Raw genomic sequence first — 57,671 nt, 5'->3', positions numbered from 1 at the left:
TGCCGGAATTGCGCTGCGCTGCGGTGATCGAACTGCCGCCCGGCACTTCGACCGACAGCGAGTTGCCGATTGAAGCGGCCGTCATGCTGACGTCCGTCACGTCGCCCGACACTGCGGTCAGGTCGGCGGTCAGGTTGCCGAGATTGTTCTGGTCAACCGTCATGTTGATCAACGAGGCGGGCGATGAGATGGATGCCGTATTGCCGATCGCAGCCGCGGTGATAGCCGCGGTATCAATGGCGGTGATGGCGGCATCGGCGTCGGCAACAGCATTGCCTTCATTGCCCTGGGTCAGGTCGGCGCCGACATTTGCGGCCGCTTCGAGCGAGTAGGAGTTTCCGATCGCAGCGGAGGTCCCGGTGACGTCGTCGACGGTGGTCGCGATCAGGTCCAGATAGGAGTCCTGGTTGCCGGAATTGGACTGGCCCGTAGCGTAGTCGACGGCGCTTGAGGCGGCTTCATTGCTGCCACCGAGATCGACATTGGCGTCAACCAGGCTTTCGCCACCCAGGTCAATCGTGGCGTCGAGGATATCCGCGCCGCCGAGATCAACGCCGGCATCCACCAGGTTGTCACCGCCGATATCAACAGTGGCGTCGGCGAGATCGCCCAGGCCCAGATCGACATCGACGAGGGAATCGGTCGCTTGAGCAAAAGCTGCGGGACCGGACAGTGCCACGAGGGCAGTGGCGAGAAGAACAGACCGTTTCATGATTAATCTCCGGAAGTGGGGGTCTGGAAGGAAACAGGGGTGCCGGTCGCGGCTGTCCCTGCGGTTGAACAGGTTTGCGCGGCGGGGCCGGCAAGGCCTGAGACGAGGTCGAAAACGGCGCTTTCGACGATCGTTCGGATGGCGGTGTGGACCGGCTCCTGGACGCGTTCGCCCATGCCGATGTCCAACGTCGTGTCGCCGATGAATTCAAACACGCCGGCGCGGATCTCGTGTCCGCGGATCACCTTGCTCTGGCTGACGATATCGATGACACGAAGGTCAGTCGCATCGACCAGGCGAAGGTCCAGGCCAACGGTCATCGCATAGTGGCGACGGCCGCCAATCAGCGGTCCGATGCGGGCTTCCGCGACGCCGGAATGCAGATTGAAGTTCAGTTCGGTAACACCGCCGAGAATGATGTAGTCGCTCCCGGCGATGGAGCCCGCCATGACCCGGCGGTAGTTTTGTGTCGGCTGGCCATCGGGCCCGATCAGACGGCTGTTCGCGAATTCCAGCTCTTGCTGGGCAACCCGCGTGTCGAGGCGTTCGGCGAGCGGGAAGCCCGCCCGGTCCAGCGCGGACATCACCATCAAGGCCGTACCCTGGGTCGCCACCGTTCCGTCGAGCGAGGAAAACCGCCCGGTCAGGTCGTTGACATCACCGACGGCAATCCGCGGGCGACCCGCCGTGGCGGCCCGGGCCAGGCAGTCCAGGTCCGGCGAATAGGCGGTCGAATTGTCGATGACCCGGGCGCCGGTATAGCCGGCCATGTGGTCATGGAAGTCACCGGACAGGCTGGCGCAACCGGTCATGGCGCACAGGGTTAGCGCCGACACACCGGCTTTGAGGGAGGGCAACCAGCTCATCCTAATTCCCCGATCCGTTCGGCAGCTCGCCGACGATGGCGGTCTGGTTGCCGAGATTGATCTGGGTGGTGTCGAGCTGGACCGTATTGTTGTTGCCGGTGATCGTGACGCTGACGAGATTGCCGATGGCGGTCGCCTGGCTCGTCGTGGCGGTCACGCCCCAGCTGGGCATGAGCCGGCTCTGAGTGCCACCGCCGGACGTGCCCGTCGACAGCTGGCTGGTGCCGGAGATCACAACCCGGTTGCCTTGCGCATCCTGCTGGAACCCCATTGCCTGGTTGACAGCAAATCCGGAGTCCAGGCTGACGGGGCTCGCCATTTGGGCGGCGGCAAGGGCGAAACTGGCGATGGGCATGGCTGCCTCCTCGGGGTCATCTGTTTGTTGATCCGAAGTTGGCAGCCGGCGCCGGGCGGCGATATTGACCAGGTGGCCCATTCTCAGCGGCAGGTGGACAGGCTGACCTGACCATTCGGACAGGGGACCTGTTCGCCTGGTCAGGCCGGGCCGACCGATTGAACCGGGTCCGCCCTACCTGTCCGAATGGTCAGGTTGTCTTCGCGCCCGCTCGCGCGACAATGGCGTCGGGATTGAAAAGAAGGGTAGACACATGAAGGGCGTCGTTTTTCGCCAGTTCATCGACCACGCAGAAGCCGCTTTCGGCGAGGCTCTGGTTGATAAGGTGCTCGATCAAGCGGACTTGCCGTCCGGCGGGGCCTATACCAGTGTCGGCTATTACGATCATGCCGAAATGTTGACCCTGGTCGGGAAGACATCAGAGCTGACCGGCCAGTCGGTCCGTGAGCTTCTGGTCGGTTTCGGCAATTCACTGTTTGCGGCCCTGATCGCCTCGCACGAGCAACCGGGGATCATTCATCCGTTCGACTTGATGGAGCGCATCCACGGCGTCATCCACCGTGATGTGCGCAAACTCTATCCCGATGCGGAAGTTCCTGAGATCCTGGTCACGGCGCGCGATGGCAATGCTCGCCTTGTCGTCGATTATCACTCGACCCGTCCGATGGCCGATCTCTGCGAAGGCATGATCCTTGCCGCTCTGGACCACTATGGCAAAGCGGACGAATATGTCGTTCACAGGACCGATAGCGCCGACAAGCCGTTGCGCGAAGCCCGCTTCGAGATCGTGTCGGGGACAAAGCACTGACTGACAAGGACGAGCAGATTGGCAGGCTTGAACGGCGGCTGGCCCGGGAAACCGCCGCCCGCCGTGAAGCCGAGCGTGTGCTCGAAGCCAAGTCGGCAAGCCTCTATGAAGCCAAGGAACGTCTGAGTGAAGAGACCGCCAAGGTGCAGCGGCTGAGCACAGCCATCGATGTCTCAGCCGATGGTGTCGCGATTGCCGACGCGGCCGGAATTTTTACCTATATGAATCCGATGCATGCCGGCATGTTCGGCTATGCCAGTGTGGACGATTGTCTCGGGCGCCCATGGACGACCCTTTACGATGATGAGGTTTTGTCCGTCTTCGAACGCGAGGTCATGCCCGCCTTCACGCGCGACGGATATTGGCGCGGCGAGGCAACGGGGCGCGCTCAGGATGGCTCGGCAGTCCATCAGAGCCTCTCCCTGACGGCGCTTTCTGACGGCGGCATACTCTGTGTCTCGCGCGACATTGCCATCGACAAGCGTCGCGAGAGCCAGCGCGAACAGCTGCAGGCCATGCTGGCCGATGCAGAGCGCCGCGATGCGCTGGGGCGGATGGCCTCGTCTGTCGCGCACGACTTCGCCAATATCCTGACCGCGATCAATGCGTCGGCACGTCTGTTGCGGAACAGCAATACATCGCCCAAAGACGCGTTGATGTTTGACCGCATCGTGACGTCGTGCAGCCAGGCCAATGATCTGGTCGACGATTTGATGACGTTTGATGCCACCCCGGTGCGGGAAGCGCGGGCCATCGACGAGATTGTTCGGGACGTCGTGGAGATGATGTCCAACCAGTTCACGGCGCCCCATCGTCTCGAACTCGTCGCCAATGACGAGCGGCTCGTTTGCGAAACCGACCCCACCCTGTTCGCCCGTCTTATCGCCAATCTGGTGAAGAATGCCCGCGAGGCGCTCGGGACAAGCGGAACGGTCACCGTGCGGACCCTGCGTATTGACGAGGCCGGGCCGATTGACCTGCCATTCCAGCCGTCAGCGATCAATCACCGCGGCGAACTCCGCCACTACCCGGCGGCGCGTCTTGTGGTGCAGGATGATGGCAATGGCATGCCACAGGAGGCCCTCGACCAGGCGTTCACACCCTTTCAGTCCAGCAAGGGGCGTGGGCGCGGGCTGGGCCTGGCCACGATCGACGCACTGCTGACCGGCCAGGAAGCCTGTGTCGCCTCCTATAGCCGTCCGGCCGCAGGCACGGTCTTTGTGGTCGACCTGCCGCTTCAGGTCGCAGAAATCGCTGTACCGGCTGCGGCTGACGACAGTGAGGGTGCGGTCAATCATGCGACGGGTGCCCTCGTCGTGGATGATGACGAGACCTTGATGAATTTCGTCTGCGAGGCGGCCAGGCGCGCGGGCTGGGACCCGGTCGGCTTTACAGACCCTGTCGAGGCACTGAAGGTTTTCCGGGCCGCGCCCAAAGCGTTTGGCGTGGTGGTTACAGATCGCCGGATGCCGCAAATGTCAGGCGATGAACTGGTGCGCGCTTTGCTCGCCATCCGCCCGGATACACGTATCGTGATGTGTTCAGGCGCGCTGCAGCCACCGCTGCCGGCCGGACTCGCCGCTACGCTTGCCAAACCGGCTACACTCGACGATCTGGTCGATACTATCGGAGCGCCGGTGGCCGACTAGGGTGGCCAGGTCTGAACACAGGAAACTGAGCATGAAAATTCTGATTGCCGACGATCATGATCTCGTCCTCGACGCTGTCCGGTCCTTGCTCGAAAACGATATTCCCGATGTCGAAGTCGAACTGGTGCGGTCCGGCGATGAGGTCGAGCGCATTCTTTCTGACGGCAGCCGATATGACCTCGTCCTGCTGGATCTCAGAATGCCCGGGATTGCCGGTGTTCAGGATGTCAGGGATCTGATGAAGCGGCATGGCGACCAGCCGGTCGCGATCCTGTCCGGGATGGCTGCGCCGATGGAGGTGCAGATGTTGCTGGAGAATGGTGCCCGGGGTTTCATCCCGAAAACCATGCCGGCCGACGGTCTGGTCGCGGCCGTCCGGCTCATCCTTGCCGGTCAGGTCTTTTCGCCCATCCATCACACAACCGACCCGGAAAACGCGCCGGCGCCGCTGACTCCGCGAGAGCGCGAAGTCCTGTTCTGCCTGCAGCGCGGCGAGGCCAACAAGGAAATCGCCCGCAGTCTCGACATTCAGGAGACAACGGTGAAGCTCCATCTGCGATCCCTTGCCCTGAAGCTGGAGGCCCGCAACCGGACCGAGGTTGTCGTCAAGGCCATCCAGGCCGGCCTCCTGGCCTGAGACGCCGACGCGGCAACGTCCGAGGGGCTTGGCGTTGCGCCGATTGAGTCGGTTCGGAGCCTTCGAGGCTGTCGGACCGGCTTATGGTCAAGGACAGCCGCTCCGCCGTGTTGGTCGAGTGGCCGCGCCTTGTGGACCACAGTCTACAAAAGCTCGGTCTGCCAAGACGTCTCCGCTTCTGTCTGACAGCACTGCCATGATCTCGGCAATGTCGGACGATCACGCGCGTTCATCAGCATCCGGAATGGGCGCCGTGCAAAGTGGTAAGTCCAATTTCTTCTATTTGATATACCAATTTAATATACCGAATTTGCAAAATGGCCTAGTAAAATGGTTGACAGCATCTGATTTTTGTCTCCCAATCGGACTACAAAAAAACCTAAGGGGAGTGAATATGCTTAAATCAGGGAAGGAGCGCCGCTTGTCGCGCTCTCGGTGGGCGCGTGCCCTTATGCTGGGTGGTGCGGTTGCCGCATTCTCGGCGCCATCCTTTGCTCAGGACGACGAAGTCGAAGACGTTGTTGTCATCCAGGGAATTCGCCAGACCATTCAGGACTCGATCGAGACCAAGCGGAACGCTGACACGGTTGTCGAGGCACTGTCGGCCGACGACATCGGTGATCTGCCGGCGCTGTCGATCGGTGAGGCGCTTGAGACGCTGACAAGCGCGGCGTCCCATATCGAGCAAGGCGGCGCGACCGAAATTTCGATCCGGGGCCTCGGTCCCTATCTCGGTTCGACCGTGATCAATGGTCGCGAGGCGGCGAATGGGAGTGGCGATCGCTCGGTCAATTTCAGCCAGTTTCCGTCGGAATTGTTCAATTCCCTTGCCGTTTACAAGACGCAGGAGGCCAGCTTCATCGAGGGGGGCGTGTCGGGTCAGATTTCGCTCTCGACCCTGCGTCCGATCGATTATGGCCGGAGCCGGCTTCAGCTTGAGCTGAAGGGCAATTATAATCCGGACAATGCGGACTTGAACATCAGCGAGCGCGGCATTGGCCACCGGGCGACGCTCAGCTTCGTCGACAGCTGGGAGACCGGTGCGGGTGAATTCGGCCTGTCCTTTGGATATCAGAGCAACCGCTCGACCAATCCGGAACAAGAGGCGCGGACGACGAGCGCATTCCGCGATTGCCGGAATGTTGTTTCCGGTGACCCCAACAGCGACAATTTCGGTGTCGACAGTCTCGGCGACCCGGATGAAAACTGTGATGGGGGTGGCGGTGACTTGGTCCTTGAGATCGATCCCGCAACCGGTGTGGCACCAGATGCCAATACGCCCTTCGTCTTCGTTCCGAGCCAGCGCCATTTCCGCCAGAACATCACGGATGATGCGCGCGACTCGATCTTCTTCGCGGCCCAATGGCAGCCGAATGCGCGCTGGGACATCAATGTCGACTTCCAGCAGTCCGATCGCGAGTTCACCGAACTGCGCAGTGACCTGACGATCGACGGTAATTCGGTCCTGAATGTCGGCGAAAGTGGTGAGATCGTCCCGTTGTCCGTGAGTTCTACCGGCGCTTTTCTGGGCGGCACGACCTATGACGGCGCGGAAGTCAGCTCGCACTATATGGAGCGCATCGAGGAATACACCGGCTATGGATTGGCGGCCGAATACCAGTTGACCGACGACCTGACGATTTCGGCCGACTACTCGTATTCGGAAACGATGCGGCGCGAGAACATCATCCAGTCACGCTTGCGCAGTGACACGGACGGTGACACCGGGTCCGAGGATGTATTCGTCGGAATTATCGTCGAGGACGATGCGCAACGTTTCGTCTTCGGGGACTTTGATGTCACCGACCCGGCTAATTTCGATGTCGGCCCGCGTACCCGGGAAGATCTCAACCAGTTCCGCAACAACAGCATCGAAGCGTTCCGGGCTGATTTCGACTATCTGTGGGACAATGGTTTCATCACCAATGTCAGGGGTGGCGTCCGGCATTCGACGCTGGAATATGACTCCGTGCCTCGCGTCCGCCGCGAGAGCGATGGCAGCCCGCTGTCTGTCGGTGATGGTGCCGCTGCCAGCGCGGCCTGCATGAACAGCGTTTTCCCGGAGAATGATTTTCTTTCTGACGTCGTGGACGGCCCGCTGATCACGAATGTCGACAGTGCCGGGAATGTTATCACCGATGGAACGGGCAATTCCTGGGTGACTTTCGACCCGCTTTGCCTCGCCGAGGCCATCCTGGGTCGTGCACCGAATATCCCGGATGCGAGCGATGTGTTTTTGACCTCGGCTGAAATGGGTACCGGTCAAAATCCGCTCCAGATTGTTGATGTTGCAGAAGAAACGATCGCTGCCTATCTGCAGGCTGACTTCGCCGGCGAAATGGGTGAACTGCCGGTCCGGGGTAATTTCGGTGTTCGTGTCGTGGATACGGAAGTGACGTCGAATGGCTATCGCGGATCCCTGACGCTTGATCGCGACGGGGCCAATGTCATCACCGGCATCGGCGTCGACAATAGCAACCTCATCGAGATCACGGCCAATCACAGCTACACTGAGGTTCTGCCGAGCGCGAACCTGGTGGTCGAGCTGCGCGAAGACGTGCTGTTGCGCGGTGGCATCTACCGTGCGCTGTCGCGGCCGGATCCGTCCGATCTGGGTGTGGGGCGCAGTTTCTCGAGCAGCATCGACAATGACGGCGGATCGACCGACGTGGCCGATGTCATCGCCCAGGTCACCGGCTTCGGAAATCCGGAGCTCGACCCTCTGATGTCGTGGAATTATGACGCGGCGCTCGAATGGTATCCCAACGAAGACACCATTCTGGCCTTCGGGGTCTATTACAAGAGCTTCAATGGTGGTTTCACAAACGTCGGACAGGTGGAGACATTCACGGTCGATGGGCAGGACCTCCAGGCTGTTGTCACGACCCAGGCGGTGGACAGTGAGGAGAGCACGATTTCAGGCTTTGAAATCTCGGCTGCGCACTCCTTCAGCTATCTGCCGGGTGCCTGGAGCGGTCTCGGCTTCCGGGTCGGATACAACTACGCCGACTCTGATTTCGAGTTTGAGGATGCTGTTTTCGGTGCATCGACCATCATCGCCGCCGATGGCAGCGAGATCGAACGGGTTGGCATCGTCGCGCCTGCCAATGTTCCCGGCCTGTCGGAGCATGTCGCGTCGGCGCAGCTTTACTACAGCATCGGTGATCTCGATCTGCAGGGGGTCTACAAGTATCGCAGTGGCTACTTCCAGCAGTTCATCGCGACGCCGGGTAATCTGCGCTACATTGATGAGCGTGGCATTTACGAAGCGCGGGCCTCTTACCAGATCAATGACGCTGTTCGCGTCAGCGTTGAGGCGATCAACATCTTTGATGAGCCGCGTGTCCAGTACAACCCGACCCAGGACAACTTCGCGGAAGTCAATGTCTATGGGCCGCGTATCTATTTCGGTGTGCGGGGACGTTTCTGATCGAAGCGTCGCGACCACCTCAACAATACCCTTACCCTCAAGGGAACTTCGGCGTCTCCTGGTGCCCGGCTTGTCCGGGCACCAGCGGGGCGCCGCTTCATTTGTGAATATGGCCTGGAAAATTTGTAGTCCAATTTGGATAATGCTATGATTTTTCCGAGGTCTATCCGACCAGGTCAAATTTCAAGAACGATCAGAAACGGCACTCACCACAATGACCACAGACAAGCGCCTGTATAATCAGATTGCCCGCCGCATCATTGCCCTGATTGACGAAGGCAAATTTCCGCCGGGCAGCCGTTTGCCCGGTGAGCGGGATCTGGCGACCCAGCTGGGCGTGAGCCGTGTCACGGTACGCGAAGCGCAGATTGCGCTGCAGGCCCAGGGACGGATTGAGGTTCGCACCGGTTCCGGCGCGAAAGTGCTTCCGGCAACCCCGTCCAGCGATGCGCTGCCGACAATCGAGGCTTTCGAGTTGACCCAGGCCCGGACGCTTATTGAAAGCGAGGCGGCCGCCTTGGCCGCCACGATGATCACCGACGAAGAGCTGGAGCAGCTTGATCGACTGGTCTCGAAAATGTCGGATGACAGTGAGAATGACGAGGCGTTGCACCAGGATGCGGATCGGGAATTCCACCTGACGATCGCCCGGGCATCCAAGAATGCGGCAATCATCGATATGATTGAACGCCTGTGGCGGTTTCGGACCGAGATCGATGAGATCCGGAATGCGTATGATTCCATTTGCGGAATTTCTCCGGAAATGCGCCTGTCGGAGCATCGGGACATCGCTCTCGCCTTGCGGGAGCGGGACCCCGAGAAGGCGCGGGCGGCGATGCGACGCCATTTCGCCTGTATCGTGGAGGCGATGCTCAACACGGCCGAGCAAAAGGCGATCGAAGAGGCGCGTCGGCGCACCAGCGAGGCCCGTGAGCGCTATCTCGGCAATGGCGAAACCGTCCCGCAGAACGCATAGGCCAATTGACTAGGCCATTTTATCAAAATTGGACTGTGAAATATCTTGTCCGCTTGGTCCGGGGTGGTTATGCTCTCCGCTGAAGCTTCATCAATAGAAGCCAAGTGGAGGAAGCATGACCCCGATCCGACTCGGCCCATCGTGGCTGGTGCGCAGCGTCGCACTCGTGTTTTTGGCCTTGATAGGTTTGCCGGGCGGGGCAAGTGCCACCGACTTCCTCGTTACCGACCGCCAGGCCTATGAGGCAGCGCTTGACCGGGTGCAGCCCGGTGACCGGATCGTGCTTGCCGATGGAGTCTGGGAAGACTTCGAAATTGTTTTCGAGGCGACCGGCACGGTCGATGCGCCGATCTATCTGATGGCCCAGACGCCGGGCGCGGTCATACTGACTGGCCAGTCCAATTTGCGGATCGGCGGCGAACATCTGGTCGTTTGGGGACTGACCTTTCGGGACGGCTATTCGCCGACGAGCGAGGTGATTTCTTTCCGGCGTGACAGTCAGACGCTCGCGAACCATACGCGCTTGGTCGAGACGGTGATCGAAAACTACAATCAACCGGATCGCGAGACCCAGGACTCCTGGGTCGTGGTCTACGGTCGGAATAATCGTATCGACCGCAATGCCTTTGTCGGAAAAACCAACCGTGGGCCGACAATGGTCGTGCGGCTGAATTCTGAAGGCAGCCAGAACAATAATCACGTGATCGAACGCAATTATTTCGGACCACGCCCACCGCTTGGCGGTAATGGCGGCGAGACCTTGCGGATCGGGGTCAGTCAATACTCCCGGGTCAATTCCGGTACGGTCGTGCGGCAGAATTATTTCGACCGTTGTGACGGCGAGGTGGAAATCATCTCGATCAAGTCAGAAGGCAATCTGATCTCCGAGAACGTGTTCTACGAGTCCCGTGGCTCAGTCGTCTTCCGTCACGGCGGGCGCAATGAAGTGTCGCGCAACATCTTCTTCGGAAACGGCGTCTCCGATACCGGCGGTATCCGCGTCATCAACGACAACCAGATCGTTCGCGACAACTACCTGGAAGGCTTGCGCGGCCGCAAATTCCTGGGCGCGCTTGTTGTCATGAACGGCGTCCCGAACTCGCCGGAGAACCGCTACCACCAAGTTGATAACGCCCAAATCCAAAACAATAGCTTTGTCGACGTGCTGGAGCTTGGTTTTGCGGTTGGCAGCGATGATGAGCGCAGTGCCGTTCCGGTCAACAGTGAAATGAGTCGCAACATCTTGCTCTCTGACGAGCACGAGCCGGTTGCCATTTTTGATGATGTGGCGGGGATCCGGTTCGCCGACAATGTCTCGAACAATCGACGTTTCGACGTCATTGGCTCGGCGGCGATAGCCGACTTCTCGCTCGCGCGTGCCGACAACGGCCTCATCTACATGCAAGGCGACGCCGTCGAGGACGGGGTCGGTGCTCCGCGTGACCTGCAGCCAATTGCGCGCAGTGCGACCGGGCCGCGGCACTATGAAAAACCGGCTCAGATACAACAGGTCGGTTCGGTTCTCGAGGTCGAGGCAAGTGAGGCCGCTTTGGTCGAGGCAATCAGCAGCGCCGAACCCGGCGACATCGTCCGTATCGCCGATGGCGACGTCACCGTGTCCTCGCCCATTCTGATCACTCAGCCGATCACGATCGAAGGTGGTGATGGTGTGGACCTGATAGCGTCGGAGGCGGGCCTGTTCCTGCTTCAGGCCGGCGGCGAGCTGACCTTGCGCAATGTGAGCCTGACCCAATCGAGCGCCGAGACGGCACTGATCCATGCGGTGGGCGAGCAGTATCGCGGCGCCTATCGCCTGCATGTCGAGAATGTGGCGCTTGCCACGAGTCGAACCGACCGCGTCGGCCCGTTTATCGCCGCCGACAATGCCACCTTCGCCCGCGTCGTCATCATTGATCGCCTGCAGGTCAAGAACTGGCCGGGTTCCCTGATCGAGCTGAGCGGCGAGGGCCTGGACGGCTGGTATCTCGCGGATGAAATCAGGGTGGAGAACAGTGATCTGGCGTCGCTCGCCGGGCCGCTGATACGCTTCGGCCGGGAAGGGCGCGACGAAAGCACGTTCGGGCCCCGCTTCAGTCTGACCGACTCCGTCCTTGATGGCGTCGCGCAGGGCGCTGCGGCCTTGTCTCTGGACGGTATTGACCAGCTGCACCTGACCAATAACAGGATTGCCATGTCGGGCGTCTTTGACATCCGTCGCCGGGTTCTGGGCTGGCCGTTCGAAATTGGTGGCAATGATGCCGATGACCAGGCGGTTTTGAACTTGCGGGGTGTCAATGGCGAGGTTCTCGAGGCGAATCTGGCCGGAGCCCCCCAATGATCCGGGCGCTCGGCCTCGCCGCCGCCCTCTTGGGAATCCCCGCCTGTGCCTCGGCCCAACCGAACCTCATCCTGACCGAAGCAGGCGTTGATGCTTTCGAGCGCGCGGAAACGCTGCCGCCCTTGATTCAACATGCGCATGACGCTGCTGTCAGGCGTGTCGAGACCAGTATCGGGGCGGGCCTGATTGTGCCGGAACCCACCGATCCGGGCGGCGGATACTCGCACGAACGACACAAGGAAAACTACAAGATCATCCACGATGCCGGACTATTGTTCGCCATCACGGGGGATCGCCGATATCTCGAGCACGCCGAAGCATATTTGCTGGCCTATGCCGACATGTATGGCGATCTGCCCCTGCATCCCGAGCGCCGTAACCAAGCGCCTGGCCGCCTGTTCTGGCAGAGCCTGAATGAGGCTGTCTGGCTGGTCTATTCGATCCAGGGCTATGACGCGATCCGGAGCGCCTTGTCTGACGAGTCGCGCGTTCGCATTGAGGCCGACCTGCTTCGGCCGATGGCGGAATTCCTGTCCACAGAGTCGCCCCAAACCTTCCAGCGCATCCACAACCACGGCACCTGGGCCGCTGCGGCTGTCGGTATGACCGGCTATGCGCTGGACGACCCGGCCCTGGTCGAGCGTGCCTTGCTTGGGTTGGACCTTGATGGACGCGCGGGATTTCTGGCTCAGCTCGATCAACTTTTCTCGCCGGATGGTTATTATACCGAGGGGCCGTACTACCAGCGCTATGCCCTGATGCCCTTCGTCTTGTTTGGACAGGCGGTTCACAACAACGAACCGGAACGCGGCATTTTCGAACATCGCGACGGCATTCTCCTGGAGGCGATCCTCGCCACGATCCAGCAAAGCTATGGTGGCCGCTTTTTCCCGATCAATGACGCGATCCGGGAAAAGGGACTCGACACGATTGAGGTCGTTTACGGCGTCGCCGCCGCCTATGCGCTGACCGGCGATACCGGTCTGCTCTCGATCGCGCAGCGACAGGGCGCAACCGTTCTGACCGGTGATGGGCTGGTGGTTGCGACAGACCTCGATGCTGGCGCTGCCACGCCGTTCGATTTCGACACCCGCCTTCTTCGCGATGGACCTGATGGCGACCAGGGCGGCCTTGCGATCCTGCGCATGGGCGAGGGTGAGCTGGCGCAGACCGTTGTGGCCAAACATACCGGTCAGGGAATGGGGCACGGCCATTTCGACAAGCTGTCTCTCATTCTCTATGACGGCGGCCACGAGATACTGACCGATTACGGTGCCGCGCGTTTCCTGAACGTGCCGTCAAAGGACGGTGGCCGCTACCTGCCTGAAAACAGTTCCTGGGCGCGGCAGACAATCGCTCACAACACGGTGGTTCTGGACGAAGTCAGCCATCACGACGGTGATTGGCGGCGCGGTCAGGCGAGCTGGCCGACGGTCTCATTGTTCGAGCAACTTGATGGCGTCAATGTCGTATCGGCGAGTATTGCCGATGCTTATCCCGACACCACGCTCACCCGGACAACCTTTCAGATTTCGGTCGCTGATCGCGCCCGCCCATTCGTGGTCGATATCTTTGATGTCGACGCGCCGACAGCGTCGCAGATCGATTTTCCGATCTATTTTGCGGGACAGCTGACCGATTTCGATGCCCGGTTCGAGCGTTTCACCGGACAGCAAACGGCGCTTGGCACGGCCAATGGCTATCAACATTTGTGGGTCGAGGCCCGCGCCGATGTTGCGAGCGGACAGGCCCGTTTCACTTGGCTGACCGAAAACCGCTTCTATACCTATCACGCGCGTGTCAGCGAGGCTGTTGAGGCCCGCATTGTCCGTACTGGGGCGAATGACCCTGACTTCAACCTGCGGACCCAGCAGGGAATCCTGCTGCGTGTTCCGGGCGCCCGGCAGGCCAGGTTCATTTCGGTGATCGAACCGCACGGACTCTACGACCCGGCCAGTGAAGTCACGGTCGCGAGTGAAAGCGGCATCGCCGACATCCGTACGTTCGAGAGCGAAACCGCGACGATAGTCCAGATCGAGTTCCGTACAGGTCAGCGCGTCAGCGTTGGTCTTTCCCATGACCTCCAGGACGGGGTCCACACAATAAACGCCGACGGCCATCGATACGAATGGACCGGGGCCTACAATATTTTCCGGGAGTGAGAAATGCTGTCAGCACAAGCAGGATCGGTTGATCGGACCGTCCATGATGCCCCACCCAATTTCGTCAAAGCGGATCCCGCCGGAGCTGAACAGGTGGCTCCGGGTATCCGTCGCCAATTGCTCGGCTATGGCGATGCGCTGATGGGCGCCCGGGTCTGGTTTTCCGAAGGCGCCGTCGGTGAAATGCACGCCCACCCCCACACCCAGATGTCCTACGTCGAATCCGGAACATTCAAGGTCACGGTCGGTGATGAGGAGCAGGTCCTGTCGGCGGGTGACAGCTTTTTTGTCCCGTCGCAGAGCCCGCACGGGGCCGTCTGCCTTGAAGCCGGCGTGCTGATCGACGTGTTCTCACCCGCGCGTGAGGATTTTATCCCGAACCGGGGAGGCGTCTGATGCAAATTTCCCGTCTTCGCTGGTGGGTTGTCACGCTCGTCGCGCTCGCAACCGTGATCAATTACATCGACCGGCAATCACTGAATGTGCTGTGGCCCGAAATTTCGGCAGAACTCTATCCGGACCGGACCGAGGATCAGCGCAAGGAGATATACGCCCTCATCTCGGTCATCTTCGTATTCGCCTATGCGTTCGGCCAGGCAATCTTCGGCAAGATATTCGACTGGATCGGCACCCGGATGGGTTTTGCCCTGTCCATCGCCGTCTGGTCGCTGGCGACGGCCGCTCACGCCTTCGCGCGTGGCCTGGCATCCTTTGCCCTGTTCCGCGCTATCCTGGGTGTCGCCGAGGCCGGTAACTGGCCGGGCGCGACAAAGGCGAATGCCGAATGGTTCCCGACGCGGGAGCGCGCACTTGCGCAGGGCATCTTCAACTCCGGTGCCGCGATTGGCGGCATTGTGTCGATCCCGCTCATCGCCTTCCTGTCGGTGTTCTTTGACTGGCACATCATCTTCATCATCATCGGCCTGACGGGCATGCTGTGGCTGGTCCCCTGGATGGTCCTCGTCAAGTCGCCGCCGAAATCACACCCTTGGGTGACCGAAGCGGAGCGGCAGTACATCCTCACTGGCCAAAAGCCTGCGGACACGGAGCCTGCCGATCCTGAGAGCCAGGGCGCCGAACCGGCGCGCGAAGAGGACGGTTACGCGCCGGGAACGGTCGAGCTGTTGTCGCGTCGGCAGAGCTGGGGCGTGATCATCGCGTCGGCCGCGATTGATCCGATCTGGTGGCTATTTGTCTTCTGGATACCGATCTACTTGTCCGAAGTTTACGGCTTCAATGTTCGGGAGATCGGCATCTATGGCTGGGTTCCGTATGTCGGCGCCATGTTCGGGGCCTGGTTCGGCGGCCTTCTGGCGCAGAACCGGATCAAGGCGGGCTGGAGCGTCGACGGCGCCCGCAAGCTGACGATCACGCTGGGGTGCCTGATCATGTTGCCCTGTCTTCTGGCAATGTCGCAGGCAGCCAATCCCGTGGTCGCGGTTCTGATCATGGCCGCGATCCTGTTCGGCTTCCAGACAGCGATCGGCAATGTGCAAACCCTCGCGAGCGATTTCCTGAGCGGGAAATCGGTCGGCACGCTGGCGGGCTTTGCGGGCATGGCTGCGAAACTCGGGGCGGCTGGTCTGACCTATCTCGTGCCGTGGCTGACCTTCGGCGGCAACTACACGCCCGCCTTCATTATCGGTGCCGGTCTCGCCCTGCTTGCGCTTGTGAGCGTCTGGGTCGTGTGCGGCCGTATCGAACCCCTCAAGCCGAAAAACGCGAAAGCCTGACGGCGCCCCAATTTTAGGAGAACAAAATGAAACTCGCTGGAAAAACCGCGATTGTTGTGGGCGGTGGCCGAGATATCGGTCGCGCTGTTTCGATCAGCCTGGCCCGCGAAGGCGCCAAGGTTGTCGTGAATTTCAACAATGACGCGACCGCCGCGCAGGCGACCGTGGACGACATTACCAAGGCTGGCGGCGACGCCATTCTGGTCAAGGCCGACGCGACAAAACTGTCCGAAATGGAGGCGCTGGTCGCCGCGACGCAGGCCGCTTTCGGGCCGCAAATCGACATTCTGGCGACCGTGGCCGGGGGCATGGTTGCGCGCAAAACCCTGGCCGAAATGGATGAGGAGTTCTTCGATTTCGTGATGCGGCTCAATGTGCATTCGGCCTTCTTCGCCATGAAAGCCGCCGTGCCGCACATGAAGGACGGGGCCTCGATCATCAATTTCTCGTCCCAGGCCGGACGCGATGGCGGTGGTCCCGGTGCAACGGCCTACGCCACCGGCAAGGGCGCGGTGATGACGTTCACCCGTGGCATGGCAAAGGAACTCGGCCCGCAAGGCATTCGTGTCAACGCCGTGTGCCCGGGCATGATCGCGACCAGTTTCCATGATCGTTTTTCCAAGGACGAAGTCCGCGAGAAGGTGGCAGGCATGACGCCACTCCGTCGTCAGGGTGCCGCCGAGGAAGTTGGTGAGGTGGTGAGCTATCTTGCATCGGACGAGGCTTCATTTTTGACCGGTGTGTGCCTTGATGTGAATGGCGGCTTGCTGTTCTCGTAAGCGACAAAAGGCAGCCGAGAGATGAATGCTATGGGGCATCGATCCGGGTTTAGCGCCCGCGGCAGGCACGTCGTCTGCTTTGGTGAGGTGATGGCCGAACTTGCGGGTTTGGAAGCAGGGACGGTGCGCGTCGGGGTTGGTGGCGACACTTTCAACACTGCTGTCTATCTCGCCCGTCTCGGCACGTCCGTGAGCTATGCAACGGCTCTGGGGCGTGATCATTTCAGCGGGCGGATCCGCAAGCGCATGGCTTCAGAGGCGGTGCGAGATGATCTTGTCGCAACCTCGGACGATCGCAATTGCGGTCTGTACGCGATCGAGGTTGATGATGCCGGTGAGCGCAGTTTCACATATTGGCGGGCGCAAAGTGCCGCCCGGCAGTTTTTCGATCTTGCCGGGTCCGAGGCGGCACTGAGTGCGATGGCAAACGCCGACGTGCTCTACCTGTCAGGTATTACGCTGTCGATTTTTCCGGAAACCAGCCAGAGAAACCGCATCATCGATCTCGCGCGATCGGTTCGCCGGCGGGGTGGGCATGTTGTGTTTGATACAAACTACCGTCCAGCCGGTTGGTCGTCGGGCGCGGCTGCACGCGACGCGATCTCGGCGTTGAGGCCGCACGTGTCAATCGCCCTTCCTACTTTCGAAGATGAGCAGGCCCTGTTCGGCTTCGAGAGCGTCGAGGAATGTGTCGGCTATTGGCGGCAGGCTGATGTCGCCGAGGTCGTCGTGAAGCATGGACTTCAGGGGGCCTGGTCAGAAGCTGACAATGCTTGGATTGCGCCGCCTGAAATCATTGCACCGGTCGACACGACGGGGGCCGGCGACAGTTTCAATGCCGGCTATCTCCATGCGCGGTTGAACGGTGCGTCCTGCCAAGATGCCATTGTGGCCGCCCATAAACTGGCGGCCGTTGTTCTCGGAGTTCGGGGTGCGCTGCTCCCGGCAGATGTGCCACTCCCGACATGGACGAAGGGGCTGGACAAACAGAATGTGTAATCCCGTGCAACACTCCTGCAATGCCATGGCGCGCGCCAAGCATGCCCCCGAGTATCCGGTTGAGTTCGGCGCCCCGATGATCAGTATCGATGGCACTGTATCGGCGGATGGCGGGTTGCGCGCGAGCTTGTCTTCGTCACAGGGCGTACGGCTGCATCTTGAACGGCAAACACGCTATGTGCTGAGGCCGCAGGCCGCATCGACTGATTTGACTGCAGAGGCCGGGCCGGAGTTCAGGTCGCTACCCCGCCTTGAGGGTGAGTGCGCGAGATTGGGTCTTCTCCGATTATTGCGCCTACCACCACCGTCCCTGGCAGACCGGTCGCAGTGTGCTCTGGTTCTTTGCACGTTGATTTTGTGGGCACAGGAGATGGCTTGTGAGCTCGACCTCAGGGGAGGGGTGAGCTTGTGCCTCGATATTGCCTGGGCGCCGATCCTGGCGGATTCCCACTGTCGGTGGGTGACGGTGTTGTTCGGCCGTTCACTGAAGCAGAGGGTCGAGCTCGAAATTTCTGTGGCAGCATTGTCGGACCGAATCCGCGTGGAGCGGGGTCGCGTGACTGCGTAGCGGTTCGGGAGGTCATTTCGAGTCTTTGTCCGCGATAATTCGTGGTGCTGCGATGATTCATGCCTGGTTTCCGCTGCCATTGGTGAACCTCGAGGGGCGGTTCCACGAAGGCGATATCGACGGCATCAGTGAGGCCGTCCGCGTCTGATGGAGTTGGTTCGGTCCGATAGTCGTGAAATGGATTCAGGCGACTGTGCATGGAACAGTTTCCCGTGCCCCGGGCATGACTTCCCGACGAAGAGAGCGGGCGAGATTTCGAAAGTTTGACGCCGTCGAAAATTCGTTTCGACTCTCGCATCCGTCGGTCGTGATTTCAGTACCCCCGTCTTGCGAGTCGCTGCGAAATCTTCAAGGACGCTACGCCGCCGCCCTGCCTCGGTTTGATGGCATCTTCATATGACAGTCGGCGCGGCCTTGCGGGGCTTGGGGGCGCTGGTAGTGTGGAACACTCATTTTCGCCCCGGGTACGTTGACCTTGCCCCATCATTCAAAGTCGCTCGCTCCGCTCTTCAGGCTCGACCGCGCCAGTCAGTTGTCGATGCAGGAGCAGATCCGGCGCCGGGTCATCGAGGCTATCTACGCAGAAATATTCGCGGCCGGTGCCCGGTTGCCGTCCTCGCGCCGCCTGTCGCAGGAGCTTGGCGTCTCGCGCAACACCGTCTTTCTCGCCTACCAGCAGCTGATCGCCGAGGGCCATCTGGAGACCCGCGAACGCTCGGGACTTTATGTGCCTGGCACGACGGCGGCGAGGCGATTGGCTTCGCCAGCCTTGCCCGCTGCGACCGCGACCCCCGCGAGTGCGGACGTTGTGGCACGCTTCCTCCAGACAGATGTGCAACAGGATTCTGCCTACAAATGCCCGCCAGATTGGCAGAAATACCGCTACCCTTTCATTGAGGGGCGGTATGACCGGTCCCTGTTTCCGGTCACCGAATGGCGCGAAGCGAGCCGCTTGGCGCTGGCGGTTTCCGAGGTTGAGGACTGGTCGCTGGACAATGGCGAAGTCGATGACCCAGCCTTGATCGAGGAGATCCGGACCAAGCTTTTGCCCAGACGCGGCATTACCGCGCGACCTGATGAATTGCTGGTCACCGTCGGTGAACAACAGGCATTATTCTTGGCGCTTCAGGTCATTGTCGGAAAGAAAAGCCAGGTCGCGGTCGAGGAGCCGGGCCTGCCTGAGCTGAGGGCATTGCTCTCCTTGCGGCGGGCGAGCGTCCATCACCAACCGGTCGACGACACAGGGATCATCGTTGATGAGCGGCTGCGTGGAAGTGATCTGGTCTGCGTCTCCGCCAGCCGACAACGCCCGACCGGAGTCACCTTGTCTTTGGAGCGTCGGCGGGCGCTTATGGCTATGGCCGAGCGCGAAGACTTTCTCGTTCTGGAAGACGACTTCGAATGCGAGATGAACTATCTCGGCGACGCGGTCCCCGCGCTTCGCAGCCTCGAGAACGGTCATCGCGTGGTCTACGTTGCGTCCTTGTCCAAGGTCCTCGCCCCGGGCGTGCGGCTCGGATACATGGTCGCGGCGCCGGAAGTGATCGCGGCGGCGCGGCGATTGCGGGACCTGACCACTCGCCGCCCCTCGCCAAACAATCAGCGCGCGGCTGCCTTTTTTCTCTCACTCGGGCACTACGACGCCATGATGCGGCGGCTCACACAAGTTTGCGCTGAGCGATTGATCGCCTTGCGCGACGCCCTGAACCATTATCGCCCGCTCGCGATTGCTGTCGCACCGGTTGAGGGCGGCACATCTTACTGGGTCCGGGGGCCAGACGGTCTGGATGCGGCTGACGTGATCCGTGCCGCCGAGGCCCGCGGGATACTGATCGAGCCGGCGGACCATTGGTTCGGCGATGCCGGTGGCCCGCGCAACATGTTCCGGCTCGGGGTGACATCAATCCCGGCGGCCGCGATCCGGACTGGCATAGCTGAATTGTCTCGTGCGATGCGTGATCTTGACGCGCGCAATACGGCGCGGTCGGCGCCGGTCGCAATGGACGGTGACGCCCTTGTGTCACGATTATCCGGTGCGACGCTGCTCTATAAAACCGTCTACGGGGACCCGTGCACGATTGAACTCCATGCCGACGGGCGAATGTCCGGCCAAGCCGGATTTGCGGGCGAAGATCGTGATGTCGGGCGTTGGTGGGTTGAGGGTGGCCAATGGTATCGGCAATGGCGAAATTGGGCGTTTGGCGAAGTGCTCGGCTTCGCGGTCTCACTTGATGGCGATCAACTGAACTGGCTGGATCAGAAGGGCCATGTCGTGGATACCGCCGTCCTCGCTCCGGCAGCGGCGCATTCATCGGCCTGACTCCGTCGAATCAGCGACCAATCTGGCCTCAAGGCTGTGAGCTGATACGGAAATCTGGCCCTATAGTGCGTGTGAAACTGGTTCTAACCGCACCGTCACGCCCCTGTCATGCTTCCCTCACTGATGCGGCTTGCCGCGTTGTGGCTGCTGCGTGCGGGGAGAATAATGATGTCGTCACTTGGAATTGCGGCGCTGCAATTGGCAGCGGCCAAAGATGACAATCTTGAGCTTGTCGAGCGCGAGACTCGCGCCGTGGCCAAGCGCTTTCCGTGGGTCGACATGGTGGTGCTCGGTGAGCTCGCGATTCATGGCGCCAGCCTTGACAAGGCCGAGCCTGCAGGTGGCGAGACCGAAACCCGGCTCAAGGCGCTCGCGCTGGAAACCGGCCTGTGGCTGGTGCCCGGCTCGCTTTATGAGCGCCGCGCCGGCGCTGTCTTCAACACCACGCCGGTCATCAACCCGGCGGGCGACATTGTCGCCCGTTACGACAAAATCTTCCCCTTCCTGCCCTACGAGACCGGGGTTACGGCCGGTCGCGACTATGTCGTATTCGACATGCCGGGCGCAGGTCGGGTCGGGGTCGCCATCTGCTATGACATGTGGTTCCCGGAGGTCATTCGAACCTTGGTTGGGCTCGGGGCAGAGGTCATCCTTCTGCCGACCATGACCAACACGATTGATCGCGATGTCGAGCTCGCGATCGCACGCGCCAATGCGGCGATGAATCAATGCTTCTTTGTCGATGTGAACCTAGCCGGCGATCTCGGCGTCGGGCGGTCCGCGATTTACGGCCCCGGTGGCGACGTCGTCTATGAGGCCGGTGCCGGACGCGAAGTGATCGCGTTGGATATCGACCTTTCGACAGTGTCGCGGATGCGTGAGCGCGGCTGGAACGGACTTGGGCAGGTGCTCAAGAGTTTCCGCGACAGCGAAGTGGAATTCCCGTTGCACGCGGACATCAAGGCCAGGCGCGCCAGCATGACCGGTATGGGGGAGCTGGCCATGCCGCGCCGTCCGGCCGCGGAAGGCGCCGCGTCGTCGGATGCCCGCAACGATCACAAGCCACGACTGAAAATTTTGGACTGACAGTCTCTCGGCCTCGCGGCCGTATCAATCAGGGGGCCGGTAACACCGGAGGAGTAACATGGGCATGACGACTAGCAAGAGCATAAGCAAACGCGTTCTCTCGGCAGCACTCATGGGCGGGACAGCGTTGACCGGTTTGGGTCTGGCCAGTCCGGCGTTTGGCCAGGAAGAGCGCGCCGCGCGGGACGTGATTACGGTCACGGCGACGCGTCGCGAAGAAACCGTCTCGGACGTTCCGTACAACATCTCTGCGATTGGCGGCGACGCCATCGAGGCGGGGCAGATCCTGGACGAAGCCGAATTGCTGCGATCGATCCCCGGTGTCACCATCGTTGATCGGGGCGCCCGCAACGCCGGCACGCTGAACGCGGCCCGAATTCGCGGCCTTGCCGTTGATGGCAATGGACTGGGCGACTACGCGACTTCGTCGGTGGCGTCGGTATCGACCTATATCAACGACACGCCGATCTTCGCCAATTTTGCATTGCGCGACCTGGAACGCGTTGAAGTCCTGCGCGGCCCGCAGGGCACGCTCTATGGTTCGGGGTCCCTGGGTGGCACCATCCGCTACATCACCCGTGATCCGGAGCTGGGCGAATTTGGCGGTTATCTGTCCGGCTCTGCCTCGCACGTAAATGGATCGGGGAGTTATGGCTTTGGCATTGATGGCGCCCTGAACATTCCGCTGGGCGATCGCGCCGCTTTGCGCCTGGTCGGGAGCTTGGGCGACTATCCGGGCATCACCGACTATGTGAACCTTTATGAACTCGATGCCAGCGGAACGCCCGTCGCACCGAATGGCGTGCTGGACCCGGCGGCGTCCTACACATCCCGGAAAGATGCCGACACGTTCGACACCTGGATGGGGCGCGCGACCCTCCTCGTCGAACCCAATGACACGACGTCCATCAGGCTGGTGCACGCGCGTCAGTCCGATGAAGTCGGTGGCCGTCGCCAGCAAACCGCCGGAGCCGACGGTTTCGGCAATGTCTATGACGAGTATGAAAACGGCTCGATCCAGCTCGAACCGTCGAGCCGCGATATCAACATGACGTCCTTGGAAGCCGAAGTGGACCTCGGTTTTGCAACCCTGACATCATCGACCTCGCACTATGACCACAGCGGTGACAGCATCAGTGAGAACACCGGCTTTTATGCGCAGGCCGGCTGGCTCGGTTTCTACTACAACTACCCGCGCCCGATGGCGCAAGCCGTCCGGTCCTATGCCGATGAGGCGGTCATCCAGGAATTGCGCCTCGTCACCGATGATGGCGGCAATTTCGATTATGTCGTTGGCGGCTTTTATCGCAGCCAGCAGCGCGAAATGACCCAGCAGAGCTATCTCGTCGGTTTCAAGGACTGGTGGGACGCGTTCCTCCCGGTTGCAGCCGGTGCGGTCACTGGCGATCAGGACTGGGACTATCGCCAGACCGAGCATTTCACGGAGATGTCGGTGTTCGGCGAGCTGACCTGGCACGCCAGCGAGGATATCGACATCACATTCGGTGGTCGCTATTTCGACAATGACTCCGAGAATGACAGCTACATGGCGCTGCCGCTCTGGACCGGTCTTTTCCCGGACGTCAATTCCGATTTCGAAACGTCGGAAAGCGATGTGTTGTTCAAGTTGAACGGCTCTTGGCGCTTCTCCGATGACGACATGCTTTATGCCACGATATCCGAGGGTTATCGCCGTGGCGGTGCCAATGCCGTTCCGCTGTCCGGTTTCTACGCCGAAGATCCGCGTTGGCAGGTCTACGGCTCGGACTCGGTCGTCAACTACGAAGTCGGCCTCAAGGGCGACCATGGCGCCTTCATCTATGATGTCAGCCTGTTCTACATCGACTGGGCGGATCCTCAATTCAACACGTCGACGACATTCTGGGGCTTCTTTGCAGTCCAGAACGGCGGGGCTGCGCGCACTTATGGTCTCGAAGCATCCCTGGGAGGCTTTGTGGGCAATGATTGGCACTACGCTCTTGGCTACGCCTATATCGACGCCCAGCTCAGTGAAAACTTCCATGCACCGGATCGACCCGCTCCAGCCGCGCCAATCGCGCTGGATGGCGCCATGTTGCCGGGTACGCCGGAACACCAGTTCAACTGGTCACTGGACCATACGGGCCGGCTGGCTGACTGGACAACATTCACGCGGCTTGACGGGTATTACCAATCCGAAACGCGCAATGCCGTGACGACGTCGCCGACGTTCAACGTGCCGCTCGACGGTTTCTCGATCTGGAACCTGACGACGACGCTTTCCCGCGACAATGTCGATTTGTCCTTGTGGGTGAAGAACATCACCAATGAGGAAGGCGTCACCGGTGTTTTCACCGAGGCCTATATGGGCACAGCGCCGACCGAGGGCTATTTCGGCAATGGCAACAAGGAAATGATTGCCTTGCCGCGAACTGTCGGCGCGACCGTTCGCTTCACCTTCTGATCGGATAGGATCGGGGCGGTCGCCAGGCGCGATCGCCCCGTTTTCTTGCCATGGATGCCGTTATCTCACCCGCAACGCCAAAAGCCCGACTTGACCAGATTGATCAGGCGCTGCGTGCCGGGCGGATCGCGCATGGGCAAGCCGTCGCCGAGGCGCTCACCCGCGACTATCCCGACTATCTCGAAGGCTGGATCATTACCGCGCGAGCATTCCAGTTGGGCGGAGAGTTCGGCAGGATGCGCGAAGCACTGGCGCAGGCGCTGGCGATCGAGCCGGCTTCGCCGTTGGCGCGGCTGATGGACGCCGAAGCCTTGGTTCATCTGGGCGAGCTCCGGCAAGCCAAGTCCGCGCTGATCGCGATGGAGGGCGAGGCGGCCGGCGACGCCAATTGGCTCGGACGGTTGGCGGAAGCCTTTGGTCAGTGTGGCTGTCATGCTGATGCTGCCCGGTGTGCCCGCACGGCAGCCGCGTTGGCACCCGATGTGGCGGTACATCGCTACAATCTGGCGACCCATCTTGTCGCGGTCGGTGAACTCGACGCCGCGGAAAGCGAATTCGACGCGGTGATCGCGCGTGCACCGCATGATTACGATGCCTACTACAATCGCGCGACGCTAAGACGCCAGACGGTCGACCGGAACCATGTCGACGAGATTCGGCGGCTTATTCGCGCGCCGCACCGGACAAGGATGGGGCCGGTCGCGTTGCATTACGCGCTGGCCAAGGAGTTGGAAGACATCGGTGATGGTGCCGCGAGCTTCGAGGCGTTGAAGACCGGCGCGGAGCATCGCCGGAGGTTGATGCGTTACGATGTGACCGGCGATGTCGCCACCATGGCGCAGATCGCCTCGACCTTCGATGCGTCCTATTTCGACAAAGCGTCTCCTGGAGAGCCCGGCGACGGACCGGTGTTCATTCTGGGGCTGCCGCGCAGCGGAACCACGCTCGTGGACCGGATATTGAGTGCTCATTCGGATGTGGAAAGTCTTGGCGAACTCAACGACTTCGCTTTGGCGCTGACAGCGCTTTGCCGTGCGGATGGCGGCAAGTCGGGCCTTGTGCAGGCCGCGGCCGGTCTGGCCCCTGCCGATCTCGGGAAAGCCTATCTCAAGCGCGTTGGCGAACGGGCCGACGGGCGCCGCTTCTTTATCGACAAGGCGCCGGCCAATTTCCTGTATATCGGGCTGATTGCGGCGGCTTTGCCCGATGCCCGCATTGTCCACATGCAACGCGAGCCGATGGACAATGCCTACTCGCTCTACAAGGCCCTGTTCCGGATGGGTTATCCGTATTCCTACGATTTCGGCGATCTTGCCGCTTATATGCGGGCCAAGGACTCGCTGATGGATCATTGGCGCCGTGTCCTGCCGGGCCGTATCATTGATGTGCGTTATGAAGACGTCGTGGCGGATCAGGAAACCGAGACGCGCCGTCTGTTGCAGGCCGTTGGTCTTGAATTTGAGGCAAGTTGTCTCGCTTTTCACCGCAATCCCGGCCCGACAGCGACCCACAGCGCCGCGCAGGTACGCCAACCGATTTACGCCAGCTCCGTGGGTTTGTGGCGGCGATATGAGGCGCAACTTCAACCGCTTGCCGACAAGCTCGGGGTCGCGCCATGAGGCTCGCCTCGCTTGGCCTGTTGCTGTGGCTGATGTCCGGAGCCGCACACGCGCAATCGCCGTTGTCCGAAGACTTCGAAGCCGGACTTGATGAGGCTTGGCGGGGGGCGGCAGGTCGCGGCGACCTTTTGCTGACCGAGTATGACGGCAATCATTCCCTGCGTTTGCGACGCGACGCCTGGACGGCCCGTGTCGTGCCGCTGGATGGCCGTGGCGACGTGCATGTTTCGGTCAGTTTCGCAGCCCTCGATCTTGAGTCCGATGATGCCTGTCTGCTGGAAATTTCGTCAGACGGTGAGCTTTGGCAGGAAGTCGGGCGTGTCGTTGACGGCCAGGACGACGGGCTGACCCTGCACCGGGTCGGCGGCGTCCTCGTCGACCCGCCGTCTGGAGACAGGGTCGCGGTCCGTTTGCGGGTGCTGGGCAATACGCTCAACGACACGTGCTGGGCGGACAATCTTCGGGTTGAGGCGGCCGCTGTTGATCTCTCGCTTGATGACCGTATCCCGTCCGGTAACGGGCCGCTGGGCAATGCCCTGTCGAGCCGGGCGTTCATGAGGCCGGACAATGCCGGGCCGCTGGATTCGACCATTGCCGGTCGACTTTCCCTGCCACCGGTCGCCACGGTTGACGGATTTCGGGTTCATCACGATGAGTTCGACTATGGTGCCGAGCCCGGCATGTTTACCTTGCCCCGCCTCGACACGGATATTGTCAGTGATGGCAGCGCCCTGATCCCGCGAGTGCGGGGCCCGCAGGCCGGGGAGCATCCGCACTGGGAGTGGATCGTCGAGCCCGGTCAGGCTTGGCGGGCAGCGGATGGGCGCGTGCGGGCGGTCCTGCCGATCGCGCTCCAGGAGCGCAACGCCAATTGCGTCCATACCGGTTGGTTGAGTTTCGAGCCAAGCGAGACCGGCGCTGAGGCGACCGCCATACTCGTCATGGGCGCCGAGACATGTGCCTATTTCCAGTTCGATCTCTGGACGCGATTGCCGGTTCTGTTTGAGCCCGGTTCGATCGTTGCAGCGGATGCGGATCTCCTTCGCATCCGCTATCGCGATGAAATCGACAACAGGCTGCGCCGCCGGCCGATCGCCGACTTGGTCGAGCGTTATGGCGACGTCGATATTGAAGCCTTCGGATCGCCGCTCGAAGTCTCGCCTGAGGCCATGACGGTCTATGGCTTGCTGGCGTCGGATGATCTCTACACGGGCGGCTGCGAAACCCGGTTCGGGCCGGACCCCTATTGCGCGACCCTGCCGTTGCCATCGTATTCACTCGCCAAGTCCATGGTTGCGTCGTTGGGGTTGATGCGGCTGGAGCAAATCCATCCGGGGGCCCGGCATGCATATATTGCGGACCATGTGCCGGCGTGTTCGGGGCGCCGGTGGCAGGGAGTGACCTTCGAGCACGCGCTGGACATGGCAACGGGCCTCTATACCTCGAGCGAATACAATCGCGATGAGGACGACCCCACGCTCTGGGCATTCATGTCGCAGACAACGCATGCGGCGCGCATCGATTCCGCGTGCAGCTTGCATGCCCGTCGGTCAAATCCGGGAAGCGAGTGGGTCTATCATACTACCGACACCTACATCCTGGGCACGGCTTTGCAGGCATTCTGGCGCGACCATTCCGGCCGGGCCGATGCCGACTTCTATGACGACCTGTTGGTACCGCTCTGGCGCGAGATCGGGTTGTCGCCGCTCGCCGACCAGACACGCCGCAGTTATGACGGCGCGCGACAACCGGTTTCGGGGTGGGGGCTGACACTGCATCTCGACGACATCATGCGCTTGGCAGCCTATCTCAACGAACCGCATGCGGCCGAGCGGCTCGATCCGGACATGCTGGCGGCAGCACTGCAGCGCGATCCGGCGGATCGTGGATTGCCGGCGGGTGATGACAGTCAACGCTATCAGAATGGCTTCTGGGCCTGGAATGCCGGGCCGGCGCTGGGCTGCACGGATGACGCCTGGATCCCGGCCATGTCCGGCTATGGCGGCATCACCGTCGCGCTGATCCCGAACGGCCATGTCTACGCCTATGTGAGCGATGGACGCCAATTTGCCTGGCGGCGCGCTGCCGCTGAATCCAACGCCCTGGAACCCTTCTGCGAGGTCAGACCATGACGCCTGATACCCCCACGTCGCGCCGTGCGCGCGCTTTGCCGACGGCGGCGCCCGACGGGTTGATCGCGGCGGTCATGCTGGCGTTTCTCGCCACCGCCGGTTTGTTCTACGTGAACATCATGGCCGCCATCGTCGATGGTTTGGTGACGGGTCTGGGCTTCAATGACAGCCAGGCCGGACAGATCGGGTCGGCCAATATCTACGGCGCTGCCGCGGGTGCCCTGGCGGCGGTCTTCCTGATCAAGACCTGGCCCTGGCGGCGCACGGCTCTCATCTGCCTGGTTATCTTGATCGTGGTTGATATCGGCTCGATCTGGATCGACAGCTTCGAGCTTCTCCTCCCCGTGCGCCTGGCCCACGGCGTGGTCGGCGGCCTGCTGACCGGGACCGCTTTCGCGGTCATTGCCCGGACCGCCAATCCCGACCGCAGCTTCGGCATGTTGCTCTTTGTCCAGTTCGGGCTGGGCGGCCTGGCAGTGATGGTGCTGCCACCCCTCGCGCCGGCTTTCGGCACGCAAGCCCTGTTCATCGCGCTGGCCCTGTTCAGCCTCGTGACGCTGATCATGTTGCCATTTCTCGCCAGCTATCCGGCGCGCGACAAGACCGTCAACAAAGTGGTCGGCATTCAGTGGCCACCGCTCTTGCTCACCTATGCCGCCATCTTCCTGTTTCAGGCTGCCAATATGGGGCTGCTCGCCTACATCATCCGGCTTGGCATCGATTACGGGCTTGACCGGGGCTACGTCTCGACGGCATTGGGCCTGGCGACCTGGGTGGCACTGGCCGGCCCGTTATTGGTCATGATTTGCGGGCTGCGTTTTGGTCGTTTCTGGCTTCTCGGCGCGTCAATGCTGCTCACCTTCGCCGGCACGGCCATGTTCCAGTGGAGTGGCGATCCGGCCGCCTACCTGATTGCCAATTGCGGGACCGGGATTACCTGGGGCTTTGTCATCGCCTACCTGTTCGGCATGTCCGCCGAGTTCGACAGTGCCGGCCGGGCGTCGGCCTTTGCGGGGTTTGTGTCGAAGATGGGTCTCGCATCCGGACCCATGATTGCTGGCGCCATCCTCGGCGCAGGCGCTGGATTCGGGATGCTGATCTGGGTTGCGATTGCCGGTCTCGCCGTCAGCCTGGCTTTCATGCTCTGGCCGGCGCGGGTCCTTGACCGCCGCCGCGACGAAACTGGCGCGACCGACGCCGGATAACTGGCCCTACCGGAAAATCGAAAAACCGCTAAATCTGGCCCCATAAGATTGAATGGGGAAACAAATGCTGGATGTGATGCTATCCGTTCCAACGCAGGCGCTGATCGGCGGAACTTGGCGTGATGCCGAGAGTGGTCGACGGTTCGATGTGCGGGACCCGGCGACCGGGCATGTCGTCGCATCGGTTTCCGATTGTGGTGCCGCCGAGACCCGAGCCGCCATCGCCGCGGCGGACGAAGCGCTGGCCTCCTGGTCGGCCATGCCAGCTGCCGGCAGGGCTGCGATCCTGCGTCGCTGGGCCGACTTGATGATCGAGCGGGTCGACGAGCTGGCGCCGGTTCTGACCCGCGAAAACGGCAAGCCGCTGACCGAAGCGCGCGGTGAAATTCTCTACGGCGCGTCGTATCTGCATTGGTTCTCCGAGGAAGCAACGCGGGCGTATGGCGACGTCATCCCGGCACCGGCTTCGGACAAGCGTATTATCGTCACCAAGGCGCCGGTTGGTGTCTGCGCTGCGATCACGCCGTGGAATTTTCCCAATGCAATGCTGGTCCGCAAGGCGGCCGCCGCACTCGCAGCGGGGTGCACCCTCGTCGCGAAACCTGCCGCGGAAACGCCGTTGTCGGCGCTTCTGGCTGCGGCGACGGGGCTGGAAGCCGGTTTGCCGCCCGGCGTGTTCAACATTGTGCCCGGTGTTGACGCTGCGGCAATCGGCGGCGTGCTGACGTCCAGCGAAGTTGTCCGGAAACTGTCCTTTACCGGGTCCACCGAGGTCGGTCGCAAACTCCTGGCGCAATGCGCGCCGACGGTGAAGCGGGTGTCCATGGAATTGGGCGGGAATGCGCCCTTTATTGTCTTCGACGATTCTGATCTGGACGCGGCCGTGGATGGTTTGATGGCCTCGAAATTCCGCAATGCCGGACAGACCTGCGTCTGCGCCAATCGGGTCTTTGTCCAAAACGGTGTGATGGCCGAATTCGCCAGCCGCTTGGCTGAGCGCGTCGCGACGTTGACGGTTGGGCATGGCGACCGGTCCGGCACAGATATCGGCCCTCTGATCAGTGAGGCGGCCTTTGCTAAGATCGAGCGCTTGGTCTCCGATGCGCTTGCCGGGGGGGCGCGCGTCCTGACTGGCGGTGGCAAACACCCGGCCGGCGACCTCTTTTATCAACCGACCGTGATTGACGGCATCACCGCCGACATGGCCGTGATGCGCGAAGAAATTTTCGGTCCGGTCGCGCCGTTGGCGGGCTTCGAGACCGAAGCGGACGTCATAGCGCTGGCCAATGCGACCGAGTACGGGCTTGCGGCATATGTCTATACGCGGGATCTCGGCAGGGCCTGGCGGGTCGGTGAGGCGCTCGCCTATGGCATGGTCGGTATCAATGAGGGTGTTCTGTCCTCGGCGGCGGCGCCGTTCGGCGGCGTGAAACAATCCGGCTTCGGACGCGAAGGATCGCGCTACGGCCTCGATGATTATCTTGAGATCAAATACATGCTGATGGGAGGCCTGTCGGCTTGAACCGGCGGGAGGACATGTAATGGAAAACGCAACACTCTGGTCCCGGCGCGAAGCCGCCATTCCGCGCGGCCTCGGCATGATGCATCAGGTTTTCGCGGCCCGCGCCGAGAACGCCGAAATCTGGGACGTCGAAGGCCGACGCTTCCTCGATTTTGCCGCCGGGATCGCGGTGACCAACACAGGTCACAACCACCCGGCTGTCAAAGCCGCGGTGATGGCCCAGCTCGAGAATTTCTCGCATGTCTGTGCGCAAGTGACGCCCTATGAGAGCTATGTCCGCCTGGCCGAGCGCCTCAACGAAGCCGCGCCCGGAGATACGCCGAAAAAAACGATCTTCCTGACCACCGGCGCCGAGGCGGTTGAAAACGCCGTGAAGATTGCCCGTGCCGCGACCGGGCGCCCAGGCATCATTGCCTTTGGCGGTGGCTTCCATGGCCGGACCATGATGGGCATGGCGCTGACCGGAAAGGTTGTGCCGTACAAGACCGGTTTTGGTCCCTTCCCCGGGGATATTCATCATGTGCCCTTCCCGGCCCCTTATCTGGGCATCTCCGAAGACGATTCGCTGCTCGCACTGGAACGCTTGTTCAAGGCCGATATCGACGCCTCGCGGGTCGCGGCCATGATCATCGAGCCGGTCCAGGGTGAGGGTGGTTTCTATGCCGCCTCGCCCGCTTTCATGCGCGCCCTGCGCGATGTTTGCGACCGGCACGGCATGCTCCTCATTGTCGATGAAATCCAGTCCGGCTTTGCCCGGACCGGCGCCATGTTCGCGGTCAATCACGCCGGTATCGAGCCTGATTTGATGACGGTGGCAAAAGCCATGGCCGGTGGTTTCCCGATCTCAGGCGTGATCGGCAAGGCGGCGATCATGGATGCGGCCAATCCTGGCGGGCTGGGCGGTACCTATGGCGGCTCGCCCTTGGGCTGCGCGGCCGGGCTGGCCGTGCTCGACACGATAGAGGCGGAAGGTCTTTGTGAACGCGCGATTGAGATCGGCGACCGGATAGTCCGGCGCTGCGAAGCGATCCGGCAAGCCGACACGGGCTTGGGCGATGTGCGGACGGTCGGCGCCATGAGCGCGGTGGAGTTCGTTGTCGATGGCGATGCAGCCAAACCGGATGCCGCTCGAACCGGGCGCGTGGTCGCGGAAGCGCGCGCGCGTGGTTTGCTGCTTCTGTCCTGCGGGGTTCGCGGGAATGTCGTCAGATTCCTCCCACCGCTGACCATTCCGTTTGACCAGCTCGATGAGGGGCTGGACGTGTTCGAGGCTGCGGTCAGCGCTGCATAGGCTTGGCATATTCTGATCCGGCCGGGTGATGTCCCTGTCGCGTCTGCAACGCTGATCGCGCCGCAGTCCGTGATTGGTATCGGGTCGCGCGCTGCGATAGGTTCGGGCCAGGACCGGCAAGGGTCCGATATTTGCCCGGGCGGATATCGCCCGACCCACGCCAAGACAGCAGGATGGACAATGAGCAAGCGCACGATCGTGATTACCGGCGGTGCCGGCATTCTCGGGCAGGCGGCGGCGCGGCGCGCGCTGACCGATGGTTATCAGGTGGTCTTGATCGACCGGGCATCGATTGGTGACAAGGCGGGCCTGGCCGGTGATGTCCGGTTCGGCGATGTCGATCTCACGGATGCGGCCTCCGCCAGCGCAGCCATGGCAGACGCCGCTGACCAGTGCGGCGGTATCGATGCCCTGCTCAATATCGCGGGTGGGTTCGCCTGGGAGACCCTGCAGGACGGCGATGTCGAAAGCTGGGAACGCATGTTCGCAATCAATCTGCGGACCGCGGTTGTCGCCAGCAAGGCGGCCTTGCCCTGGCTCACCAAAAGCCAGTCCGGGCGAATTGTGAACATTGGCGCCGCGGGTGCCGTCAAGTCTGACATGGGCATGGGCGCCTACGCCGCGTCAAAGGCCGGCGTCGCACGTCTCACGGAGAGCCTGTCGCGTGAGCTGCTCGGCAAGGTCACCGTCAATGCCGTCTTGCCATCCATCATCGACACACCGGCCAACCGGGCCGACATGCCGGACGCGGACCCGTCCGACTGGGTCGCCCCGGATGATCTGGCAGCCGTCATTCTCTTTCTCGCCAGTGAGCAGGCGCGTGCTGTGACTGGCGCTTTGCTGCCCGTGACGGGTCGTGTCTGATCTGAAGGCCTGTGATCGGCAGTTGGGCGTGCGCTGCCGGATGCCGGTTCACGTCCTCATCGGCGTGCTGGCTGCCTTGACCCTTGCCGCCGGCTGGCGGGCGCCGTCCCATGCCGACGACATCACGGTGTTTGCCGCGTCGAGTTTGCGCACCGCGCTGGAACAGATCAGCGATGATTTCGAGCGCGAAACCGGGCACCGGCTGACCCTGGCCTTCGCCGGCTCACCGGCCATCGCTCGGCAGATCGCGCATGGCGCGCCAGCTGACATTGTCATGTCCGCCAATGCCGGCTGGATGGATTGGCTTGAGGCGGCGGGCTGGATCGAGCCGGACAGTCGCTTTGACCTTGCCGGCAATCGGCTCGTCCTGGTCGGTCATGGCGGCGGCCGCGAGACCTGGCCCGAGTTGACCGTCGCTGCCTGTTTCGCGGAACTCGGTGACAGGCCCTTGGCGATGGCGTTGATCGCCTCTGTCCCGGCCGGGATTTACGGCCAGGCGGCACTGCAATCACGCGGACTTTGGGATGAGCTGTCGCCGCGTATCGTGCAAGCCGACAATGTTCGCGCGGCCCTGGCGCTGGTTGCGCTGGGTGAAGCGCCGTTGGGCCTTGTCTACCAGAGCGATGCGCACGCCGACCCGCGTGTCTCTGTCCTCTATCGCCTGCCGGCGGCCAGCCATCCACCGATCGCTTATCCGGTCGCGATAACGACCGGCAATGATCGCGATGCGGTTCGGCAATTTATCGACTTCCTGCGCGACGACCGGGCCCGAGCGGTGCTGGCGGCGCTGGGGTTTGTCGTTGGCGAATTCTAGGAGGCGGCGCCGATGGACGGGTTGAGTGCGCAGGAATGGCAGGCGGTGACGCTGTCGCTGCGTGTGGCCGCTTGGGCGACCTTGCTCAGCCTGCCACCCGGCCTGTCGGTGGCGCATTTGTTGGCGCGCGGTCGGTTTCCCGGTCGGTCAGTCCTCAATGCCCTTGTGCATTTGCCACTCATCCTGCCGCCCGTGGTGACGGGGTATCTGCTGTTGCTCGCATTCGGCACCCAAGGGCCGGTCGGGGCCCTGCTTGAGCCCTTCGGCATTGTGTTTGCCTTTCGCTGGACGGGCGCCGTGCTGGCCGCCGCCATCATGGCCTTTCCGCTGATGGTGCGGGCGATCCGCCTCTCGATAGAGGCGGTCGATCCAAGGCTGGAGCAGGCCAGTGCGACGCTGGGTGCGGGGCCGGCCTGGGTATTTCTGACCGTGACCCTTCCACTGGCGCTTCCCGGTGTTGTGGCTGGCGCCATCCTTGCCTTCGCCAAGGCCATGGGTGAGTTCGGAGCGACCATCACTTTCGTCGCCAACATCCCCGGCCAGACCCAGACCCTGCCAACCGCAATCCATGCTTTCCTGCAGGTTCCCGGCGGCGAGGCGTCGGCCATGCGCTTGGTAGTGATCTCGGTCGTGATCTCGATATCAGCGCTGATTGCGTCGGAAATCCTGGCGCGCCGCGTCGCGCGGCGGGTGAGTGGCCGATGAGTCTTCGGGTCGCGATCCGGCACCAATTGGGTGATTTCGCGCTGGATGCGCAGTTTGAAGCGCCGGCCGGTGTGACGGTGCTGTTCGGGCGCTCGGGTGCCGGCAAGTCCAGCCTGGTCAGTGCGGTGTGCGGCCTGTACCGGCCGCAGCACGCGCACATCAGTATTGATGGCCGCTGTCTCAATGACACGGATGCGGGCGTGTTCACGCCGCCGCATCGCAGGCGGCTGGCGTGTGTGTTTCAGGATGACCGCCTGTTTCCGCATCTGAATGTCCGGGGCAACCTGCTTTACGGTCGGCGTTTCGCGTCCGGGCGAGCCGGCGCTGGCGATCTCGGCCCCGTCGTCGACCTGCTCGGAATTGGGGCGCTGCTGGATCGGCCCATCGCGGCTCTGTCCGGCGGTGAACGGCAACGGGTTGCGATCGGTCGCGCCTTGCTCAGCAATCCGGACATCCTGTTGGCAGACGAGCCGCTGGCAGCATTGGACGGGCCTCGCAAAGCCGAAATCCTGTCCTATTTCGAACGCTTGCGTGACGAACTCTCGATCCCGATCCTCTATGTTTCGCATTCCGTGTCGGAAGTGGTTCGGCTGGCGACGACGGTCGTTGTGCTCGATGACGGAAAGGTCATCGGCCAGGGCAGTGCGGCGCAGGTTCTGGGCAATCCGGCCCTTCTGCCGTCGGGGGCCGACCAGGCGGGCGCCATAATCAGTGCGCGGGTCGAGCGTCGCCATCCTGACGGCGTCACGGAGTTATCGGCTGGTGGTGTCCCGCTTTTCCTGCCGGACTTTGTCGGACCGGCAGACGGATCGGTTCGCTTGCGCATTGCGGCCACGGATGTCCTGATTTCGCGCGGCCCCCCGGTCGGTCTGTCGGCGCTTAATGTCTTGCCCGCGGTTGTCGAGCGTGTCGCGGTTATCGACCCTGCGGCGGCACTCGTGACACTCACCACGCCGGCGGGGCCGGTGCTGGCGCGCGTGACCCGCCGCTCTGTCGCGGCGCTGGATATCTCCGAGGGGGCATCCTGCCACGCGGTGGTGAAGTCACTGGCGATTGCGATGGACGAGATCGGTCAGGCCTGAGTGGCTTGTGGTCGCCTCCCGGGCCGTTCTCGGCTAGATGTCCGCAATGACACGCGAAACCGACTTCGAAATATTCCTGGCCGTGGTTCCCGGGCTTGAGCCGACGCTTTGCGCAGAATTGTCGGAAAAAGGGTTTGCAGCCCCGCGCCCTGAACCGGGTGGTGTGACCATACAGGGCGGCTGGCCGGATGTGTGGCGGGCCAATCTGGAAATCCGTGGCGCCAGCCGCATCCTGGCCCGGATCGACGCTTTCCGCGTTGTCCACCTGTCGCAACTCGACAAGCTCGCCCATCGGGTCGACTGGAAAGGCTTGCTTCGTCCGGATGTCCCGGTCCGCGTTGAAGCAAGTTGCCGCCGCTCGAAAATCTATCATGCCGGTGCCGCTGCCGAGCGTGTCTCGAAAGCGATCGAAGCGATCTGCGGTGCGCCGGTGAATGACGAGGCGGCCTTGTGTGTACGGGTCCGGATCGAGGACAATCTGTGCACGCTGAGCGTCGATACCTCCGGCGAACTCCTGCACCGGCGCGGTTTCAAGGCTGAGGTCAACAAGGCGCCGATGCGCGAAACCCTGGCGGCACTCTTCCTGCGTGAAGCGGGGTTTGACGGTGTCGAGCCGGTGCTGGACCCGATGTGCGGCTCCGGAACATTCGTGATCGAGGCCGCCGAAATGGGGGCGGGCCTCCTGCCGGGCCGCGGCCGGGCATTTGCCTTCGAACTTCTGGCCGGTTTCGATGCTCAGGCTTGGTGCATGATGAAGGCTGAGCGTATTGAACAGGCCGCCATCGCCAGGTCGGAAACCCGTTGTTTCGGCTCGGATCGTGATGCAGGCGCGATCCGGATGAGCCGGACAAACGCCGAACGCGCCGGTGTCGCGGCCATGACGGCGTTCGACATCACACCTGTCATGGAATTGTCCTGCCCCGCCGGAGCGCCAGGCTTGGTCATTGCCAATCCGCCGTATGGCGCCCGGATCGGGAACAAAAAATCCCTGTATGCGGTGTATGGTGCGCTGGGCGATGCACTGCGGATGCGGTTCTCCGGTTGGCGAGCCGCGATTGTGACCACCGATCCCGCGCTGGCCCGGGCCACGCGCCTGCCATTCGGACCGCCGGGGCGGCCGGTCGATCATGGCGGGCTCAAAATCCGATTGTACACGACCGGGCCCTTGCGCTGAGTTCGCGAGGTTCGCGACCGTCTATTCCCGGACCACAGCCAGCTCGAACGGGCCGACCGGCAGGCCGGCTCCGTCATAGAGCGGGCAGATCGGTGCGTCGGCCCAGCAATAGCGCACATGGCTGACGGGTCCCGCATCCGGAGCCAGCGACAGCACGATGTGATCATCGGCCAGCCGGGCCGGAACATAGCGGCATTCGTCGGCACTGCAGGCTTCATAACCGCCCGGCGCATCCGTGCTCATGGCATGCAGACCACCCTCGACATCGTCGAAACGCAGCACGATTTGATCATCCGCTCGGCGAGCGTCGCGTGGCCGTGCACCCCAGCCGGTCCCGGCGCCATCGTGCAGGACGTGGAGGGCGGCGCGGGCTGCGCGGCGCCCGACTTCCTGCTTGTTGGGCGGATGAATGTCGAGCCGGTCACCAATATCGATGGTGACCACCAGGCCGGCGCGTGGATCACGCTCGGCGACCCGGCGTTGGGCATCGCGCACCCGGGCCCAGCCGGAATTGACCGGCTGGTCCGCCAGGGCGCCGAAATTGGCCAGCTGCACGATCAGGGCCGGCATGTCCGCACCGAACTGGTTCCGCCAATCCGCCAGGAGTGTCTCAAGCAACCCCTCATAGGCGTCGGCCCGCCCGGTATTGGATTCGCCCTGATACCAGATCATGCCGGCCAAGCGGGTGTGTTCGAGCGGTGCGACCATGCCGTTATACATGCCGGTCAACCCGCCGACGGATTCCCATGGCGCCCGCGGTGGTGATCCGATCGAGGATGGAACCGGCGCAAAGCGCCAATCGCCGGCCAGCGCCACGGTGCTGCCATCGGCAAAGCGCAGGCGGACAGCCTCGTTCGGGCCGACCATGCCGCCGGCACCCCAGGTGTTGAGGACATTGACTGCGATCATGTTGCTGCCGGCGCGCAGGCTGCCTTGCGGCAGGTCATAGGTGCGGCCGGACCCCCAGCCGAAGGTCGCGCCAACGAATTGGCCATTGACCCAGCTGGCATCAACCTCGTCGATCCCGCCGAGATCGATCCAGGCGTCCTGGGCTGCCTGCACGGCATCCAGCTCGATTTGTCGCGTGAACCAGACCATGCCCAGATGCCGGTCCATCCCTTCGATGTCCCAGCTGCGCCAATCGCCCATCTGCGCCGGTGCCGGCTGGCCGGGTTCGGCCATCACCGCCTCATCGGTCCATGGCGCCGTGCCGGCGGCGTCCTGCCACCAGGCTTCCCATTCGACGCCGAAGCCGGCGCTGGCGGCGGCACGATCGGTGGCATAGAGGGCCAGCGTGTCGAGCGAAGCGTTGAAGTCGCCGGTCGTGCGCAAGCCATCGGCACTGATCCAGGCTTCGATCTGGGACCCGCCCCAGGAGGCGTCGATCAGTCCCATCGGGACATCGATACGGGCTTGCAGCTCACGAGCGAAGAAATAGCAGACAGCCGAGAAATCAGGGACGCTGTCGGGTGAGGCAATCTGCCAGACATCCGGATCGGCGTGGTCGGCCTGCGGCGTGACCTGGCTGTCATGGGCGATGGTCAGCAAGCGGATGGCGGGATTGTGCGGGCCGGATATCTCACTGCCCGGATTGAGCGCGCGAAGCACCGGGAATTCCATGTTGGACTGGCCGGAACACAGCCAGACATCGCCGACCAGGATATCATCGACCCGTTGCGCGACACCCTGCGCGGTGACGACTTCCAACGCCAGCCGCTCGCCGGCCGAATGGGGTGCAAAGACCGCCTGCCAACGGCCTTCGTCATCGGTTGTGGCGTCCTGGCTGTCGATGCCCAAGCGCACAGTGACCGTGGTGCCCGGCTCGGCCTGTCCCCAGATCGTGGCCGGCTGGTCGCGCTGGATCACCATGTGATCGGTGAAGATCGGGTCGAGCAGATTGAGGGTGGCGGGATTGTCCTGCACCGTACGGGCGGCAGCAACGGTCGGCTGTCCGGCCGAACAGGCGCCGAGGGCGAGTGCAATCACCAGGGCCGGCGACAGACGGGCATTCGGGCGGGCAAATTCGGTCATGTCTACCAATTCCACATCGAGCCGTCGGTCAGTCTGGCGACGGGAAGCTGCTTGGGGTCATAGGGGTATTTTGTGGCCAGCGCCTCGTCGATATCGACGCCGTGGCCGACCGCCTCGCCGGGATGGAGATAGCCGTCATTAAACGTATAGGCGTGCGGGAAGACGGCGTCGGTTTCTTCGGAATGGCGCATATATTCCTGGATTCCGAAATTGGGCACCCAGAGGTCGAAATGCAGCGCCGCGCCCATACAGGCCGGCGACAGGTCGGTGGCGCCATGACAACCGGTGCGCACTTGATAGAGCGCGGCCAGCCCGGCGATCTGGCGCAGATGGGTGATGCCGCCGGCGTGCACCACGGTGGTGCGGATATAGTCGATCAATTGTTCCTCGATCAGCGTTCGGCAGTCATGGATCGAATTGAAGATCTCGCCGACTGCGAGCGGGGTCGTGGTGTGTTGGCGTACGAGGCGGAAGGCGTCCTGGTTCTCCGCCGGCGTGCAGTCCTCCATCCAGAACAGGCGAAAGGGTTCCAGTGATTTGCCCAGCCGGGCCGCCTCGATCGGGGTCAGGCGGTGGTGGACATCGTGCAACAGCTCGATTTCCGGCCCGTAGGTGGCGCGCAGGCGTTCGAAGAGTTTTGGCGCGTGGTCGAGATAGGTCGAGGTCGTCCAAACAGTCTCGCTCGGCAAGGCACTGTCGGCGGGCTCGTAATAGAGACCACCCTTGCCAACGCCATAGGCCCCCTTGACCCCCGGTACGCCGGACTGGGCCCGGATCGCCTTGTAGCCCATGTCCTGATAGCGGCCGACCGCGTCGACGGTCTCCTCGATATCGGCGCCATTGGCATGGCCATAGACCAGGACGCCATCGCGTGAGGCACCGCCAAGCAATTGATAGAGTGGCATGCCCGCCGCTTTGGCCTTGATGTCCCAGAGTGCGGTATCAACAGCCGCGATCGCCGACATGGTGACGGGGCCGCGACGCCAATAGGCCCCGCGATAGAGATATTGCCAGATATCCTCGATCCGGTGCGCGTCGCGGCCGATCAGGAGCGGAATCACATGCTCTTCCAGATAGGCGACGACGGCCTTTTCCCGCCCGTTGAGCGTCGCGTCGCCGATGCCGTGAAGGCCCTGGTCGGTCTCTATTTTCAGCGTCACGAAGTTGCGACCGGGGCAGGTCACGATGACTTTGGCTGCGATTATCCTCATGGCGGGCTCCGGCACGCTTTCTTGTCAGACAATTGATTGACGCGCCACTGCGGCTCTGTCAACTTCACGGTAGATCCGGACATAAGGGGACAGGGGATGGCGACGAGAGCGGGCGCGCGACAGCGTTTCGGTCGGGCGATTTGCCGATGAGATTGCAGGCCGACCTGATTGCTGGCCTGCCGAAAGGGCTTGCCCGGCCGGGCTATGACCGTAGCCAGCCGGTCGGGATCGTGCACCTCGGATTGGGCGCTTTCCACCGCGCGCACCAGGCGGTCTGTTTCGATGCGCTTATGGCAGCGGGCGAGACCGGTTGGATGATCCGCGGTGCCTCGTTGCGCTCGCCCCGTGTTGCCGGCCAGCTCAATCCGCAGGACGGACTCTATACCTGCCAGATCCGCGACGCCGATGGCGAGCGGCGCCAGATCATCGGGGCCATTCGCGACGTTCTGGTCGCGCCGGACGATCCTGCAGCGCTGGTTGCCGCGATGGCCCATCCCGATACCGCCCTGGTGACACTGACCGTGACCGAGAAGGGTTATCTGCTTGATCCGCAAAGCGGTGCCCTGATGCTGGAGGCGCCGGAAATCCGCGCTGATCTCGCCGACGCGGCCCACCCGCGCAGTGTGCCCGGTCTTCTGGTGGCGGCGTTGGCGGCGCGCAGGGTGGCAGGCCTGCCACCCTTCACCGCCCTGTCCTGCGACAATATCCCGGACAATGGACGGCGTACGCGCCAGGCGGTGCTGGCCTTTGCCCACGCGCTCGATCCGGATTTGGCCGGCTGGATCGAAACCGAAGCGGCCTTTCCCTCTTCCATGGTGGACCGCATCGTACCGGCGACAACGGCGGCTGATATTGACGCGCTCGAGGCCAGTCTGGGTTATCGCGACGAGGCCATGGTCAAGACCGAGGGTTTTACCCAATGGGTGGTCGAGGATTGGTTCTCTGACCGGCGCCCGCCCTTGGAATCCGTCGGCGTCGAGATGACCGACGATGTCGCCGCCTGGGAGCGGATCAAGCTGCGCCTGCTCAACGGCTCGCATTCGACACTGGCCTATCTCGGCGCGCTGGCGGGCCACCGTTTTGTGCACGAGGCGATGGCAGCGCCGGGCTTTGACGCGCTCGTCAATGCGATCTGGGATGAGGCCCAGTCGACGCTGGATGCACCTGCGGGCTTTAACGCGGCGGCCTATCGCGCTGCCCTGGTGCAACGTTTTGCCAATCCGGCGCTGGAACACAGCCTGGTCCAGATCGCCATGGACGGGTCGCAGAAACTGCCGCAGCGCTTGCTGGCGACCTTGCGGGACCGGCTCGCGGTTGGTCTGGCCTCGCCGGCGATCTGCCTCGCCATCGCCGCCTGGATGCGCTGGCAGACGGGTGTGGATGAACAAGGCCGTGCCTATGACGTCGATGATCCGCTGGCAGACCGGACCCATGACGCCTTGGCCAGGGCCGGTGCCGATCCAGCGGCGCAGGTACAGGCATTGCTGGCAATCGAACCGGTGTTCGGGCGCGACCTCGCACGTCGCCCCGACGTGGTGGCGGCGCTGACAGACGCGCTGGCGGGGCTTTTGGATCGCGGTGCGGCCCGCTGTGTGGCGGCCGGGCTTGCCCGCCCGGTGCAGCCGGCGGATGCTTGAGGAGAGGCGGCGATCAGGATCACCAGCAAACGGGGAGGGCGTGTGAGCCGGACCAAGAAACGCACCGGCGGCGTGACGATGGATCACGTCGCGCGCGAGGCCGGGGTTTCGCTGATGACGGTATCGCGGGTCATGAACAATGTCCCCGGCGTCAAGGATTCGACCCGCGAAGCGGTGATGGGGGCGGTCAAGGCGCTGGGCTATTCCCCCAACGCCGCAGCGCGCAGCCTGGCCCGCAATGGTGCCGGCCGGATCGGGCTGCTCTATTCCAATCCGTCGGCGGGCTATCTGTCGCAATTCCTGGTCGGCGCGCTTGACGGGGCACAGACCAGCGGCGCCCTGTTGGTGATCGAGAAGTGCGACACCTCGTCGGACAGCGAGTCCGCAGCTATCGGGCGCTTGATTGCGGGCGGTGTGGCCGGCGTCATCCTGCCGGCGCCGCATGCTGAGTCTGACCGGGCCATCGCGGCACTGCGCGAGGCCGGTGTTGTCGCGATCGCGGTCGGGACCGGCCATCCCCGCCCTGACACCCACGCCGTGCGGATGGATGATTTTGCCGCCGCCACCGAGATGACGCGACACCTGATCGAACTCGGCCATCGCCGTATCGGTTTCATCAAGGGGGCCGTCAACCAGACTGCCAGCGTCGAGCGCCTGTTGGGCTTCGAGACCGAGATCCGGCGCGCCGAACCGCCGGCGGACCCCTTGGTCGAACCCGGTGATTTCACCTATCGGTCCGGCTTCGAAGCGGCTGAACGCCTGCTCACGCTCGACGATCCGCCGACCGCCATTTTCGCCTCCAATGACGACATGGCCGCCGGCGCCCTGGCGGCGGCGCATCGCCGCGGCCTGGATGTGCCGGGCGATCTGTCGGTTGCCGGTTTCGATGACACGCCGCTGGCCACGGCCGTCTGGCCGGAGCTGACAACAATCCGCCAGCCGGTCGCCCGCATGGCCGAGGCTGCCCTGCGTCTCGTTCTGCAGGAATCGCGTGACCAGTCGCGCCGTGATGCGCGATCGCTGATCGATCAACTCCTCCCGCACCAACTCATCGTGCGGGCCTCGACCGGACAGGTGCCGGGCAATTCCTGAAACTTTGGAGAGGGCGGCCGCGAAGGCTTGACTTCGTTGTCAGACAAAATGATGTTAGCGCTATTAAAAAGCCCGGAATGGGCACCATGCCACAGACAATCCTCGGGGGAGGAATGACCCAGCTTACTGACTGCCTGCCGGTGGACCGGAAGGACGCTGTCCTGATCGGCCGTCTGGCCCTGCCTGAAGGCCCGGCTCCGGTGCTGGTCCGCGATGGCCGGGTACAGGACATTTCCCGTTTCGCCCCGACGGTGTCTGACGCCCTGGCGAGCGCCGACGCACTACCCGGCGTGGGGGGGCGCGATCTCGGCGCGCTGGATGATCTCGGCCTGGTTGCCGATTTCGGCCCGGAACCGTCGGGTGCGGTCAAATTGCTCGCGCCGATCGACCTGCAATGTGTGAAAGCGTCTGGTGTGACCTTCGCCATCTCTGCCATCGAGCGGGTGATCGAGGAACGCGCCCAGGGTCATGCTGACCGCGCGCGCGATATACGCGACGCCCTGCAGGCCCGTATCGGCGCCGATATCGCGTCGGTCAAACCCGGATCCGACCAGGCCGCGCAACTCAAGGCAGCCCTGATCTCCGACGGCCTCTGGTCGCAATACCTTGAAGTCGCGATCGGGCCGGACGCCGAGATCTTCACCAAATCACCGACCCTGTCTGCGGTCGGCTGGGGTGACCGGGTGGGGGTGCGGTCGGACTCGTACTGGAATAACCCCGAGCCGGAAATCGCGCTGGTCTGTGATGCGAGCGGCCGTGTGGTCGGTGCCACGCTCGGCAATGACGTCAATCTGCGTGATTTCGAGGGCCGGTCGGCCCTGCTGCTGGGCAAGGCCAAGGACAATAATGCCTCCTGCGCTCTGGGTCCCTTCATCCGCCTGTTTGACGCCCGTTTCGGCATTGATGATGTTCGCCGGGCGGAGATTTCGCTGGAGATCACCGGGCCGGACGGATTCACCCTGACCGGCCAGAGTTCGATGTCGCAAATCAGCCGTGACCCGCTCGAACTCGTCGGCCAGGCGATTGGCAAACATCACCAATATCCCGACGGGTTCGCCCTGATGCTCGGCACCATGTTTGCGCCGGTCGCGGACCGCGACAAGCCGGGACAGGGTTTCACCCACAAGATTGGTGACCAGGTGACTGTATCGACGCCGCGTCTGGGCGCCCTGGTCAATGAGGTCACGACCTGTGATCTGGCACCGCCCTGGACGCTGGGGATATCCGGCCTGATGCGCAATCTGGCGTCCCGTGGCCTGTTGGGGAGTGCAGCATGAGCGGCGCGATCTATCCCTCCCTCAAAGGTAAGCTGGTCGTGATTTCAGGCGGCGGGTCGGGTATTGGTGCGGCGCTGACGGAAGGCTTTGCCCGCCAAGGCGCCCGGGTGGTCTTTCTCGACATTTGTGACGGGCCGGCCACAGAGATTGCAGACCGTTTGTCTGCTCTCGATCCGGCCCCGGTCTACCGCCATTGCGATCTGACCGATCTGGATGCACTGCATGCGTGTTTCGACGCGATCCGGACCGAGCTCGGCACGGTCGATGTCCTGATCAACAATGCGGCCAATGACGACCGTCACACCATCGCCGACGTGACCCCGGAATACTGGGACAACCGGATGGCGGTGAATCTGCGTCACAAATATTTTGCCACCCGCGAAGTCGCCGCCGGCATGAAGGCGCAGGGCTCCGGCGTGGTCATCAATCTCGGTTCGATTTCCTGGCACCTCGCCCTGCCGGACCTGTCAGTCTACCAGACCGCCAAATCGGCGATCGAGGGCATGACCCGTGCCTTGGCACGCGAGTTGGGGCCGGACGGGATCCGGGTGACCTGCATCGTGCCAGGCAATGTCAAAACACCGCGACAGGAGAAATGGTACACGCCGGAAGGCGAGGCCGAGATCGTTGCCGCGCAATGCCTCAAGCTGCGGGTTGAGCCCAAGGACATACTGGCCATGGCCCTGTTTTTGGCGTCCGATGACGCCCGGGCGTGTACGGGCCACGAGTATTTCGTCGATGCGGGCTGGAGATAGACGCATCATCAAAAAGGGCCAAAGGCCCGTATGGGGAGAGTTGGACAATGACAGATACGGCAGATAGCGCCGTGAGCACTTCGGCTCCCGCCGAAGCGCCCAATATGGGCTATATCCTGGCCATCGCGATCGTCGCCACGATCGGGGGCTTCCTCTTCGGTTACGACAGCGGCGTGATCAACGGCACGGTCGACGGCCTGCGAGCCGCTTTCAACTCGGAAGACATCGGTACTGGCTGGAATGTCGCGTCGATGCTGCTCGGTTGCGCCATCGGCGCCCTGATTGCCGGGCGTGCGGCCGATATTTTCGGGCGTCGCACCCTGCTGGTGGCCGCCGCGATCTTCTTCATCGTCTCGGCCTGGGGGTCGGGCATGGCCAACGGGTCGACCGAATTCGTGATCTACCGCCTGCTCGGTGGTCTTGCCGTCGGCGCGGCCAGCGTCATGGCGCCGGCCTATATCTCCGAGATCGCGCCGGCGGCCATTCGTGGCCGTCTCGCGACGATCCAGCAGATCGCCATCATTGCCGGCCTCTTTTTCTCTTTCCTGTCAAACTATCTGCTGGCGGAAACCGCCGGCGGTTCGACGGTGGAATTCTGGCTCGGCTTCGAGACCTGGCGCTGGATGTTCTGGATGGAACTCCTGCCGGCCGTGATCTTCCTGATCGCGCTGTTCTCGATCCCGGAAAGCCCGCGCTTTCTGGTCTTCAAGAAGAAGAATGAGCAGGCGACGGGCGTACTGACCAAGCTGTTCGGACCTGTCACGGCCAAGCGCAAGGTTGGCGAGATTGAGTCCTCGCTCGCTGCCGATCACCAGCCCAGCCTGCGTGACCTGATCAGCCCCATCACCAAGAAGATCCGCCCGATCGTCTGGGTCGGTATCGGTCTGGCCAGCTTCCAGCAACTCGTGGGCATCAACATCATCTTCTACTATGGCGCTGTGCTGTGGCAGGCGGCGGGCTTCACCGAGAGTGATGCCCTTCTGACCAACGTCTTGTCAGGCGCCCTGTCCATCGGTTCGGTGATCGTCGCCCTGCTGGTCATCGACAAGCTCGGCCGCAAGCCGATGCTGATCATCGGTTCGATCGGCATGGCGGTGACGCTGGGCCTGTGTGCTTTCGCCTTCTCGACCGGCGAACTCATCGACGGGTCGCTGAGCCTGTCCGACAACATGGCCCTCCTGGCCCTGGTCGCGGCGAATGTCTATGTGATGTTCTTCAACTTCTCCTGGGGTCCGGTCATGTGGGTCATGCTGGGCGAGATGTTCCCCAACCAGATGCGTGGCTCCGGTCTCGCGATTGCGGGGCTTTTCCAGTGGGGCACCAACTTCCTGATCTCTATCACCTTCCTCTCCCTGCTCAGCTCGATCGGGCTGGCCGGGGCCTACGGGATCTACACCGTGTTCGCCGTCATCTCGATCTGGTTCGTGATCAAGATGGTGCGCGAAACCCGCGGCAAGGAACTCGAGGATATGGAAGGCTAGTCAGTCACGACCCACCTTCGGCCCGGGCGACCCTCCGCCCGGGCCGATTTCTTTTATGCAGTCATTGACGGAAACGGCATGGCAAAGCCCGAACTGATCTGGGACTTGAAGGCGGAACTGGGCGAAGGGCCGGTGTGGTCGGCACGGGAGCGCTGTATCTGGTTCGTCGATATCAAGGGTCGAAAACTGCACCGCTACGGCGTCGACGACGGTGCGAAGTCGAGCTGGGACACGCCGGATCAGACCGGCTTTGCCCTGCCAGCGGAAGATGGCAACCTCATTTGCGGCGTGCGCGGCGGGTTGCATCGGTTCGATCCACACGATAGCCGCTTCTCCCTGATCGAAGCCGTTGAGCCGGACCGGCCGCAGAACCGACTCAATGACGGCTATGTCGCCCCGGATGGCTCGCTCTGGTTTGGCTCAATGGACGATAGCGAGGCCGCCAGGACAGGGGCCCTTTATCGCTGGACGCCGGACACGGGCCTGGTGCTGAAGGGCGATGGCTATGGCGTCACCAATGGTCCGGTCCTGAGCCCGGACAGCAAAACGCTTTATCATCACGACACGCTGGAAAAGACGGTCGAAGCTTTCGACCATGAGGCTGGGGCGATATCCAACCGGCGCGTCTTTGCCGTGATGGATGAGGGCTATTGCGATGGCCCCTCGATGGATAGTGCCGGCGTGCTGCATGTCGGCCTGTTCGGCGGCTGGGGCGTCGCGCGCTATGCGCCGGACGGCACAAAGCTAGGCAAGATCGATTTTCCGGTCGCCGCTGTCACCAAGGCGGCCTTCGGGGATGATGATCTGCGCACGCTCTACTGCACCACGGCCTGGCTGCACCAGACACCGGAAAGCCGGGCGAAGCAGCCGCTCGCCGGCGGTCTTTTCCGGGTCCGTGTGGACGTGCCGGGCCAGCCGCAATCCCTGATCAGGCTGTGAGCTTGCGACTGGTCGAGGGCGGCTATGAGCTGGCGGTCAACCCGGAGCTCGGCGGCGGCGTCACCGCACTGCGCTGGCAGGGCCGAGACATATTGCGGCCGACGCCGGCGGGTGCGAGCGATGTTCTCAAGGCGGCCAGTTTTCCGCTTGTCCCCTTTGCCAATCGCATCGCGCAGGCGCGTTTCGACTGGCGGGGCGATGGTGTCGAGCTGCCTGTCCTGCCCGCCTTTGCGCCGCATGCCCTGCATGGCACCGGCTGGCAATCAGCCTGGACCCATATCGAACAGGCCGGGCCGGGCCTTCTATTGGCCCTCGATCACCCGGCCGGCGCCTGGCCCTGGCACTGGGCGGCCCGGCAGCGTTTTGTCCTGTCGGCGACCGGGCTCGAGATCGCCCTCTCCCTGACCAATCTGGACGAGACCGACATGCCGGCCGGACTGGGTTTCCATCCCTGTTTCGCGCTGGCCGGCGAGCGGACCATCCGTTTTCGGGCCGATCATGTCTGGCCGGTTGGTGAGGACCTCATTCCCGACCGGCCGGCCGCGCCGCGCCAGGTCGCGGACTTCCGCCATGGCCAATCAGCTCGCGGTGAACGGCTGATTGATCATTGTTATTCAGGTTGGGATGGTTCGGCCCGGATTGACTGCGAGGCGGGCCGGGTCCGCGTAACGGCTTCGTCCGACGCCCGCCACCTGCACGTCTTCATTCCGCCGGGTGAGGGTCATGCCTGTCTGGGACCGGTCACCCACCGCCCCGATGCCATTCACGGGGCCGCGGGCGAGATGCCGGTCCTGGCACCGGGTCACACCCAGACGATCACCATGCGGATCGCGCTGGATCAGTCGTAGCTGTAAAGCCGCAGCCGCTGCAGGCCGATTTCGCCGGGTGGGAGCCGCAAATGGCGACCCTGATGGCTCTCATCGCCATTGAGGATGCGAGCGCCTACGAATTCACCGTCGACGAATTGCCCTTCGCGGATCTGGTCGATGCCGGCGATGGCACCGGGGTGGAGGTTTGACTGGAAGGTCAGCGTGACACCGTGTCCGAGCACCAGGAATTCTTCCGGCCCGGTCTGGATGATCAGGCCGCCATGCGTCTGGGGCGTTTGGGCGTCGCGCGGTGTCCACGGATCGATGAAGCGGACGGTGATTGTGTAATCCCCCATCGCGACGCTTTGATCGCTCAGATCGGGGGTGCCGTCATGGCTGACCGGTGGCCGAAAACCGGTGAGTGTGTCGTGGCCTTGGTGCTCCATCAGCAGGGCGGACATTACCGCCAGGCGGGAATAGGTCCGGCCGAGCAGGCTCGTCTCGGGTGACGGCGTGTTTTCGATGGAGAAGGGGCTGAATCCGATCGCGTCCAGCGCCCCGAATGCGAACAGGGCATCGGCCGGAGCCTCGGCCCGGCCGGCGCGATTGGCTTCGGGGATAAAGAGCGGATTGTCAGTCGTCCGGAAGGCCGAGATCCGGTCGGTGAAGTCGGGGAAATAGATATCGGGCGCCAGAAAATTGAGCGACGGGGCGCCAGCCTGCCAGATGTCGAACAGGTGCGGCAACGGGCCGGCGCTGGGGTATTGGCCGGGTGAATGACCCGGCCGATTGAGCGCCGCATTCACGAACATCGGGAGGTCATGCTCTGCCTGCCCGGCCATGGCGATCGCGTCGACATAGCGGGCAAAATGCCAGGCCATGAACATCTCGTCAGTGACGTCGCTGGCCCCGAAAACATCGGTCCAGCTGCCGGTTTCTCCGGATCGGTCACGCGCTGCCAGCACGGGGTCCGGAACCGGTTCCGCAAAGGCTGTATTGGCGACAGCGCTGTAATCGCGTGCGTTCGGCAGCATGCCGATCTCGTTTTCGATCTGGACCATGATCACCGTGTGCTGGCGGTCGACCTCGGCGAGGTGGGCCATCAGGGCAGTGAAGGCGCGGCGGTCGGCGTCGAGACTGGCGTCACTGAAGGGCGAGAGGATTTCCTGGGCCCGGCCATCCTCGCCCCGGGCGCGCGGAAATCGTTCGCCATCGCGCTTCACCCAGGCCGGGGCATCGCTCGACATCGAGTTCTTCCAGCTGGCAAACCACAGGATGACGACCCGCATGTCGTGGGCGCGCGCCTGTTCAAGCAATCCGTCGACCAGGGCAAAGTCGAATTCACCCTCAACCGGTTCGATCAATTCCCAATAGACCGGAGCCAGCAAGGTGTTGAGGTTGAGTGTGTCCAGGGTCGGCCAGGTCGCGTCCAGGGCGTCGAGGTCGGAGGCTGTGGAATTGCCGAGCTCGCCCCCCAGAATGAGGAAAGGCGCGCCATCGACAATGAGTTGCTGCGTATCACCATGCGGGCGCAGGTGCGGCCGGGTGTCGTTGTCGTCGGCCTGCGCCGAAACCGGCGCTAAAGCCAGTGCCAGGAGGATGGTGAGGGCGCGAAAAACCATGACGCCGCCGATCAATGATTGTCGCGCGGATTGCCGAATGTCTCGACGATACGGCGGTATTTGACGGCCGGTTCGAGGGCGGCACCGGTTTCCAGCTGGCCGATCGTGTCGCGCTGAAGCTCCTGCCAGGGCGTTTGCGAGGCCGGATAGGGATAACCGCCCGCGGCGTCCAGCGCATCACGGCGGTCGCGGATATCGTCTGCACTGACCAGCCAGTTCACGGTCGCAGTGTTGAGGTCGATCCGCAGTCGGTCGCCGGTGCGCAAGAGCGCGATATTGCCGCCTGCCGCCGCTTCCGGCGAGGCGTGCAGGATGGAGGGGGAGCCGGACGTGCCTGACTGGCGCCCGTCTCCGACGCAGGGCAGGACATTGATGCCGTGCTGGATGAGATAGGATGGTGGTCGCATGTTGACCACTTCCGCCGCACCGGGGTGTCCGATCGGACCCGAACCGCGCATCACGAGGATACCGTCATCACCGATATTCTCGGCCGGGTCGTCGATGCGGCGGTGATAGTCTTCCGGTCCGTCAAATACGTGCACCGTGCCCTGGAAGGCGTTTGGATCATCAGGGTCGGACAGGTAGCGGTCGCGGAAGGCCTTGGCGATAACGCTGGTTTTCATCAGGGCCGTGTCGAACAGATTGCCGGTCAGCACGATGAAGCCGGCATCCTTGAGGAGTGGCGCGTCAAAGGGCCAGATCACGTCTTCCAGGACGATTTCGGCGTCGCGGCAATTCTCGCCGATCGAGCGGCCATTGACGGTCCTGGCATCCTCGCGCAGCAGGCCTTGCTGCATCAGCTGGGCGGCGACGGCGGGAACACCGCCAGCCTGGTGAAAGTCTTCGCCGAGATAGGCGCCGGCCGGCTGCATGTTGACCATGAGCGGGATTTTGTGGCCGTGCGTCTGCCAGGTCTTGAGTGGCAGGTCGACACCGGAATGGCGCGCCAGGGCAGTCAGGTGCACCGCCGCATTGGTGGAGCCGCCAAGGGCGGAGTTGATCGCGATCGCGTTGAGGAAGGCGTCCTCGGTCAGGATGTCGGACGGTTTGAGGTCTTCATGGACCATCTCCACGATCCGCTTGCCGGTCTGGTAGGAGACTTGGCCGCGCTCGCGATAGGGCGCCGGGATGGCGGCTGAGCCGGGCAGGCTCATGCCGAGCGCTTCTGTCAGGCAATTCATCGTCGAGGCGGTGCCCATCGTGTTGCAATAGCCGACTGACGGGGCCGAGGTCGCCACCAGTTCGATGAAGCCCTCATAGTCCAGCTCGCCGCGCGCCATCATTTCGCGGGCCTGCCAGATGATCGAGCCGGAGCCGATCCGTTCGCCCTTGCGCCAACCATTGAGCATCGGTCCGACCGACAGGGCGATGGCGGGAATGTCGACGGTCGCCGCCGCCATCAAGCAGGCCGGTGCGGTCTTGTCGCAACCGACTGTCAGCACAACGCCGTCAAGGGGATAGCCATAGAGCAGCTCGACCAGGCCCATATAGGCGAGATTGCGATCAAGGCCTGCCGTCGGTCGCTTGCCGGTCTCCTGGATCGGATGGACCGGGAATTCAAGGGCGATGCCGCCGGCTTCGCGGATGCCCTCGCGAACGCGCTTGGCTAGTTCGATATGGTGGCGGTTGCAGGGGGCAAGGTCGGACCCGGTCTGGGCAATGCCGATAATCGGCTTGCCCGAGCGCAGCTCCTCCAAAGTGAGGCCGTAATTGAGATAGCGCTCAAGATAGAGCGCGGTCATGTCCGGGTTTTCCGGGTTGTCGAACCAGGCGCGTGATCTCAAGCGTTTTGTCATGAAGCTCTCTATTGCAGGTCGTGACACCATTCTCTGGGCGCCAGAATACTCCGACAAATAGATTGCATTTTGACAGCAAGCAAGATGCTGCGTCGCCCCGGCGCGACGCGACATGTCATGAATTGCAGCAGAATCAGCCGGAGTCGTCGCCGCCCGGACGCTTTTGGCTGCGTCGCAGGGCGCGGGCCGTATCGCGCAGGGCGGCTCCGACGAGGTCTTCCATCGCGCTGCGCGCCGCTTCCGGGCCGCCGGCGGCGATGGCATCGAAGACGCGCCAATGGTCCGGCATCGGGTCACGCGGAAGCTCGTCCTTGCGTGCCTTGTAGACCGTGGTCCATCGCACACCCGCCCCGATCGTGCTGGCCAAGCTGCGCAGTGGCATGTTGCAGGAGGCATCCAGCACGGCGTCGTGGAAGGCGCGGTCCGCGATCTGGCCGGCCTCGGTGGTGAGCGTGTGTTTTTCCATGTTCATCAGGGCTTCGCGCATCACGGTGAGATGGTGTGGCTCGCGGCGTTCGGCGGCCAGTGCGGCGGCGGCTGGCTCAATGATCATGCGCAGTTCAAACAGGCCGTCGATCAACTTGGGGTCAGGCTCGGAGGCGAAATACCAAGCCAGGACATCCGGATCGAGCAGGTTCCAGCGTGTCGCCTGGGTGACCCGGGTTCCGGTCTTCGGCCGGCTCTCGACCAGGCCCTTGGCCGAGAGGATGCGCACCGCTTCGCGATAGGCGCTGCGCGACACTTTCAGGCGTTCGGAAAAATCGATCTCATTGGGCAATGTCTCGCCCGGTTGATATTGGCCGGAGACGATGGCGACGCCGAGATCATGGGCAATCGTGCCGTGGATGCGGGCCGGATTGCCGGTACGCCGACGCGGTTTGTCCTCGGTCCTGTCGCTCGGCGCCATGTCGATTGTCCTTCCGTCCTGCGCCTGTCGCAGGTCTGGTCCGGCGGCAATAACCACCGCGATTTCTGATGCTTTTGTTCCTACGGTCATACTTCCCGGGGGCAGGGGTGTCTATATCAGGGCATTTACTCCGACAAATGCATTGACCTTCCCCCCATGCCTCGTCTTAGTATCGCGCAAATAGTAAGCGCCGGACGGTCTCTAATCCGGCCTGTGATAGGGGAAGACACCAGTATGAGCGCCCAGACGCCTGCCTTCGATATTGTCCGGCTGACGCGCCGGATTGCCGCACCCGCGGCCCTTCTTGCCACCCTCGCCAGTCAGGCAGCCTGCGCCGCGCAGGACGTTGACCGGCCTGGTCCGGACGCGATCTATCGCGACGCCAGCCAGTCGGTCGAGGCTCGTGTCGAGGACCTGCTCTCGCGCATGACGCTGGAAGAGAAGGTCGCCCAGATGATCGGCATCTGGCAGAACAAGGCCGAGATTCAGACCCCGTCCGGCGATTTTTCGCCCGAGCGTGCCTCCGAGAACTACCCCAATGGTCTCGGCCAGATCTCCCGCCCCTATGACCGCCAGGGTGTCGAACCCGGCACAACGGCGGCCGGCGCCAATGCCGGCGTACTCAATCGGGAAGAACGCGAGACGGTTGAATACATCAACGCCGCCCAGCGCTGGGCCATTGAAGAGACCCGCCTGGGAATTCCGCTCCTGTTCCACGAAGAGGCCCTGCACGGCTATGTCGCGCCGAACGCGACCAGCTTCCCGCAATCCATCGGCCTGGCCTCGACCTGGGACACCGAGTTGCTGGAGGATGTGTTCAATGTCGCCTCGCGTGAAATGCGCCTGCGCGGTGTCCACCTGACGCTGGCCCCGATCGTCGACATCGCCCGCGATCAGCGCTGGGGACGGATCGAGGAGACCTATGGCGAGGACCCCTATCTGGTGTCCGAACTGGGCATTGCCGCCGTGCGCGGTTTCCAGGGCGATGATCTGCCATTGGCGCAACACCGCGTCTTCGTGACGCTGAAGCACATGACCGGCCATGGCCAACCAGAAAGCGGCATGAATATCGGCCCGGCACAGATCTCCGAACGGGAATTGCGGGAGAATTTCCTGCTGCCCTTCGAGCGCTTGGTCGAGGACACAAATGTCATGCAGATCATGGCTTCCTATAACGAGATTGATGGCGTCCCCAGCCACGCCAATCGCTGGCTCCTGACCGATGTCCTGCGCGATGAGTGGGGCTATGCGGGCCTGGTCGTCAGTGATTATTTCGCCATTCGCGAGCTGATCAGCCGACACGGCATGTATGACAATATCGAGGACGCGGCTGTCCGCGCCCTGGAAGCCGGTGTTGATGTCGAGCTGCCGCATGGTGATGGCTTTCTCAGCCTGCCCGACATGGTGGCCGCGGGCCGGATCAGCGAAGAACAGATCGATACGGTCGTGCGTCGCATCCTGCGCCTGAAATTCCTGACCGGCGTCTGGGAAAACCCCTATGCCGATGCCGATGCGGCCGTTGCCGGAACGGCCACGGATGATGCCATTGCCCTGGCCCGCACCGCGGCGCAACGTGCCATGGTGCTGTTGGAAAACCGGGACAACACCCTGCCGCTTGATCCGGATGCCATCGGCACACTGGCCGTGATCGGCACCCATGCGGTCGACACCCCGATCGGCGGCTATTCCGACCAGCCGCGCCATGTGGTCAGCATTCTGGAAGGTTTCCAGCAGGCCGCCGGTGACCGGTTCGACGTGGTCTATTCCGAAGGCGTGCGCCTGACCGAGAGCCGGCAATGGGCGGCCGACCAGGTCGATCTCGTCGATCCGGCTGTCAATGCCGAACTGATCGAGGCGGCCGTGGCAACTGCCCGCGAGGCCGACGTCATCCTGATGGTGCTCGGCGAGAACGAGCAGCTCAGCCGCGAAGCCTGGGCCGACAACCATCTGGGCGACCGCGCCGACCTGCAATTGGTCGGCCAGCAGCTCGACCTGGCCCGCGAGATATTCGCTCTCGGCAAGCCGACCATCGTCGTGTTGCTGAATGGCCGTCCGCTGGCGGTCAACTTCCTGTCCGAGAATGCCGACGCCCTGATCGAGGGCTGGTATCTGGGTCAGGAAACCGGCAATGGCGTCGCTGACGTCGTGCTGGGCGAGGTCAATCCGAGTGGCCACCTGCCGGTGACGATTGCCCGTTCGGTCGGCCAGCTGCCGGTCTTCTACAATCACAAACCCTCGGCCCGCCGCGGTTATCTCTTCGATGAGGAAGCGCCGCTCTACCCGTTCGGCTATGGCCTGTCCTACACCACGTTCGACTATTCCGAGCCGCGCCTGGTCGAGGACACAATCACGGTCGGTGAGAGTGCCTTTGTCGAGGTTGATGTGACCAATACCGGCGACCGGGCCGGTGATGATGTCGTCCAGCTTTATATCCGCGACGATCTCGCCGTGGTGACGCGGCCGGTCCTGCAACTGGCCGGTTTCCAGCGGATCTCGCTCGCGGCCGGCGAAACGCAGACCCTGCGCTTCGAGGTCACCGAGCGTGCGATGTCATTGTGGAATCTCGACATGGAACGGGTGGTCGAACCCGGCGCTTTCACCCTCTCGGTAGGCGCCGATTCAACCGACCTGCAGGCGGTGACACTCACCGTGACGGCAGACTGAACCGACGTAACGACACGCAACCGAAAGGCGGACCCATGCGCTGGATGTCTGACTGGCATATTCTTCCGGCCGCCCTTGCGGTCATCCTGGTCGCCTGTCAGCCGGTGGCTGGCAGCCAAGAGGCCTCCTCCGAGGCGGACGTCGGGACAGATTGTGCGGGTGCAGCCGCGATCTGTCCCGGTCGTCCCGCGGCGGACGGGTTCGCGCTGGTCGCCGACGGGCTGGCCGCGGCCATCATGACCGATCCGGCCGATGACCCCGGCCTGCTGCGAGCCGCCGGCGACCTGGCCGAAGACCTGGCCGCCGTCTCCGGTCAGCCGGTCGCTGCCGACGCGGACGCATCCGCCGGTCGCGCCATCATCGTCGGCACGCTGGGCGGCAATGCCCTGATCGACGCCCTGGTCGCGGACGGGCGGCTCGACGTGTCCGGCGTTGACGGTGTGTGGGAAGCCTATCTTCACCAGGTCGTCGACAATCCGGCACCCGGCATCGACCGGGCGCTGGTCATCGCCGGCGCCGATATGCGCGGCGCGATCTATGGCGTCTATGACGTTTCCCGCGCTGCCGGGGTCTCGCCCTGGCATTGGTGGGCCGATGTGCCGATTGACTGGCACGACCAGCTCCAGGTCTCGGCAGGTCGCCGGATCGACGCGCCGTCGGTGCGCTATCGCGGCATCTTCCTGAATGATGAAAACCCGGCCCTCTATGGCTGGGTCAATGAGACCTATGGCGGTTTCAACCATGATTTCTATGAGCAGGTCTTCGAGCTGATCCTTCGCCAGCGTGGCAATTATCTCTGGCCAGCCATGTGGGGCAAGGCTTTCTCCGACGATGACCCGCTCAACGCACCGACTGCTGACCTGTATGGCGTCGTCATCGGGACCTCGCACCACGAACCGCTGATGCGGGCGCATGTCGAATGGGCGCGCTATGGCGAGGGGCCTTGGGATTTCGCGGCCAATGCAGACACCTTGCGTGAATTCTGGCGCGAGGGTGTCGAGCGCATGGGCGATCATGAGAGCCTGGTCACGATCGGCATGCGCGGCGATGGCGATGAAGCCATGACCGAGGGCACGGCCATCACCTTGCTGGAAAGCGTGGTTGAGGCGCAGCGCGAGATTATCACCGACGTGACCGGTCGCCCGGCCTCCGAGACGCCGCAGGTCTGGGCGCTCTACAAGGAAGTGCAGGATTATTTCGACCAGGGCATGGATGTGCCCGAAGACGTGACCCTGCTTTTCGCCGACGACAATTGGGGCAATATCCGTCGCCTCCCGGCCCGTGGCGCCACGCGGGAGGGCGGTTTCGGCGTCTATTACCACTTCGATTATGTCGGTGATCCGCGGAATTATAAATGGCTCAACACCAACCAGATCGAGCGCACCTGGGAGCAGATGAACCTGGCCTGGGAACACGGCGCTGACGCGCTATGGATCGTCAATGTCGGTGACTTGAAGCCGATGGAATTCCCGATCAGCTTCTTTCTTGACCAGGCTTGGGATCCCGAAGCGATGACGCTGGAGGCGATGTCCGGCTATACTCGCGACTGGGCCGCCGAGCAGTTCGGCGAGGCTGAGGCCGAGGCGATAGCCGAGCTCCTGACCCGCTACACGCAGTATAATTCGCGGCGCAAACACGAGCTCATCACGCCGTCGACCTTTTCGCTGACCGGGTTTGACGAAGCCCGGCGTGTCCTGGCCGACTGGCAGGCATTGGCCGATATGGCGGATGCCGTACGCGCCCGTCTCGCCCCGGAATATGACGATGCCTTCGTGCAACTGGTCTGGTTCCCGGTGCATGCCAGCGCCAATCTGACGGCGCTGCATGTCGAGACGGCCCGCAACCGGCTCTACGCATCGCAAGGCCGGGTCGAGGCCAATGCCGCAGCGGATGAAGTCGAGCGCCTGTTTGCCCGCGATGCCGAGCTGACCCGCATCTATCACGAGGAGGTGGCCGGCGGGAAATGGAACCATTTCATGTCCCAGACCCATATCTCCTACACCTATTGGCAGCAGCCGGAGGTGGATGTCTTGCCCAGCCTGGTGCGTATCGAACCGCGTGCCGGCGCCCATCTTGGCCTGGCCCTGTCGAATGGCGGCGAGACCTTCCATTTCGAACGCTACGGCATGGAAACCCGCCGTATCGAATTGTTCGACCGAGGTACCGAGACGGCCATGGCCGAGCTGTCCAGCAGCGTGCCCTGGATAAACTTGTCGCGGACAAGCGGCGGGGTCGGTCCGGTGAGCCTTTCCATCGATTGGAGCGCGCTTGAACCCGGCCGACATACGGGCCGGATCACCGTAACCGGTTCGGGGGATGCCCTGTATGAAATCCCGGTGGCGGCGATCCAGCGTCCCGCGATCACGGATGCCGGCATCGCCATCGAGGCCGACGGCCATGTCACGCTGGAAGCCGCCGGGCATGCCCGGGCCGTGGATGGTGACACGGTGCGCTGGATCGAGATCCCTGACATCGGCCGGACCGGGTCCGGCATGACGGTCCTTCCGGCCAATTCGGCCGACTTCGAGCCCGATGGCACCGGCCCTCATCTCGACTATCCGGTGCAAATCTGGACGGCAGGCCATGTCGAGATCGATGTGACCTTGTCGCCGACACTGGATTATCTCGATCGCGGCGGCTTGCGGTTTGGGGTTTCGCTGGATGATGGCCCGGTCGAGGTCGTCAATATTCATGCCGATGACCGCCATGAGGTCTGGCAGGAAAATGTCCGGACGAACGTGACGGTGCAAACGACCCAGCATGTTGTCGAGACACCCGGCCGGCATACTGTCCGCCTCTGGCTGATCGACCCCGGCCTGGTCTTCCAGCGTGTCTCTGTGCGCACAGGCGACCTTCCCGACAGCTATCTGGGACCGCCCGCCAGCACGCTCAGCGAGTAGGCCCAAACACCGATATCGCCATGGCGCGTGCGCCTGGCGGGATGGGCAGGAGGGGAACGGGATGTCGGCCAATGCCGATAACCGGTTTGATTTGAAAACGTGACATCGCCGACATCCCGTTCGCGGAGATTTCCCGGACGCTCTCGCCCCCGATTCCAATGCGCCAGGTACTGAGGGTCGGTCGTTTAGTGCCCCTGGACCTGATCGCACGCCCTGCCGGAGCATCGGGATGTCATCCCCGACACGCGGACAGGCTCCGCTCGTTTCCGGGCACAAGTGAC

41 protein-coding genes (1 of these 41 running past the window's edge) are annotated in these 57,671 nt (G+C 62.9%); 33 read left to right on the top strand and 8 right to left on the bottom strand.

All coding sequences use genetic code 11. From position 1 onward, the window contains the following. The 3 genes in view from AWH62_RS08255 to AWH62_RS08245 are tightly spaced (at most 2 nt apart) and all read right to left on the bottom strand, a layout consistent with a single transcriptional unit that may run on beyond the window. Window positions 1–712 carry the 5' portion of a hypothetical protein gene (locus AWH62_RS08255; RefSeq protein WP_075190008.1) on the bottom strand. It extends 248 nt beyond the left edge of the window, so the window shows 712 of its 960 coding nt (coding positions 1–712); its start codon is at window positions 710–712; its stop codon lies off the left edge, out of view. A 2-nt stretch (window positions 713–714) separates the two neighbouring features. Beyond that, window positions 715–1,578 (bottom strand): CsgG/HfaB family protein, encoded by an 864-nt coding sequence (locus AWH62_RS08250; protein ID WP_075190007.1) that lies wholly within the window; start codon window positions 1,576–1,578, stop codon window positions 715–717. Window position 1,579: 1 nt separating this feature from the next. Next, window positions 1,580–1,933 (bottom strand): hypothetical protein, encoded by a 354-nt coding sequence (locus AWH62_RS08245; protein ID WP_143742983.1) that lies wholly within the window; start codon window positions 1,931–1,933, stop codon window positions 1,580–1,582. A gap of 253 nt (window positions 1,934–2,186) precedes the next feature. Between AWH62_RS08245 and AWH62_RS08240 the strand changes: the two genes are divergently transcribed. From AWH62_RS08240 to AWH62_RS08120, 24 genes are all read left to right on the top strand, one after another. Further along, the gene (locus AWH62_RS08240; protein ID WP_075190005.1) at window positions 2,187–2,741 is read left to right on the top strand and encodes a heme NO-binding domain-containing protein; all 555 of its coding nucleotides are present in this window, start codon (window positions 2,187–2,189) and stop codon (window positions 2,739–2,741) included. 77 nt (window positions 2,742–2,818) lie between these two features. After that, window positions 2,819–4,390 carry an ATP-binding protein gene (locus AWH62_RS08235; protein WP_075190004.1) on the top strand — a complete coding sequence of 524 codons (1,572 nt, stop codon included), beginning with the start codon at window positions 2,819–2,821 and terminating at the stop codon, window positions 4,388–4,390. A gap of 31 nt (window positions 4,391–4,421) precedes the next feature. Next, window positions 4,422–5,027, top strand: a complete 606-nt coding sequence (locus AWH62_RS08230) for a response regulator (protein ID WP_083635086.1) — start codon at window positions 4,422–4,424, stop codon at window positions 5,025–5,027. 421 nt (window positions 5,028–5,448) lie between these two features. Beyond that, window positions 5,449–8,457 carry a TonB-dependent receptor gene (locus AWH62_RS08225; protein ID WP_198928877.1) on the top strand — a complete coding sequence of 1,003 codons (3,009 nt, stop codon included), beginning with the start codon at window positions 5,449–5,451 and terminating at the stop codon, window positions 8,455–8,457. A 214-nt stretch (window positions 8,458–8,671) separates the two neighbouring features. Continuing rightward, window positions 8,672–9,433, top strand: a complete 762-nt coding sequence (locus tag AWH62_RS08220) for a FadR/GntR family transcriptional regulator (RefSeq protein ID WP_075190002.1) — start codon at window positions 8,672–8,674, stop codon at window positions 9,431–9,433. 115 nt (window positions 9,434–9,548) lie between these two features. Then, window positions 9,549–11,771 carry a polysaccharide lyase 6 family protein gene (locus tag AWH62_RS08215; RefSeq protein WP_083635085.1) on the top strand — a complete coding sequence of 741 codons (2,223 nt, stop codon included), beginning with the start codon at window positions 9,549–9,551 and terminating at the stop codon, window positions 11,769–11,771. Then, window positions 11,768–13,933, top strand: a complete 2,166-nt coding sequence (locus AWH62_RS08210) for an alginate lyase family protein (protein WP_075190001.1) — start codon at window positions 11,768–11,770, stop codon at window positions 13,931–13,933. Before AWH62_RS08215 ends, AWH62_RS08210 begins: the two co-directional genes overlap by 4 nt. 3 nt (window positions 13,934–13,936) lie before the next feature. After that, a complete protein-coding gene (locus AWH62_RS08205; RefSeq protein WP_083635084.1) occupies window positions 13,937–14,329 on the top strand; it encodes a cupin domain-containing protein in 393 nt (130 codons plus the stop codon). Beyond that, window positions 14,329–15,666: an MFS transporter gene (locus AWH62_RS08200; RefSeq protein ID WP_075190000.1), complete on the top strand. Its 1,338-nt coding sequence runs from the start codon at window positions 14,329–14,331 to the stop codon at window positions 15,664–15,666. The genes AWH62_RS08205 and AWH62_RS08200 overlap by 1 nt, the downstream gene beginning before the upstream one ends. A 26-nt stretch (window positions 15,667–15,692) precedes the next feature. Further along, a complete protein-coding gene (locus AWH62_RS08195; protein WP_075189999.1) occupies window positions 15,693–16,445 on the top strand; it encodes an SDR family NAD(P)-dependent oxidoreductase in 753 nt (250 codons plus the stop codon). A 21-nt stretch (window positions 16,446–16,466) separates the two neighbouring features. Continuing rightward, entirely contained in the window at window positions 16,467–17,444 is a 978-nt protein-coding gene (locus tag AWH62_RS08190) for a sugar kinase (RefSeq protein WP_083635083.1), read from the top strand. A 1,043-nt stretch (window positions 17,445–18,487) separates the two neighbouring features. Continuing rightward, window positions 18,488–20,332: a PLP-dependent aminotransferase family protein gene (locus AWH62_RS08180; protein ID WP_198928875.1), complete on the top strand. Its 1,845-nt coding sequence runs from the start codon at window positions 18,488–18,490 to the stop codon at window positions 20,330–20,332. Between the two features lie 168 nt (window positions 20,333–20,500). Continuing rightward, a complete protein-coding gene (locus tag AWH62_RS08175; RefSeq protein WP_075190281.1) occupies window positions 20,501–21,418 on the top strand; it encodes a carbon-nitrogen hydrolase family protein in 918 nt (305 codons plus the stop codon). A 64-nt stretch (window positions 21,419–21,482) separates the two neighbouring features. Then, window positions 21,483–23,861 (top strand): TonB-dependent receptor, encoded by a 2,379-nt coding sequence (locus tag AWH62_RS08170; protein WP_198928874.1) that lies wholly within the window; start codon window positions 21,483–21,485, stop codon window positions 23,859–23,861. A gap of 50 nt (window positions 23,862–23,911) precedes the next feature. Next, window positions 23,912–25,480 carry a sulfotransferase gene (locus tag AWH62_RS08165; RefSeq protein WP_075189994.1) on the top strand — a complete coding sequence of 523 codons (1,569 nt, stop codon included), beginning with the start codon at window positions 23,912–23,914 and terminating at the stop codon, window positions 25,478–25,480. Next, window positions 25,477–27,612 carry a serine hydrolase gene (locus AWH62_RS08160; protein ID WP_075189993.1) on the top strand — a complete coding sequence of 712 codons (2,136 nt, stop codon included), beginning with the start codon at window positions 25,477–25,479 and terminating at the stop codon, window positions 27,610–27,612. The genes AWH62_RS08165 and AWH62_RS08160 overlap by 4 nt, the downstream gene beginning before the upstream one ends. Next, window positions 27,609–28,817: an MFS transporter gene (locus AWH62_RS08155; RefSeq protein WP_075189992.1), complete on the top strand. Its 1,209-nt coding sequence runs from the start codon at window positions 27,609–27,611 to the stop codon at window positions 28,815–28,817. The genes AWH62_RS08160 and AWH62_RS08155 overlap by 4 nt, the downstream gene beginning before the upstream one ends. A gap of 64 nt (window positions 28,818–28,881) precedes the next feature. Next, window positions 28,882–30,339, top strand: a complete 1,458-nt coding sequence (locus AWH62_RS08150) for an NAD-dependent succinate-semialdehyde dehydrogenase (protein WP_198928873.1) — start codon at window positions 28,882–28,884, stop codon at window positions 30,337–30,339. 19 nt (window positions 30,340–30,358) lie between these two features. Then, entirely contained in the window at window positions 30,359–31,630 is a 1,272-nt protein-coding gene (gabT, locus tag AWH62_RS08145) for a 4-aminobutyrate--2-oxoglutarate transaminase (RefSeq protein WP_075189991.1), read from the top strand. 180 nt (window positions 31,631–31,810) lie between these two features. Then, window positions 31,811–32,494 carry an SDR family NAD(P)-dependent oxidoreductase gene (locus AWH62_RS08140; protein ID WP_075189990.1) on the top strand — a complete coding sequence of 228 codons (684 nt, stop codon included), beginning with the start codon at window positions 31,811–31,813 and terminating at the stop codon, window positions 32,492–32,494. Beyond that, entirely contained in the window at window positions 32,487–33,308 is an 822-nt protein-coding gene (gene modA / locus AWH62_RS08135) for a molybdate ABC transporter substrate-binding protein (protein ID WP_233128279.1), read from the top strand. The genes AWH62_RS08140 and modA overlap by 8 nt, the downstream gene beginning before the upstream one ends. Before the next feature lie 12 nt (window positions 33,309–33,320). After that, window positions 33,321–34,013 carry a molybdate ABC transporter permease subunit gene (gene modB / locus AWH62_RS08130; protein ID WP_075189988.1) on the top strand — a complete coding sequence of 231 codons (693 nt, stop codon included), beginning with the start codon at window positions 33,321–33,323 and terminating at the stop codon, window positions 34,011–34,013. Continuing rightward, the gene (gene modC / locus AWH62_RS08125; protein ID WP_075189987.1) at window positions 34,010–35,095 is read left to right on the top strand and encodes a molybdenum ABC transporter ATP-binding protein; all 1,086 of its coding nucleotides are present in this window, start codon (window positions 34,010–34,012) and stop codon (window positions 35,093–35,095) included. The genes modB and modC overlap by 4 nt, the downstream gene beginning before the upstream one ends. 46 nt (window positions 35,096–35,141) lie before the next feature. Beyond that, window positions 35,142–36,269, top strand: coding sequence for a class I SAM-dependent RNA methyltransferase (locus tag AWH62_RS08120; RefSeq protein WP_075190279.1), 1,128 nt, complete (start codon window positions 35,142–35,144; stop codon window positions 36,267–36,269). Window positions 36,270–36,290: 21 nt separating this feature from the next. Here AWH62_RS08120 and AWH62_RS08115 read toward each other — a convergent pair whose 3' ends face one another. Next, window positions 36,291–38,300 (bottom strand): sialate O-acetylesterase, encoded by a 2,010-nt coding sequence (locus tag AWH62_RS08115; RefSeq protein WP_075189986.1) that lies wholly within the window; start codon window positions 38,298–38,300, stop codon window positions 36,291–36,293. A 2-nt stretch (window positions 38,301–38,302) separates the two neighbouring features. After that, entirely contained in the window at window positions 38,303–39,511 is a 1,209-nt protein-coding gene (gene manD, locus AWH62_RS08110; RefSeq protein WP_075189985.1) for a D-mannonate dehydratase ManD, read from the bottom strand. 146 nt (window positions 39,512–39,657) lie between these two features. Here manD and AWH62_RS08105 point away from each other — a divergent pair, with 146 nt between their 5' ends. The 7 genes from AWH62_RS08105 (at window position 39,658) to AWH62_RS08075 (ending at window position 47,540) form a co-directional block, all read left to right on the top strand. Then, complete coding sequence (locus tag AWH62_RS08105; protein WP_075189984.1) at window positions 39,658–41,148, top strand: mannitol dehydrogenase family protein; 1,491 nt, start codon at window positions 39,658–39,660, stop codon at window positions 41,146–41,148. A gap of 42 nt (window positions 41,149–41,190) precedes the next feature. After that, window positions 41,191–42,240, top strand: a complete 1,050-nt coding sequence (locus AWH62_RS08100; RefSeq protein ID WP_198928872.1) for a LacI family DNA-binding transcriptional regulator — start codon at window positions 41,191–41,193, stop codon at window positions 42,238–42,240. Window positions 42,241–42,353: 113 nt separating this feature from the next. Then, on the top strand, window positions 42,354–43,517 hold the full coding sequence (locus AWH62_RS08095; RefSeq protein WP_075189983.1) for a fumarylacetoacetate hydrolase family protein: 1,164 nt from the start codon (window positions 42,354–42,356) through the stop codon (window positions 43,515–43,517). Next, entirely contained in the window at window positions 43,514–44,272 is a 759-nt protein-coding gene (locus tag AWH62_RS08090; RefSeq protein ID WP_075189982.1) for an SDR family NAD(P)-dependent oxidoreductase, read from the top strand. The genes AWH62_RS08095 and AWH62_RS08090 overlap by 4 nt, the downstream gene beginning before the upstream one ends. A gap of 47 nt (window positions 44,273–44,319) precedes the next feature. Beyond that, window positions 44,320–45,753: a sugar porter family MFS transporter gene (locus AWH62_RS08085; RefSeq protein WP_075189981.1), complete on the top strand. Its 1,434-nt coding sequence runs from the start codon at window positions 44,320–44,322 to the stop codon at window positions 45,751–45,753. A 78-nt stretch (window positions 45,754–45,831) separates the two neighbouring features. Next, window positions 45,832–46,692, top strand: a complete 861-nt coding sequence (locus AWH62_RS08080) for an SMP-30/gluconolactonase/LRE family protein (protein WP_075189980.1) — start codon at window positions 45,832–45,834, stop codon at window positions 46,690–46,692. Beyond that, entirely contained in the window at window positions 46,689–47,540 is an 852-nt protein-coding gene (locus tag AWH62_RS08075) for an aldose 1-epimerase (RefSeq protein ID WP_158025587.1), read from the top strand. Before AWH62_RS08080 ends, AWH62_RS08075 begins: the two co-directional genes overlap by 4 nt. Here the strand turns inward: AWH62_RS08075 and AWH62_RS08070 are convergent. The 3 genes from AWH62_RS08070 to AWH62_RS08060 form a co-directional block, all read right to left on the bottom strand. Further along, window positions 47,531–49,123, bottom strand: coding sequence for a DUF5597 domain-containing protein (locus tag AWH62_RS08070; RefSeq protein ID WP_075190277.1), 1,593 nt, complete (start codon window positions 49,121–49,123; stop codon window positions 47,531–47,533). The genes AWH62_RS08075 and AWH62_RS08070 overlap by 10 nt on opposite strands. Before the next feature lie 11 nt (window positions 49,124–49,134). After that, a complete protein-coding gene (locus AWH62_RS08065; protein WP_075189978.1) occupies window positions 49,135–50,919 on the bottom strand; it encodes an IlvD/Edd family dehydratase in 1,785 nt (594 codons plus the stop codon). Between the two features lie 133 nt (window positions 50,920–51,052). Further along, entirely contained in the window at window positions 51,053–51,826 is a 774-nt protein-coding gene (locus tag AWH62_RS08060; RefSeq protein WP_075189977.1) for a FadR/GntR family transcriptional regulator, read from the bottom strand. A gap of 234 nt (window positions 51,827–52,060) precedes the next feature. Between AWH62_RS08060 and AWH62_RS08055 the strand changes: the two genes are divergently transcribed. After that, window positions 52,061–54,490, top strand: coding sequence for a glycoside hydrolase family 3 N-terminal domain-containing protein (locus tag AWH62_RS08055; RefSeq protein WP_075189976.1), 2,430 nt, complete (start codon window positions 52,061–52,063; stop codon window positions 54,488–54,490). Window positions 54,491–54,525: 35 nt separating this feature from the next. After that, window positions 54,526–57,390: a glycosyl hydrolase 115 family protein gene (locus AWH62_RS08050; protein WP_198928871.1), complete on the top strand. Its 2,865-nt coding sequence runs from the start codon at window positions 54,526–54,528 to the stop codon at window positions 57,388–57,390. Window positions 57,391–57,671 lie beyond the last annotated feature (281 nt).

Origin of the sequence: Maricaulis sp. W15, from assembly GCF_001924955.1 — a bacterium.
GTDB lineage: Bacteria > Pseudomonadota > Alphaproteobacteria > Caulobacterales > Maricaulaceae > Maricaulis > Maricaulis maris.
The sequence above is the reverse complement of the archived record's forward strand: the minus strand, read 5'-3'. Positions and strand labels throughout refer to the sequence as shown.

Bases quoted from the DNA above. Each gene is read 5' to 3' on its own strand.
- AWH62_RS08250 (WP_075190007.1), bottom strand. From the start codon at position 1,578: ATGAGCTGGTTGCCCTCCCTCAAAGCCGGTGTGTCGGCGCTAACCCTG.
- AWH62_RS08245 (WP_143742983.1), bottom strand. From the start codon at position 1,933: ATGCCCATCGCCAGTTTCGCCCTTGCCGCCGCCCAAATGGCGAGCCCC.
- AWH62_RS08240 (WP_075190005.1), top strand. From the start codon at position 2,187: ATGAAGGGCGTCGTTTTTCGCCAGTTCATCGACCACGCAGAAGCCGCT.
- AWH62_RS08230 (WP_083635086.1), top strand. From the start codon at position 4,422: ATGAAAATTCTGATTGCCGACGATCATGATCTCGTCCTCGACGCTGTC.
- AWH62_RS08220 (WP_075190002.1), top strand. From the start codon at position 8,672: ATGACCACAGACAAGCGCCTGTATAATCAGATTGCCCGCCGCATCATT.
- AWH62_RS08215 (WP_083635085.1), top strand. From the start codon at position 9,549: ATGACCCCGATCCGACTCGGCCCATCGTGGCTGGTGCGCAGCGTCGCA.
- AWH62_RS08210 (WP_075190001.1), top strand. From the start codon at position 11,768: ATGATCCGGGCGCTCGGCCTCGCCGCCGCCCTCTTGGGAATCCCCGCC.
- AWH62_RS08205 (WP_083635084.1), top strand. From the start codon at position 13,937: ATGCTGTCAGCACAAGCAGGATCGGTTGATCGGACCGTCCATGATGCC.
- AWH62_RS08200 (WP_075190000.1), top strand. From the start codon at position 14,329: ATGCAAATTTCCCGTCTTCGCTGGTGGGTTGTCACGCTCGTCGCGCTC.
- AWH62_RS08195 (WP_075189999.1), top strand. From the start codon at position 15,693: ATGAAACTCGCTGGAAAAACCGCGATTGTTGTGGGCGGTGGCCGAGAT.
- AWH62_RS08190 (WP_083635083.1), top strand. From the start codon at position 16,467: ATGAATGCTATGGGGCATCGATCCGGGTTTAGCGCCCGCGGCAGGCAC.
- AWH62_RS08175 (WP_075190281.1), top strand. From the start codon at position 20,501: ATGTCGTCACTTGGAATTGCGGCGCTGCAATTGGCAGCGGCCAAAGAT.
- AWH62_RS08170 (WP_198928874.1), top strand. From the start codon at position 21,483: ATGACGACTAGCAAGAGCATAAGCAAACGCGTTCTCTCGGCAGCACTC.
- AWH62_RS08165 (WP_075189994.1), top strand. From the start codon at position 23,912: ATGGATGCCGTTATCTCACCCGCAACGCCAAAAGCCCGACTTGACCAG.
- AWH62_RS08160 (WP_075189993.1), top strand. From the start codon at position 25,477: ATGAGGCTCGCCTCGCTTGGCCTGTTGCTGTGGCTGATGTCCGGAGCC.
- AWH62_RS08155 (WP_075189992.1), top strand. From the start codon at position 27,609: ATGACGCCTGATACCCCCACGTCGCGCCGTGCGCGCGCTTTGCCGACG.
- AWH62_RS08150 (WP_198928873.1), top strand. From the start codon at position 28,882: ATGCTGGATGTGATGCTATCCGTTCCAACGCAGGCGCTGATCGGCGGA.
- gabT (WP_075189991.1), top strand. From the start codon at position 30,359: ATGGAAAACGCAACACTCTGGTCCCGGCGCGAAGCCGCCATTCCGCGC.
- AWH62_RS08140 (WP_075189990.1), top strand. From the start codon at position 31,811: ATGAGCAAGCGCACGATCGTGATTACCGGCGGTGCCGGCATTCTCGGG.
- modB (WP_075189988.1), top strand. From the start codon at position 33,321: ATGGACGGGTTGAGTGCGCAGGAATGGCAGGCGGTGACGCTGTCGCTG.
- modC (WP_075189987.1), top strand. From the start codon at position 34,010: ATGAGTCTTCGGGTCGCGATCCGGCACCAATTGGGTGATTTCGCGCTG.
- AWH62_RS08120 (WP_075190279.1), top strand. From the start codon at position 35,142: ATGACACGCGAAACCGACTTCGAAATATTCCTGGCCGTGGTTCCCGGG.
- AWH62_RS08115 (WP_075189986.1), bottom strand. From the start codon at position 38,300: ATGACCGAATTTGCCCGCCCGAATGCCCGTCTGTCGCCGGCCCTGGTG.
- manD (WP_075189985.1), bottom strand. From the start codon at position 39,511: ATGAGGATAATCGCAGCCAAAGTCATCGTGACCTGCCCCGGTCGCAAC.
- AWH62_RS08105 (WP_075189984.1), top strand. From the start codon at position 39,658: ATGAGATTGCAGGCCGACCTGATTGCTGGCCTGCCGAAAGGGCTTGCC.
- AWH62_RS08095 (WP_075189983.1), top strand. From the start codon at position 42,354: ATGACCCAGCTTACTGACTGCCTGCCGGTGGACCGGAAGGACGCTGTC.
- AWH62_RS08090 (WP_075189982.1), top strand. From the start codon at position 43,514: ATGAGCGGCGCGATCTATCCCTCCCTCAAAGGTAAGCTGGTCGTGATT.
- AWH62_RS08085 (WP_075189981.1), top strand. From the start codon at position 44,320: ATGACAGATACGGCAGATAGCGCCGTGAGCACTTCGGCTCCCGCCGAA.
- AWH62_RS08080 (WP_075189980.1), top strand. From the start codon at position 45,832: ATGGCAAAGCCCGAACTGATCTGGGACTTGAAGGCGGAACTGGGCGAA.
- AWH62_RS08070 (WP_075190277.1), bottom strand. From the start codon at position 49,123: ATGGTTTTTCGCGCCCTCACCATCCTCCTGGCACTGGCTTTAGCGCCG.
- AWH62_RS08065 (WP_075189978.1), bottom strand. From the start codon at position 50,919: ATGACAAAACGCTTGAGATCACGCGCCTGGTTCGACAACCCGGAAAAC.
- AWH62_RS08060 (WP_075189977.1), bottom strand. From the start codon at position 51,826: ATGGCGCCGAGCGACAGGACCGAGGACAAACCGCGTCGGCGTACCGGC.
- AWH62_RS08055 (WP_075189976.1), top strand. From the start codon at position 52,061: ATGAGCGCCCAGACGCCTGCCTTCGATATTGTCCGGCTGACGCGCCGG.
- AWH62_RS08050 (WP_198928871.1), top strand. From the start codon at position 54,526: ATGCGCTGGATGTCTGACTGGCATATTCTTCCGGCCGCCCTTGCGGTC.